This is a genomic window from Vibrio genomosp. F10 str. ZF-129 (assembly GCF_000287055.2).
Taxonomy (GTDB): Bacteria; Pseudomonadota; Gammaproteobacteria; order Enterobacterales; family Vibrionaceae; genus Vibrio.
In genome coordinates, this window is the sequence record NZ_AJYQ02000091.1 from 1 (window position 1) to 56,600 (window position 56,600).

The following is a 56,600-nucleotide window of genomic DNA, read 5'->3' on the forward strand; positions in this document are numbered from 1 at the left end:
CCCCGCCGATTGGCGGTTTTTTTATATTGAGTTCAGAAATTACTCTGCGTCGTCTTCAGCAGCAAAACGAGCTTCTCTTCTTTGTTCAGCTTCACGAGCCGCTGCTGCTTCACGTTCTTCACGCTCTTGACGCTGCTGCCCTTTACGCTCGTTACGTTCAGCTTGATTTTTAACAAAACCAGCTAGCTCTTTTTCAGCCCAAGCTTGTGCTTGCTCTTCGGTTTCAAAACCCATTTCACGTTTTGAAACAACTACTTTACGAGATGTTACTTGGCGCGTAATTTCCGCAGACCAGCCAGTACGCTTTTCAGTTAAGCGGATAGCAAATTTTTTATTTGTAGCCATTTTTGTATTCCTAAGGGATTAAATCAGGGATTGCCCAACGCTAAGAATTCTATCTATATTGAGCGCGTTTAAAACCATCCCTTGGTAAGCGCGGTATTAGAGCACAAATACAAAAGATTTGCTGCTGTTTTATTCGCTGAAATGCATTCAAAAAGCGTTAATAGATAAACCTGAAGTCTCACCGCTTTTTACAATACAAGAGCCATTCCGTCCACTGGCTTTTGCTTTGTATAGTTCTTTATCGGCTTTATGGATCAAGCTGTAATAACTCTCTTTTGAATCACATTCACAGCAAACCGCCCCAATACTTACCGTTAATATATCTTTAACTTTTGAATATTCATGAACAATCGATTCCGACGCTATGTTCTTGTGCATTTGTTTCGCCACCGTATTGGCATCAAGCGGAATCGAAGAAGCAATAACCATGCAGAACTCCTCTCCACCAAAACGTGACAAGATTTTATTTTCGGCATACACGTCCCTATCAATACTTGCGGCAACGCGCTGCAAAGCTCTATCACCTGCCAAATGCCCATAATTATCGTTATAAAGTTTGAATGAATCAATATCGATCATAAAGAGTGCCAAATAGCGAATCTTGGGGTTTTCACTCCATTCTGTCGTGATTTTTTCCAATAACCGTTTGTTTGCTAGCCCAGTCAAGAAATCATGCTCAGACTGCCACTTTAGCTCTTTTTGCTTGATGTCTATCTCTTTAAAAAGCTTATTAATAGCGGAAAAAAAATCCTTCATTTCACGAGAAAGAAAGGCTTGTTTGTCTGGCAAAGGCTTACCTTTTTGAGAAAAATCAATAAATGCTTTACGCGCTTGTTTAATCGGTAATGTCAATTTATGAACCAAGAAAAAATTCATTGCAAAAAGTGTCGCTGCAAAGATAACAAGAAGACTCAACTCATCAGAATCAAAAAATTCAGGCTTATCGATACTATGAGTGACTTGAATATTTATATTTAAATTGGATATTGGATCCCAATAGATGAGTTCACTGATAGAACGATTGCCTATATTTTTGCTGTCATCATCATTGATGAGATCGAGTATGTTGATCGACACATCTAAACCCGCTGTCTTTTTAATCAACTGAACATAGTCAGGCTCTAATTGGCTTATAAAAATAACGAAACCACTGTGGCAGTTTTTAGCATCAGAATCACAAATTCGAGAAAGTGAATAGATGTAAGCCTGGTTTTCAAACGCAACCAACCCTGTATTCACTTCTAGCTCATCTTTAGAAGTCATCGAACCAAGCTTGAGTAATTGATCAAAATAATGAGAAAGGTCACTACCGACAGGGATTTCCCTTTTTGCTAGACGGTCATATCGAACTCCATACATTAACACCTTATTAGGATTAAAAATAAAGACCGCCGTTAACCCCATAGAAGCGAGAGTATGGATATTTAAATCCTCATTAAGAAACTCTTGATTTCCGTTGCTCGCAAACTCACCCATGCTATCCCACGCAGCATTATCTTTAAGAATACCTTCTAGATCGTTTTTAGCAAAATCAAGCATGGCACTGACTTGGTTCACTTCTTTATTGTGAATCATTTCAACTTGAGTCAGCGCATTTTCATATGACCACAAATATTTAAAGGCAAAGTAGGCGCAAAGAAACATGAGCACAATCACTAACGACATAAGTGCTGACAGCGCTCTCATACTCCAAGTCGAGACAGGCATTATGTATGTACTCCTTTGACATTGCCTCCTATTACATTAGTAGATTTTTTATCTATTTAACATGTCAATTTAAGCCAATACTGACATTATTCAGCATCTTCATTTTAAAAAAAATCGCCACTCAATGAGTGGCGATTGCTAATTTTAAACTAAATCAATTTACCCTAATCGTTAGCCTACGTTCTTACGTGCGTTTTGGAACATACGCATCCAAGCACCATTCTCGCCCCAGCCTTCTGGAGACCAAGAGTTTGCAACCGTGCGGAATACACGCTCTGGGTGAGGCATCATGATTGTCACGCGGCCGTCAGTGGTTGTTAAACCAGTGATAGCGTTTGGCGAACCGTTCGGGTTGTTCGGGTATTGCTGCGTTTGGTTACCGTTGTTATCAACGTAACGTAGGGCAACTGTACCTGAATTTTCAATCGCGTTTAGGTGGTCGTTGTCACGCACTTCTACGCGGCCTTCACCGTGAGAAACAGCGATTGGCATACGAGAACCTTCCATGCCATTGAAGAATACAGAATCAGACTTCTGAACTTCAACTAGACTGAAACGTGCTTCAAAACGCTCAGATTCGTTGCGAACGAAACGTGGCCAGTACTCAGCGCCTGGGATTAGGTCACGTAGGTTAGACAACATCTGACAACCGTTACACACACCTAGAGAGAAAGTATCTTCGCGCTTGAAGAAGTTTTCAAATTGGTCACGTGTAGAGTCGTTAAATAGAACTGATTTAGCCCAACCTTCGCCAGCGCCTAGTACGTCACCGTAAGAGAAGCCACCACAAGCCACAAGGCCATTGTACTCTTCTAGAACCGCTTGACCCGTTAGGATATCGCTCATGTGAATATCAGTCGCTTTGAAGCCTGCACGGTCAAACGCTGCTGCCATTTCAACGTGAGAGTTAACACCTTGCTCACGTAGAATTGCCATCTTAGGTTTAGCTCCTAGGTTAATATAAGGCGCTGCAATATCTTCGTTTACATCAAAGCTTAGGCTAACGTTTAGACCAGGGTCTGAGTTGTCTTTTTTCGCTTCATGTTCTTGGTCAGCACAAACTGGGTTATCACGTAGACCTTGCATCTTGTGCGTTGTCTCAGCCCAGATAGTACGTAGCTCAGTACGGTTACGCTGGATTACAACGTCTGCGCCTGACTTAATCACTAACTCATCAGATGCTTCCCCTTCACCAACAACGCTGCCAATGACATGTGAACATGTTTCTAGGCCGTTTTCTGCAAGAGTAGAAAGAACCGCGTCTAGGTCATCGTTACGTACTTGGATTACCGCACCCAGTTCTTCATTGAATAGTGCCGCAAGCGTATCTTCGCCCAACGCCGCAATATCAGCGTTAACACCACAGTGACCTGCGAACGCCATTTCTGCTAGGGTTACGAATAGACCACCATCGCCTTTATCGTGGTAAGCCACAACTTGGTCGTTCGCAACTAGGGCTTGAACGCCTTCGTAGAAACCTTTTAGCTGTGCTGCGTTGTCTACGTCAGCTGGCTTATCACCAAGCTGCTTGTAAACTTGCGCCAGTGCCGTAGCACCTAGACGGTTTTTACCGTTACCTAGGTCGATAAGTACTAAGCTTGAAGCACCTTTGTCAGTGCGAAGTTGAGGCGTAATTGTTTTACGAACATCTTCAACACGAGCAAATGCAGTGATAACAAGAGATAGCGGAGACGTTACTTCTTTCTGCTCGCCGTTCTCTTCCCACTTAGTCTTCATCGACATTGAGTCTTTACCCACAGGGATAGTTAGACCCAGCGCCGGACATAGTTCTTCACCAACCGCTTTCACTGCTTCGTAAAGACCGGCATCTTCACCTGGGTGACCTGCTGGAGACATCCAGTTCGCCGACAATTTAATGTGTTTGATATCGCCGATGTTGGTCGCAGCGATGTTTGTGATTGCTTCACCAACCGCTAGACGAGCCGATGCGCCGAAGTCTAGTAGTGCCACTGGCGTACGCTCACCAAGAGACATCGCTTCACCGTGGTAAGAATCGTAACTTGCTGCAGTTACTGCGCAGTTAGCAACAGGAACCTGCCATGGGCCAACCATTTGGTCACGAGCAACAAGGCCAGTTACCGAGCGGTCACCGATGGTGATAAGGAATGTTTTCTCAGCCACTGTTGGCAAGCGAAGAACACGGTCAACCGCTTCGTTCATCTCGATGCCAGAGCGGTCAATTGCAGGGTTGTTTGCTTTTAGCGTTTTCGCGTCACGGTGCATCTTAGGCGTTTTACCTAATAGGATGTCCATTGGCATGTCGATTGGCGTGTTGTCGAAGTGTGAATCTTCTAATTTAAGATCACGCTCTTCAGTTGCTTTACCCACCACAGCGTAAGGCGCGCGCTCACGCTTACAAATCGCGTCGAAGGTTGCCATGTCTTTATCAGCAACTGCCATTACGTAACGCTCTTGAGATTCGTTACACCAGATCTCAAGTGGGCTCATACCCGGCTCATCATTTGGCACATCACGCAGATTGAAGATACCACCACGCTCACCATCGTCTACGAGCTCAGGAAGAGCATTCGAGATACCACCCGCGCCCACATCGTGGATGAATGCGATTGGGTTCGCATCACCAAGCTGCCAACAACGGTCGATCACTTCCTGACAACGACGCTCCATCTCTGGGTTTTCACGTTGTACAGAAGCGAAATCAAGATCTTCAGAAGAAGAACCCGAATCCATTGAAGATGCCGCACCGCCGCCAAGGCCGATGTTCATCGCAGGACCACCAAGAACGATTAGGCTTGCACCTACTGGGATCTCTTTCTTCTGAACGTGTTCATCACGGATGTTACCAAGACCACCAGCCAACATGATTGGCTTGTGGTAACCACGAACTTCTTCACCTGCGTGAGAGTTTACTTTCTCTTCGTAAGTACGGAAGTAGCCAAGTAGGTTTGGACGACCAAATTCGTTGTTGAATGCCGCGCCCCCAAGAGGACCTTCAAGCATGATGTCCAAAGCAGTAACGATCCGACTTGGCTTGCCAAAGTCAGTTTCCCAAGGTTGAACGAAGTTCGGGATCTTAAGGTTAGATACAGAGAAAGCAACAAGACCCGCTTTAGGCTTACCACCAATACCGGTTGCGCCTTCATCACGGATTTCACCGCCTGAACCTGTAGATGCGCCCGGCCACGGAGAGATTGCCGTTGGGTGGTTGTGCGTTTCAACCTTCATCAAGATGTGTGTTTTTTCTTGGTGGTAGTTGTATTGGCGAGTTTCTGGATCTGGGAAGAAACGACCGACTTCAGAACCTGTCATTACCGCTGCGTTATCTTTATAAGCAGACAGAACGTGCTCTGGTGTCGTTTCAAAGGTGTTTTTAATCATCTTGAACAATGATTTTTCTTGCTTAACGCCATCGATAGTCCAATCAGCGTTAAAGATCTTGTGACGACAGTGCTCTGAGTTCGCTTGTGCAAACATCATTAGCTCGATGTCAGTCGGGTTACGACCTAGCTTCTCAGTAAAGCTTTCAAGAAGGTAATCAATCTCATCTTCTGCAAGCGCAAGACCTAGGGTAACGTTTGCTTTTTCGAGCGCTTTACGCCCACCAGCTAATAGGTCAACTTCCGCATAAGGAGCAGGCTCAGCAACGGTAAATAGTGCCGCCGCTGATTCGAAGTCAGTGACAACCACTTCCATCATGCGATCATGCAGAATTGCTTTCAGCTCAACAAGTTGAAGCTCAGAAAGTTCAGCAGAGGTTTCAATGTAGAAAGCAGTACCGCGCTCTAGACGTGACACTTTAGCCAGTCCACAGTTGTGTGCGATATCTGTTGATTTTGAAGACCAAGGCGAGATAGTGCCCGGGCGTGGCGTTGCAAGCAGCAGTAAACCTTCAGGTTCATGCTCTTCACCATTCTCTTTACAAGAAAGCGTTGGACCGTAAGTCAGTAGCTTTTCTAGCTTCTCAACTTCAGACGCATCTAGGTCTGCCGTTAGATCAGCAAAGTGGGCAAACTCAGCGTAAATACCTGTTACAGGTAAGCTTAATTCACGACAAAGTTCTAAAAGCTTGTTAACACGAAACTCAGATAGAGCTGGGGAGCCACGCAAAATTCTCATGTGCTTAGGTCTCTTATGCAGTTGATTAAGGTAATATTGGAATTAATTCAATAGGTTAATGTCATTTCATAAAGAAAGACTTTGAACTCATGCCGATTTCACCTCTCTGTTGCGAGCGCATTATAAAGCAATTGCTTTTGTGATGTAACACCAAAAGCAACCGTTTGCGTCATTTTTTTTGTCAATATCAGAGTACACCTCAATTAACCAATTAAACCTCAGTTCGCTCATTCTTTTGTAACTCTGCTTTTCCATACCGTTAGGCTTTGATATAAAAGCCATACTGGATGTATGAGAATTTAAAAATGTTAAATAATACTCTTTCAAAATTAAAACTCACTGTCGCGTATGTTTTTGCTTCATTGATGCTCGTTGGCTGCCAAATTGAATCTGAGCCAAAAAGTGAGTTAGAACAAATTCTCGACCGAGGCGTGTTGCGTGTTGGAACACTGAACAATCAACTTTCTTACTATATCAGCCCGGATGGCCCAGCTGGGCTTGATTACGAGTTGGTGAGAGAATTTGCGAATGAGCTTGGTGTTAAGCTTGAGATGAAACCTGCTTATCGAATGTCTAGCCTCTACCCTGCGCTAAGAAATGGTGAGATAGATATTATTGCGGCGGGATTGAGTCAGTCTGAAAGACGCCTCGAAGAGTTTAGAGCCGGGCCTGCTTACTACTATGTCAGCCAACAGTTAGTGTATAAAAAAGGACAGTGGAGACCTAGAAATGTAGAACAACTCCTTGACCGCCAGGCATCACTGATTGAAAAAAATGACGGCAATGCCGTGATCAGCGTTGTCGATGATTCACACTTCATTAATACACTAGAGACGTTGAAAGCGCAGCATGAGGGCTTAGATTACTCCATTAATATTGACGCAGATATTAATGAAGTACTGAAACAGGTATCTAAAGGTGAGCTACCCTTTACTGTCGCTGACTCAATTGAAATTTCCCTTTCCCAGCGAATCTACCCAGATGTCGCCATTGCCTTTGAGCTGACGGAAGACCAACCTATTTCTTGGTTTCTTAATCGCTCTGAAGATGAAAGCTTATACGCGCTGTTGATCGAGTTCTTTGGCTCAATAAAACAGTCGGGACGCCTTGCTGAACTCGAAGAAAAATACATCGGTCATATCGGCAGCTTTGATTATGTTGACACACGAGCTTTCATTCGTGCTTTGGACAGTAAACTTCCCGCATGGGCTCCTCTTTTTCAAAAATACTCTGAAGAATTTGATTGGCGTCTCATTGCAGCGTTAGCTTATCAAGAATCCCATTGGGACCCTGAAGCCCGATCCCCAACAGGGGTTCGAGGCATGATGATGCTTACGCTGCCAACAGCAAAAAGTGTTGGTGTCACCAATCGGCTTGATCCCGAGCAATCCATAAATGGCGGCGTAAAGTACCTAAGAAAAATGGTCGGTCGGATTCCTGACAGTATTCCGCAACATGAAAAGATCTGGTTTGCACTAGCTTCATACAATGTTGGCTTTGGTCATGTGATGGACGCTAGACGCTTAACAAAAAGCCAAGGGGCAAACCCAGACTCGTGGGCGGATGTAAAAGATCGCTTACCGCTGCTTAGGCAAAAAAAATACTATAGCCAAACTTACTATGGGTTTGCTCGGGGTGATGAGGCGAGAAACTACGTAGAGAATATACGACGTTATTATCAGAGTATTATTGGCCATATCGACCAAGTAAACACTTCTAACATAGGGGCTAACATGGATGATTTAACGGTTATCCAACCATTACCGCCTGAAATTTCGGCAGGGGTAGAAGTGTCTGGTGAGAGTATTCCTTCAATCAGCGAAGCGTCGCCCACCAATTAATCAACGGTTGATCTCAAAACTACTATCTTTATCCTATCACCACGAGCAATGCGCAAGAGCAACCGAGATCTTGCGCACTTTGCGCTCACTTTGACCCTAGAGTCTTAGTACACGGAATACGAATATACGCTTTAATTTCTAGGCTCTCTATTTTCTGGGTACTCTATTTTCTAGATACTTTAGTTTCTGAGTACTTGAATTTTATTTAGATGAGCCGCATGTCTTACTTTGTTAAAGCACGTTCATATTGCGGTAACAATTCACTCTTATAACGGATGAGTAATAAAATGGAACGGTTCAAACCGACGTGTTTGAAAAGACGACAATAAGAACCTTTAGAAAGGAGTATTTTATGATGAAGCGTAAAATGCAATCCAAACGTTTGAATAAAACAGTGTCAGCAAATCGCAGAAAACGCATGCTCGCCAATAACAAAAAGAAAATCATTTGGCGTAACCGCACGTACACACAGCTACTTTTGGATTAACCAGTCTGCAAACATCCCTCACGGTAAGTGTATTCATATATGGGTGTTTGCTAAATCTACCTGCTACTTTTTCAGCTTGTTTTCCGGCTTGCTCTCTAAATCCTGTTTCATCTGCTGTTTCTTTGCTTTTATTTCTTTACGTCTGCGTTTAAAAAATGTTTGCAACACCGCTTTGCATTCTGCTTCAAGCAGCCCATGTTCCACTTCTGCATAATGGTACGCTGCCTGGCTTTGAAAAAGATCCAATACAGTACCAGCCGCCCCCGCTTTGAGATCCGATGCGCCATACACGACTCGTTTGACCCTGCTATGTAAAAGCGCACCCGCGCACATTGGGCAAGGCTCTAACGTCACATATAAGGTTGTATCCAGCAGTCGATAGTTTTCGAGTACTTTACCCGCTTTGCGTAACACTTCAACCTCAGCATGAGCGGTAGCATCGTGCTGACCAATCGAGCGGTTCCAACCTTCTGAAATGATTTTTCCGTCCCTCACAAGAACGGCGCCAATCGGCACCTCTCCTTCACTTTCTGCCACCGCTGCTAGCTCTAGAGCTCGACGCATAAAACATTCATCTTGAGAAGAAAATAGAGAAACAGACACAAAAAACTCCGAAGTAAAAATCGTCAATTGGGTGTAAATATACAACCAGTTCGGAAGTGTACATTGATTTTACAGATAAGAAAAAGCCCGCAACAAGGATCGCGGGCTTTAGATAAAGGTTTTATTGAAGCCCCATACTTAAGTTAGGTCTTCTAGCATCGCTTACATTGCGTAAGTGTAAGGTGCATTGATACCCAGAGGAATACCTAGAGCCCAGTAACCTAGTAGGAAGATAGTCCAACCGATCAACATAGCAATAGAGAATGGCATCATAAGAGCCGCTAACGTACCAATACCTGTCGACTTAACATAGCGTTGGCAGTAAACAACCACAAGTGGGAAGAACACCATGAGTGGAGAAATGATGTTAGAAACAGAATCACCCACACGGTAAGCGGCTTGAGATAACTCAGGAGAGATACCAACAACCATCAGCATTGGAACTAGGATAGGACCAATTAACGCCCACTTAGCCGATGCAGAGCCCACAAGCAGGTTAACAAACGCAGTAAGCAGAATCATACCAACGATTGTCGCCTCACCAGCAAGATCCATCGCTTTTAGGCCTTCAGCACCGTAAAGCGCAAGCATTGTACCGATGTTGGATTGACCGAATGCAGAAAGGAACTGAGCACAGAAGAACGACATCACAATGTAAGCGCCCATTGTAGACATCGTCTCTGACATTGACTTAATCACATCGTTATTGCTGTTGAACTTACCCGATACTCGGCCATAGACGATACCTGGGATAACAAACAGAACAAAGATCAGTGGCACGATAGACTTCATCAGAGGTGCAGAGAATGCAGTTAGCTCGCCTTCAGGAGAACGTAGCGCAGAATCTTCAGGCATAAGTGCGAAAACGAGCGCTGCAATACCCGCAACCATTGCCCAGCCAGCCCAACGGAATGCTTTCGATTCAATCTCAGTGAACGTGCCCAGATCAGGTGCTTCTTCTGCATCTTCATCAACAGGCGTATTTGCAAGGCGTGGTTCAATGATTTTCTCTGTTACCCACCAACCGATACTAACGATTAGGAATGAAGAAAGACCAGTAAAGAAGATATTCGCTAATGGGTTAATAATATATTCAGGATCAAGAACTTGAGCTGCAGTTTGTGTGAAACCTGCTAATAGAGGGTCGATGCCTGAAGGAATAAAGTTTGCAGAAAAACCACCTGACACACCAGCAAATGCTGCTGCAATACCCGCTAGAGGGTGACGACCCGCTGCATGGAAGATAATACCGCCTAGTGGAATAACCAGTACATAACCGGCATCAGCTGCTGTATGAGATACGATAGCAACCAAAATTAGCATCGGTGTTAGAAGCTTAGCTGGCGTAAAGTTAAGCATTTTTTTAAGGCCGGTTTGAATAAAGCCTGAAGAATCTGCAACACCCACACCCAGCATCGCAACCAATACGATACCGAGAGGAGCAAAGCCAGTAAACGTCGTAACCATGTTCGCTAGAAAGCTAGCAAGAGCCTCACCCGTCAATAAGTTATTAACTTCGAGTGCATCGCCGGTACGTGGGTTAATAAGATCGAAAGATACATTAGACAATAATGCCGATGATACCCAGACAATAACCAATGCCCAGAAAAACAAAATAGCAGGATCAGGTATTTTATTACCCGCGGTTTCGATAGCGTTTAAAAAGCGATCCATAGCTTTCGGCTTCGGCAATGGTGCTTGTTGTGTTGCTTGGTTACTCATGGTAACTCCGTCTGTTTGTGTGGTTGCTTTTAGACCTTTGTAGATAATATTGTTGGTCTATATATCACCACATATTCTATAAAATCCGCACCACAAAAGCACAAGATTCCATAATGTTTTTATTAAACAGAGGCATGTTTTGCAAAAACGCCATTAACGTGCAACATAATAAACACAAACTCACATACCAAAAAAAAACAAATTTGATACCCTTATGACATACATTGAACGAATCATTACCACCACAACCCACTATTGGTTTTGCCTATAGGTGGGATTGTTGGGGTTTAGATGAATCAGTCAAACTCACTGTATTTAGAAATCATGGTTATTAGTTCAAGCTGTTTTTTTTTATTAAATCTATCGAGCCAATACGCCTTTAAGATGATTGAACTCACGGTGTCCGTAAGCAGTAATTCTGATTCACAGGTCAGTTGAATCGCTGAGGTAGCACTCTTTTCAATCATCGCATTGCACTCATTATGCACATCTTGGAAAGAGTAAGAATGACTCGCAGAAGAGACGCCTCGCTGGCGAAAGCCCTCAAATTTTGTTTCCATTAAGTACAAAGCACCAAGACGATTTTTTGCTTCTTCAGCCTGACTCTCTACCATCGTTTGTAACTTCACTAAACCTAGTGACGAAATACCAATGAGGACAAAAGCAATCATCACCTCTATCAAGCTAAAACCTTGGTGTTTAGTGATCATTCCAGGATCCTTTTTTCCATTTCGGTTTGGTAGAGAAAACAAAGCTCGATGTGATATCACTGTTGTATTGGAGCCTCATTGAATCATAAAACAGAGCCATCTGCCCTTGGGTATCAAACATCATCCCCCCAGCGAACTTAAATGATCCTGATTGTAAGAACGTGGCATGCTTGGGGGTTAATAATGTCGACTCGCCATAGACCGTTTGAATCGGAACGGTAAAATTGGCATTAAGATCAGCAACGGTTTCCGTTGAAAATCGGTCCCAATACGTCGGATCGGGTTGAAAATTCTCGTTAAAGTGAAAAATCACACCTTTTATCGATCCTGATCCTCGAATCGCAAATACCCCATTGTGGACAAGTAAGAATAAATACGTTCCCGAATGCGCACTTTGAATGTCCGTGATCTCATTAATTGCCGCTTGATTGAGTTCACAGCTTCCGTCTATCCATACTTTATTTGCCTGCCCTCGAACCAAATCGTCTTTAAACTGTTGAACACAATCTACGTCAGACCCAAGCATGGTGTAAGACATAAAACCATAGTCAGAATGGTCCCGTACCTTTTCCCAATCTCCACGTTCAAAATCAAACTCAGCCTTAAATGGATTGAGTGTTTCATTACGCTGAAGATCATTGCCTGCGTTGAACGAGACATAATTGCTTGAAGCATCACGCCATATCCCTGCTTTTAAAGAAGTACTCGTTTTATGGTTTCCTGCACAATCAGAACTGTTATCAAATCCAACGCTTGATTTGGGAATTGCAGAACCCACACCATGATTCAGTATACCTGCACTTGCCAATAAGCTATGACTCACGACCACCGCTATGCATTCATATTCGTTATCGCTGTTCCTTACACCAGGATCCGGGGGAGAGACCAATGTTGATCCATAGATAATGAGATCGGATGTCGACTTAATCGCCCCTGAGCCTGAATCACCAGAGAACGTGATACTCTTACTCACTTCTCGATGACCAAATTTCGCCGACAACCTTTCAGGATCATCATCTGTCGCTTTAAGATGCGCCAACCCCATCGCGGAACAGACCGTGTTTAAATTCGTCGGAATGGTACTGCTGTTGTTTAGCACGATAGCGCTAAACCCACACTCTAGCCCTCCTTCTGCTCGCCAATGAGCGATACGAGCATCAATCTGGTTGTTAGCTACCTTTATTTGATAAAACACACCTCGATAAGAACTGAGTGCAAACGCTAACGCCCCAACCAAGAGCAGTGCAGTGACGACCAACGCTGCCGCCCCTTGTTGATTTTTCCTCATCGCCAATTCCTCTGCTTTATACCCATAGAAATCGACTGGTTATACCGCCCATCATGCAGCTCGGCTTCGAGGTAAATGTGGGTAAACAGGTTTTCAGCGCTACTGGTAACAAGTGGAGTGGTGGTTACCGCAAATGACACTACGTTTAGAATATTTTGATCGAGTAGATGAGTGCATCCTGTTAGCTCGGTTAGAGACGCTAGTGTCGCCTGTTTTCTTTCACATGCTTTCAATGAACCATTGTCCAACGTGTATTTCACATGCTGATACTGGCCTGTTTTAGAGTGATAATAAGCAAACCCCATGCTACTGCCACTCACAGCAATAGTATCCACAGCGCCTGTCAATCTCACGGATTGTCCATGGCCCCCATCAAAACCCGCACGCTGTATATCTGCTCGCATCATTGACGTTGTGGTCATCAAACTTTGTAGGACTAATAGATCCAAAGTTCGCTCTTTTGCAATGCGCTGCCCGCTGATAAATACTGACCCTATCACCATGATTGCAATCAGAGCAATCGACGAGGAAATCATCAACTCAAGCAATAAGCTTCCTCGCTGATTTTTAGCAAGCTTTATAACCATATCGGTCCCCTTCAACGCCACAAACTCTTATTCTTCCTGGTGGGTTAGACGTTCTAATGGCAATTTTATTGGTACTGTCTAACTTGGGATGAAAAACAAAACTGCCGGATTTAGGTCGACCTCTGATTTCCTCAAAAGAGACCTGTTGAGAACTGAACGTGTGAGTCAGCTTTATTCCTTTATACGGGCTACCATCAAAGTGAGCAATCCGATATGCGGTGCTCAAATCATCGGAGTCAGCTAATACGATACTCCAGCTGCCAGTAGTGTTCACCGTCCCCTCAAGAAAAGAGATATGTGCATAGAGTGCCTCATTTCGCATCACAGCCTCCGATCTCGCTTGAATCAAAAATCCGTTCAGCTCTGTGGCGAGGCGTTGCATCTTGCTACTTTCGATCATCTTGCTAAAGTTTGGGGCAGCAAAAGCGAGGACAACACCACAAACACTCATCGTTATTACCAGTTCCAACAAAGTAAAGCCGCGAGTCATTTCCCAAATCCCCTTAAAACTTTTTGCTTAAAAATCAAATTACTTGCATCGATGCTAGCAGCTAACAAAAATAGGAGGAGAATATATAAGGACAACACGGAATGATTCGAATAATTAGCTGTAACCTATACAAAAAAAGACAGGTTGGGATGACACTGATCGAGTTATTATTCACGGTTGCCATCATCGCTATCTTATCGGCGATCGCTTACCCAAGTTACACTTCTCATGTAATCGAAGCGCACAGAACGGCAGCAAAAATGGATATGATGCGAATACAGCTATTACTTGAAGAAGGGTACGTGGGAACCTATAGCTGGAGCAGTATTGTTTCGTCTGGGAGTTGCACGGTTTGCGATAGTAGCAGTGAACGGTATCAGTTTTCGGTTGTTAGCTCCTCAACCTCGGCCTATACCATAACGGCAACCGCCCAAACGGATAAAGGGCAAACAAACGATGCTTGTCTATCAAGCGACCACAAGATGACACTTAACGCGAAAGGTGAAACCGCCCCGAGTGATTGCTGGTGATAGCATAGAAAACAAGCAAGGCGGGAACAAGGCTATTGACTGAAGCAAAAAAAGACCTGCCAAGTTAGCAGGTCTATTTAATCAATGGTATTTTTCTTAGCTGGTTAAATCATCGAAGAACTTTTTAACACCGTTAAAGAACCCTTCAGATTTTGGTTTATGCTTATTAGCAGCATCACCACCACAAGACTCTTCAAACTCTTTGAGTAATTCTTTTTGACGTGAACTTAATTTCACTGGTGTTTCAACGACCAGTTTAACCAATAGATCACCAACCCCACCACCGCGAACGCCTTTCACGCCTTTACCACGCATACGGAACATGCGACCGGTTTGCGTCTCTTCTGGCACTTTTAGGTTAACTCGACCGTCCAGTGTTGGAACTTCAACTTCACCACCAAGCGCGGCCATTGCAAAGCTAACCGGCACTTCACAGTAAAGGTTGTTACCGTCACGCTCAAAAATATTGTGTTCTTTTACGTGTACTTGTACATATAGGTCACCTGCCGGTGCGCCCATATCTCCCGCTTCACCTTCGCCTGAAAGACGAATACGATCGCCAGTATCAACCCCTGATGGGATCTTAACATTCAGTGTCTTCGTCTTTTGCTTGCGCCCTTGCCCATGACAAGAATTACAAGGGTCTTTGATGATCTTGCCTTTGCCGTTACATGTTGGACAGGTTTGCTGTACAGCAAAGAAACCCTGACGCATTTGAACTTGACCATGACCATGACACGTGCCACACGTTTCTGGAGATGAGCCTTTTTTAGCGCCACTTCCATCACATGAGTCACAATGAACCAGCGTTGGAATCTCGATTTCTTTAGAAACACCACGAACCGCTTCTTCTAACGACAGTTCCATGTTGTAACGAAGGTCTGATCCGCGTTGAGCACGTTGACCACCGCCACCACGACGACCGCCACCGAAGATATCGCCAAACACATCACCGAAAATATCTCCGAAGTCGCCTTGACCGCCACCGAAGCCACCGCCTCCGCCGCCCATTCCACCTTGCTCAAACGCCGCATGGCCATACTGATCATAAGCCGCCTTCTTTTGAGGGTCGGTTAGGATTTCGTACGCTACTTTGACTTCTTTAAATTTTTCTGGTGCGCTGTCATCACCCTGATTTCGATCGGGATGAAATTTCATTGCTAAGCGTTTGTACGCTTTTTTAATATCGCGCTCTGATGCATCGCGGCCTACGCCTAATACTTCGTAAAAATCACGTTTTGACATGTTCTAGGTCACCAAAATAATTGCTACTACCAAATAGTCACTTGAGTAGTCTATGTATCAATCTAGATAAAAGTTCTGTTATTAAAATATCAAATAAAGCTATTAGCTAGATCGACAAGTCTAAATACAAATTTACGGGCGTGAGAGTTACCTCTGACGCCCGTACTAATCAGTCTTTGAGACAATTTCTAAGCCAGTAGCTTGAGTTCTAGGAGAAAGCGCTGATCCTACGATGGTAGGTGAGCACTTCCGATAAGGAAATCAGGCTACTGTGCAACGAAATTACTTTTTGTCTTCTTTAACTTCTTCAAACTCAGCGTCTACAACATCGTCATCTTGATTTGCTTGCTGTTCACCCGCGTCTGCGCCAGCTGCTTGCTGTGCTTGAGCTTGTTGTTGAGCAATTTCCATCAGTTTTTGAGCTGCTTGCATAAGTTCTTGAACTTTAGCATCGATCGCTTCTTTATCATCACCAGACTTGACTGCTTCTAGTGCCGTAATAGCTGCTTCGATTTTCTCTTTCTCTTCAGCAGGTAAAGCTTCACCCGCTTCTTCAACTTGCTTACGAGTACCGTGAATCATTTGGTCAGCTTGGTTACGAGTCGTCACTAACTCTTCGAACTTTTTGTCCGCTTCTTTGTTAGCTTCAGCTTCTTGTACCATTTTCTCGATCTCTTCCTCAGACAAACCGCCTGATGCCTGGATAGTGATCTTCTGCTCTTTACCCGTTGCTTTATCTTTAGCAGATACGTTCAGGATACCATCAGCATCTAGGTCGAAGGTTACTTCGATTTGTGGCATGCCACGTGGTGCCGGTTGGATACCTTCTAGGTTGAACTGACCAAGAGACTTGTTGTAAGTCGCTTGCTTACGCTCACCTTGAAGAACGTGAATAGTTACTGCATTTTGGTTGTCTTCAGCTGTTGAGAACACTTGATCCGCTTTCGTTGGAATCGTTGTGTTTTTCTCGATTAGCTTAGTCATTACGCCACCCATCGTTTCGATACCGAAAGATAGAGGAGTTACATCTAGAAGAAGAACGTCTTTAACATCACCAGCAAGAACACCACCTTGTACAGCAGCACCCATTGCAACCGCTTCATCAGGGTTCACATCTTTACGAGGTTCTTTACCAAAGAATTCTGTTACTTTAGCTTGAACCATAGGCATACGTGTTTGACCACCAACTAGGATAACATCGTCGATGTCACCTACTGACAGGTCTGCGTCTGCTAGAGCAACTTTAAGAGGCTCAAGAGAACGCTGTACTAGATCTTCAACAAGAGACTCTAGCTTAGAACGTGTTACTTTAACGTTCATGTGCTTAGGACCGGTTGCATCAGCCGTTACGTAAGGAAGGTTTACGTCAGTTTGCTGTGCTGAAGACAGTTCAATTTTCGCTTTTTCTGCTGCTTCTTTGACACGTTGCATAGCAAGAGGATCGGTCTTAAGATCAATGCCTTGCTCTTTTTTGAATTCGTCAACTAGGTAGTTGATTAGGCGGTTATCAAAGTCTTCGCCACCTAGGTGAGTGTCACCGTTAGTTGCTAGTACTTCAAATGTCTTCTCGCCTTCAACTTCGTCAATCTCAATGATAGAGATATCGAAAGTACCACCACCAAGGTCATAAACAGCGATAGTGCGGTCGCCGCCTTTCTTGTCTAGACCGTAAGCTAGCGCCGCTGCCGTTGGTTCGTTGATGATACGTTTAACATCAAGACCAGCAATACGGCCAGCATCTTTCGTTGCTTGACGCTGTGCATCGTTAAAGTAAGCAGGAACAGTAACCACTGCGCCAGTAACTTCTTCACCAAGGAAATCCTCAGCGGTTTTTTTCATTTTCTTTAGTACTTCAGCTGAAACTTGAGGAGCTGCCATTTTTTGGCCTTGCGCTTCAACCCAAGCATCACCGTTATCAGCCTTAACAATGTTGAATGGCATGATTTTGATGTCGCGTTGTACTTCTTCGTCTTCAAAACGACGACCAATCAAACGCTTGATAGCAAATAAAGTGTTTGTTGGGTTAGTTACCGCTTGACGTTTTGCAGGCTGACCCACTAGCGTTTCGCCGTCAGTGTATGCGATAACTGAAGCAGTTGTACGCTCACCTTCTGCATTTTCGATTACACGTGGCTTGTCACCGTCTAAAACAGCAACACAAGAGTTAGTAGTACCTAAGTCAATACCAATGATTTTACCCATCAGGCGATCTCCGAATTAATTCTATTTAGATTTTCTATATCCCCTATGTGGGGGATGAATAGTGGGCTTTCAACCCTTACGAATAAACAAAAATATAATCTTTGTTTTTGTATGAACCATAGATAAGGGCGGCAAAATTCTTTTCAAGGGGAAATGAAAAAAAAGTTCCTTTAATTTCTCGCATAAAAAAGAGAAGCAACGGCTTCTCTTTTTCTTTTATCCAAAAACTGTGGATATTATTTAGCTACCATCACCATTGCCGGGCGAATCACTCGACCATTGAGTTCGTAACCTTTTTGCATAACAAACATCACACTATTAGATTCGTGATCTGGGCTTTCTTGAATAGACATCGCCTGATGCATTTCAGGGTTAAACGCTTCACCTTCAGGGTTAATTTCCTTAAGGCCATTCTTAGTCAGTGCATCTTGGAAAGACTTATGCGTTAGCTCGATACCTTCAAGGATTGGCTTAATCACTTCGTTTTCTGCATCAGCAGCTTGAATTGCGCGCTCAAGGTTATCGATCACAGGCAACAATTCTTCAGCAAATTTATTAACGGCAAATTTACGCGCTTTATCGATTTCGATTTCAGTTCGACGACGCATGTTCTCTACTTCCGCTTTAGCACGAAGTACTGAATCTTTTTGCTCTTCAATTCTAGCTTCGCTAGTCAGCAATGCCGCTTCAAGTTGCACTATTTTTGCTTCCTGCTCATCGACTTGTACTTCTTCGTTCCATTCGATATCAGCATCGCTTCCAACAACATCAGCATCTCGCTCTGTGTTTTCAGTTTGCTTTAATTGTTCTTCGTTCATTTTGTTTTCTTCGTTGCTCATGATATCTCCAGAATTTAATATAACGTGCGCCTAAACTCTTTATTACTCTCTTAAGGCACAAAAATTCGCATAAAAAGGTGACTTGCCCTTATTATGGGGATGAAGATTCTTGAATCAAGTCCAAATAGTCTGGAAAACCTATGAAAAAATGCTTTGAAGTGATTGCGATCATCGGAAAACCTCGAGATCAACAAGCAATACAAACACATAAAGAGCTCTATCTATGGCTAACCGCTGAAGGTTACCACGTCTTTATTGACGATCGTTTATGCGACATTCTCGATGACATCCCTAAAGAAAACTTCTCTAGCCTAATCGAACTGGGCAAAAAAGCAGACCTTGCCATTGTCGTAGGCGGTGACGGTAATATGCTTGGCGCTGCACGAGTGTTGTCTCGTTTTGATATATACGTTATCGGCGTCAATCGAGGTAATTTGGGCTTTCTGACCGATTTAGACCCTGACAACTTTCAAGGTGGGTTACTTGGCGTTCTTAACGGTGAATACCTCATCGAAGACCGATTTTTACTGGAAGCAGAAATACATCGTCATGGGCAGGTAAAAAGCCATAATTCAGCGCTCAATGAAGCCGTTCTCCACCCTGGGCAAGTTGCTCACATGATTGAATTTGAAGTCTATATTGATGACAAATTTGCGTTTTCTCTACGTTCTGACGGTTTAATTATTTCCACACCAACGGGCTCGACAGCCTATTCATTATCTGGGGGCGGACCAATTTTGTCACCAAGCTTGAACGCGATCAGCTTAGTACCCATGTTTCCCCACACCTTATCCAGTCGCCCTTTGGTGGTTGATGGCAATCGACGAATTAAGCTCATTGTCTCTCCTGACAATCGTGGTACGCAAGAAGTCAGTTGTGACGGCCAAATATCGTTACCGGTTTCTCCTGGTGATGAAATTCATATTTATCAAAGCCCTACAGCATTAAAACTGATTCACCCTAAAGATTACAGCTACTATCATGTGTTAAGAAACAAGCTCGGTTGGTCAAGTAAGCTATTTTGATTTTGCTCACAATCTAGCCATTACCGACAAATAATTTATCTGTACAACTTTACTGTATAAAGAAACAGTATATACTGTTTTCTTATACAGTATTGTTCAATTGTACAGGTAAATAAAATGCTGGCTCATTTAAGTGTAAACAACTTTGCTATCGTTAAATCTTTACAGCTCGAACTCTCGAAAGGGATGACAAGCATTACTGGCGAAACTGGCGCGGGTAAATCCATTGCTATCGATGCTCTAGGCTTATGTCTTGGGGGGCGAGCTGAAGCCGGAATGGTTCGACAGGGTGAAGAAAAAACAGAAGTTAGCGCCGCCTTTTTATTGGACAACAACTTACTCGCTTCACGTTGGCTTGAAGATAACGACCTACTCGACGGAAACGACTGTATTTTACGTCGTACTATTACCAGAGAAGGTCGCTCAAGAGCCTTCATCAACGGCAGCCCTGTGCCTCTATCTCAATTAAAATCTCTAAGCCAACTTCTGATCAACATCCATGGCCAACATGCTCATCATCAACTGATGAAAAGCGAGCATCAAATGGCGATGCTCGATCAATATGCAGGGCACCACAACCTACTAAAAAATACACGTAATGCTTATCAAAAATGGCGACAATCCGATAACTTACTCAAACAACTCAAAGAAAATAGCCTGCAAAATCAAGCACAAAAACAACTGCTCGAATATCAAATAAAAGAACTGAATGAGCTCGCCATTGCTGAAGACGAATTCAGTTCCTTAGAGCAGGAACATAAACGCTTGTCGAACAGTGGTGAACTGGCCTCAACTTGCCAACAAGCCATCGAACTGATTTATGAAGGTGAGGAAGTTAACGCTCTCAGCGTTTTACAACTGGCAAACAGCGCATTAATTCAACTCGCCGAATTAGATAACAAGTTGGTTGAATTACCTAACATGGTGGCAGAAGCAACGATTCAGATCGAAGAAGTCAACAATGAGCTACGTCACTACCTCGATAGCATTGACATGGATCCTTCTAGAATGGCGTTTGTTGAATCTCGCTTTTCGAAAATAATTTCCATCGCTCGTAAGCACAATGTCATGCCAGAAGACCTTTACCAGCACCATCAAGATTTATTGTCACAGATCGAAGCACTTGATTGTTCTGATGAAAAATTTGAAGAATTAAAAAAAGGTGTCGACGCGCATTTCCAGGCGTTCATTGCAACGTCAGAGAAACTGAGCAAGTCACGTTGTCGATACGCCAAAGAGCTCAATAAGCTGATAACTCAAAGTATGCATGAACTGAGTATGGAAAAAGCCCAATTCAAGATTTCTGTCGATTATGAAGTAACGCACCCTTCCCCACTGGGTATGGATGCCATCTGCTTCTTGGTATCAACCAATCCCGGCCAACCGTTACAGCCAATAGCCAAAGTTGCATCAGGTGGCGAACTATCACGAATCTCTCTTGCGATTCAGGTCATCACAGCACAAAAAGTAGAGACGCCAAGCTTGATTTTCGATGAAGTGGATGTCGGGATCAGTGGCCCAACGGCGGCGGTTGTCGGAAGAATGCTAAGAACATTAGGTCAATCTACCCAGGTTCTGTGTGTAACCCATCTTCCGCAGGTTGCAGGGTGCGGTCATCAACAATTGTTTGTGGCGAAAGCAACCAAATCAGGGAAAACAGAAACGAAAATGCACCAACTTAATGGCGATGAACGAATTGCTGAGTTGGCAAGACTACTAGGTGGTAGCGCGATTACCCAATCGACTTTAGCGAATGCCAAAGAATTGCTAATAGCGGCATAGTGATTGAAAACGCTTAATTCGCAGGCTCAAAAAGTTCCTTTTTCAACCTCATTTGAGCATTCTTTGCAACCTATCTCTAAATTCGCGGTCTGAAACAGTTCGTAGGAAAAGGAGTTTTTTACTTCTGTGCCGAGGTTGTTTATTATCACCGCAGTTTAATGTTCATTTGCAAAGAAAGAAAATATGCAGTTTAAAAAATGGTTAGTCATCGTCCCCCTAGCTATGACAATGCTAACGGGTTGTTCAGTACTAGAAAGACTTGTTTATCGAATTGACATTAACCAAGGCAATTACGTAGAACAAGAGTCCGTAGACCAACTCAAGTTTGGTATGACAAAAGAGCAGGTACGCTATGTGATGGGCTCACCGATGTTGATTGAAAATGGTTACCCAGACACTTGGTACTACATCTACCATTTGACTGAAGGCCACAAAGATCCTGTTCAACAAAACCTCGTGGTCAATTTTGATCCATCAGGAACACTTGTTGATATTGTTGGCGACTACCCAGCTAGTGAGCAGTTTTTCGAAAGTATCAACTAGATTGTAATGTCTACTAATGATTTATATCTAAACAATATAAAAATGGCTCGTACAAATACGAGCCATTTTTTTGCATCAAACTAAGACCCCACTAGATAACGCCTCAATACCTTACTGAAAAAATATGACTATCGTTACTCATACTCTATCGGTAACTTTCGTCGTTATTTGCTCTTTTCTAGTTTGGCTTGTTCCGCTCTTTTACGGCGAATTTCTTTTGGATCAGCAAGTAAGGGCCGATAGATTTCGATACGGTCTTTGTCCTGCACGGTCGCATCAAGCTTCACATTACGGCTAAAAACGCCCACCTTATTTTTTTTCAAATCAATCTCAGGGTAAAGTGACAATACACCAGATTGAACAATGATCTCTTCCACACTTAATGACTTATTGACCACAAGTGTAAAAACTCTCTGCTCCTGAGGCAGAGCATAAACCACTTCAACGTGGATCATCTCAGATTCAATACTCATAACACCCATACACCTGTTTTGCTCGCTTGGTAAACGAACTCACCATATTGTTGGTTAAATCGCTAAAAATTTTACCAAAAGCCAATTCAACCATTTTGCTCGAGAATTCAAATTCTAATTTAAGTTCGACCTTACAGGCGCAATCATCCAGAGGGGTAAAATGCCACCCACCCGTTAGCGAACGAAAAGGGCCATCAACCAGGCTCATTATGATAGATTGACCATCAGTTAGCTGATTTGATGTGGTGAACGTTTTACTGATTCCGGCTTTAGACACATCAACAGACGCCACCATGCTCACTTGAGAAGATTCAATCACCTTCGCGCCTGAACACCCCGGCAAAAACTCTGGATAGCTGGCAACATCATTAACCAATGCGTACATCTGATCAGCACTGAAAGAGACCAATGCTGAACGACTCACTTGTTTCATGTTAACTCCGGTACTACTTTACATAATCATTCATTACTGTAATTCTACGTTTATTCTCTCTTAGAGCAAATAAAGGATTTCCTAACCGAAATCCAAGCCGTATAATGCAGGCACTATGGCAAAGAAATCAAAGAATAAAGCGGGTAGCAATACCATCGCTCTTAACAAAAAAGCTCGCCACGAATATTTCATTGATGATGAAATTGAAGCCGGCTTGGAGCTACAAGGCTGGGAAGTAAAATCTCTGCGTGAAGGTAAAACCAACATTGCAGAAAGCTATGTCTATATTCGTGACGGTGAAGCGTTTGTAAGTGGTATGACAATCACACCATTAACTCAGGCTTCTACTCACGTTGTTGCTAATCCAACTCGTATACGTAAGCTACTTCTCTCTCGTAAAGAACTTGATAACCTTATTGGTCGCATCAACCGTGAAGGCATGACACTGGTCGCTACCGCACTCTATTGGTCTCGCTCTTGGGTGAAGCTAAAGATCGGTGTTGCGAAAGGTAAGAAACTGCACGATAAACGTACTGATATGAAAGAAAAAGACTGGGCTCGCGATAAAGCACGGATTATGAAGAGTAATTTGCGTTAATCTTGAGCACTTAAACGCACAGCGCTAGACAGCCAATGCTTTTCTGGTACTATGCGAAGAACACTTGGGGCTGATTTAGGATTCGACAAGAATTTTGAAGTCTGAGGTGCATGCCGTGGGGCGGTTGGCCACGTTAAAAGCCGCAAAAAAATAGTCGCAAACGACGAAAACTACGCACTAGCAGCTTAATAACCTGTTGAGAGCCTTTCTGCCCTAGCTTCCGCTTGTAAGACGGGGAATAACAGAGAGTCAAACCCAAACTAGCTAGATCGGATTCTCCCGCCTGAGAGATGAAGTTCGAAATTTAATTCAGGATAGTCATTTACTAGCGTGTCGGTTCGCAGGTACTTGGTGAATTTAAAGATCGACTAAGCATGTAGTACCAATGATGAATGATTTTTGGACGCGGGTTCAACTCCCGCCAGCTCCACCAAACGTTTGGAAAGGGCGGTAACTCATTGAGTTATCGCCCTTTTTGTATTTAACACCCCAATAATTTAGCTGTTGGTACTAAAATACGGTACTAAACATGCGCTATCTAACACTCTCTAAAACAGGAATTTGGCAGTTCCGTTATCAGATCCCAGAATCGAAAAGGTCATTATTTGAAGGTCGTAGAGAACTAAAGCGCTCTTTACGTACAAATGATCTGGCTCTAGCTCGAATCTTAGCACTAGAGATAGAGCTAAAAATACTTAGACAGATTAACTGTAGTGGTATAGTTGAAGTCGAGAATGGTTCTGCTCTAGGACGTATCCGGTCAACAACATCACCAAACAGTAGACAGACACCTACCTCCCCAGCCCTATCTCGACTTCTTGAAATGTACTGTGAATATAAAGCGAACTATGTTTCAGAAAAAACGCTTGAAGGGCAACGAGCCAAATGCCAAGTCGTTCTTGACCTTCTTGAAATAGAATCGATAAAAAACATTAGGCGCCGAGATGCGGAAGTCGTTCAACAACAACTCCAGAGCTTCCCCTCCAACTCTAAGAAGAGCAAAGAATTCAAAGCGCTTAGCAATCCTGAAATTTTGATGTTGAACCAACGAATCAAAAAACCATGTTTATCTGAGGGTAGTATTAGAGACTATATGCAAAAACTATCTTCTTTCTTCGAGTGGTGTTTAAAGAATGAATATACTGATATTAATCCTTTTAAATCATTGAGGTTCAGGAAGACCACTAGAGATCGAGATTCAAAGAATCACTATTCAAGAGAACAACTTTCACTAATTTTCAGCAATGAAGGTTTCAACGAAAACAGGTTCCAGCATAGATATCAATATTGGCTGCCGTTCCTTGGCTACTACACAGGTGCTCGGTTGAACGAACTTTGCCAACTATATACTGATGACATAATTGAAGTTGATGACATTTGGTGTATTCAAATTAGAGCTACTCGCAGCGATCAACGACTTAAAAACCTTAATAGTGCGAGGATTATCCCTATTCACCAGAAACTACTAAAGCTCGGTTTCCTTGAGTTCGTGAGAAACCAGAAAGATGGGAGAGTATTTGATGAGCTCAAACTTCAGCGTGACGGCTATGGTACATCTGCTAGTAAGTGGTTTGGGAGGCTAAAAACCCGCTTAGGCTTCACTCGCGGATATGATTTCCATTCATTCCGTCACACTACTGCTACCAATCTCAAAAACCAACAAGTCAACGTCGATATAGCAGCATCATTACTCGGACATTCGACTAACTCAATAACCTATGATCGCTATGGAAAATGTCATGCAGTTGGGCTCCTTAATCATGCCATCAACATGATTCCTGAACTTCCAGCTTCAATCTAAAAGGACAATTTTTAAAGCGCCCGCAAGTCAAATTGATATTTATTCCATTATATTTAAGCAAAATTAAATCAAATTTTTTTGATTTAATTTTGTCCCCCATAAAAAAAACATCGACTTAAAATACATCGGTTTTTTTTTTTGATTTATTTTTACTAAAAATTGAAGTCTTGAAATTTATTAGTGTCTTGAATAAACACGAACAAATCTTGCTGGCGCTTCATTGATGCACATTTTAGACTTTAAAGTCAATACATTACACCCATTCACAAATTATTCATTACTCGTAACAATTACCTCAGTCCTTAACGCTATTTAATAATAGGAAAAATAATGCGCTACGGTAATGTGAATCAACAAGAACATTCTAAATCATCTGTAAATGCTTTGAAGCGAACACTTGGTCGAGCAAAATCTAGAAAGTATCGGGAACAAAAAAAACTGACACTCGTTGAATTACAGCAAAAGTTTTTAGAAACAATGCCCCGAAAAAACATCACTAGTAAAACTGTGAATGACTATATCGTCTCATTACGCATGCAAGATGAACTCGTTAATGCTCAATACGTCGATGAAATCGACTTCGAGTGTGCTCAGTATATAGTCGCGGCAATTCAACACTATCCCAAAAACAAAACCAAAGATCACGACCTTCAGGGATTCGATGGTTACGATGCAATCTATCGAGCTGCAGAGCTAGGCAAGGATTCGATCTCGACATCAAGGGCTCTAAGTATAGTACAACGCCTCTCTACGTTCATGAACTACTGCGTCAGGATGGATCATGCAACCACGAATGTATATCGCGGTCAGATGAGTAAAAGAGACGTAGTTTTGAACCCTAGGTTACCGTTTGCAAATGAACATCTTTCTGCGATCTTCACTATGAAAGATTACCGACTACATACGTACCGTCACCCATACCACTATTGGATTCCCCTACTACTCAGGTATACAGGAGCGAGGCTAAACGAGCTTTGCGCATTATACAGCTCAAATATCAAAATCATTGACGGTGCTCTATGCATAATGATTGATGCACAGAATGAAGACCAACGTGTAAAAAATCAAAACTCTACACGATGTATCCCTGTTCACTCTGAGCTAATTAGGCTCGGGTTCGTGGAGTTCATCAATTCACTAAACTCTGAAAGAGTCTTCCCTGAACTAGGGTTAGTTAGTGGCTATTACTCACACTACGCATCAAAGTGGTTTTCTAATCGCCGAGCTAAACTACATCTTGGGAAAGGTCTAGATACCTATTCATTTCGCCACAGGTTTATCACTGAAATGAGAGAAAATGACATATCCTTCCCGACGATCATGAGCCTAGCTGGTCATCTAAATAGCGATGAACATCCTGAACTAAAAAAATGGTACAGCTCACCGACAAACCAAGTGTATTCCCATTTCCTCACACCTCTGGTTACCAGCCCATCAATCGAGGCTATCTGTAGCAAGCATACTCAGCACATTCGTCCTTACAACGAGCGTTAGTTACATCCACTAAAATATCTATCGGTGAGGAGGCGAGCCCTCCTTACTCATCATCACGAGCAATAAATATGTCATTGAAAAAACTTGTCATTGCGACTGTAAATAATCTAGTCGCCCCTAATCAGACAGCAGCAGAGCCCCCTTACAACGTGTACAGTAGTTTAAGTCAGGCCTCTTTCAATTATGGTCATAGTGAAGGTATTCCTTCCAAAATGCTGACAAAACCTGAATCACATGCAACTCTATCACCGCGAGAAGAAAGAATCTTTAAGCCTAAAACACTAAAGTTCCTAAGAGGCTCCGAAGGATACGAACGTACTCTCTATTGGTGTGTTAAGAACTACATACCTACCAATTCAATGGGGGTCATATACGCACCATCTGCCTCACTCAAAAGTTTTCTAGCGATAGATATCGCTTGTTCAGTTGCAGAAGGTTTTGACTGGTGTGGAAATAAAGTTAAAAAAGGTGCTGTACTGTACGTAGCTGCGGAAGGTGCTTTAGGAGCTAGCAGACGTATAAGGGGATGGGAAATCCATAACAATGCGACTGTTAATAATTTATTTGTCTTAGACCATGCAATCTTCCTAACTTATCCAGCAGACATGACTTCACTAAAAAATGCAATCAAGGCACTAGAGGAGTCAAACAGAATAAAGTTCGATTTAATCATTCTCGACACATTAGCACGTAATTTTATTGGCGATGAGAATACGCAACAAGACATGAGTAAATTCATAACTGCTTGTGACTCTTTGAAAGCTGAAATTGAATGCTCAATTCTCTTAATTCATCACACGGGAAAAGACGCTTCAAAAGGAGCCAGAGGTAGCTCCGCTCTCAGGGCTGCTTGTGACTGTGAATTCCAAGTCCAAAGGATTGATGGAGGGAAATCGCTTAACTTTATCAGTACTAAACAAAAAGACATAGAGGAGTGCGAACCAATCCAGATCGACTTTGAAACTGTTCAACTCGATGTGTTTGATGATGAACATAACGAAATAGAAACCTTAGTTAAAGTAGCTCACTCTATGCAAAAGAAGACAGCTGGAAACAACCTTGAAACAAAGATTTTAGAGTATATAGATGCGCAACCGAATAAAAAGATAACTCGCAAAATGCTACGTGAGTTCATCTATCCCAACCAGAAAAAGCTAGAGGACAAAGAAAGAAAACAACTACAGAGAGCACTTAAGTCGTTGCAAGAGAGCAAGCTAATTTTTGTCTTCCAATTGGATAACAGATCTCAGGGTAGCGACGAAATTCAACTTACTACTTAATCTTCTCCATGTGACATGTGACAGACCTATAAGGTCTGTCACATGTCACAAATCAAAAATCCCTCTTCGCGTTGAATTGAAAATTCAACTCGGAGAGTGATTCCCGCGAAGCGGAGCCCTTTTATTTTGATGTTTTACTTCGTCGTGCAGTATTGTCGAAGGACATTATAGTTTGAGCATTTTTTAACGATTAAGTTGTGGCCTAATTCATTTATTGCTCCAAAGTGTCTTTATTCCTAATAATTTACCGTTTAGAGATCATCGCAATAGATCAAACTAATTTAACCCTTATTTTGAACACCTATACGAAACTTTCCATAGTTCTGTCCCGAAGTTATCTTTCGATTCACACAACAAGTTGATAAAAGTTGAGTTTCATAATGATTGGTCGCAACATAGGCAGAGCATAAAAGCGGAAAAATTCAGTCTATAACGTTAAATGTATAACTAAGTACGGAGTAATTAAATGAGTCAGTTAGAAGCAACTCAAGAATCTCTATCGAGGATGCAAGCTTTTGATACAAAAAGCTTAGCGAGGGAAGAAGAGCTGGGGCGAAATTTCGATTTTTCAGCAATTGTTGCACCCGCTTCAAAATTAGTCCGTTTGTATAATCAGCTTGGTCTATCTACTCTAGACGACTTCCCTGATGGAATACTTACTCAAATAAAGCAAATCGCTGATGCGGATTTCAGTCGCTTTCAGCAAGCTTTAGATTTTGACCCAACAACAGTTGAAAATCAAAATCCCACTCAACCTAGAGATTATATCATTCAACAAGTAGCCGCTGCTTACGATCCAACGTTCCAGAAGTTATTCCCTTTTATATCTTATGGTACTAGTAAGTCTGTTGATTTCCAGAGAATGGAAAATGAAGCCAGAGCAATGCTTCAAAATGTGAAAGATGAAGCAACTGAAATTACAGGGCATCTAACGGTTCATCAAGAACAGGCAGAAAATGTACTTGCTGACGTACGTAAAGTAGCGGCGGAGCAAGGAGTATCGCAGCAAGCAATATATTTTAAAGATGAATCAGAGGCACATGAAAAAGAATCTGAATATTGGAAAACAAAAACTATACATGCTTCTATTGCCTTAGGTATTTACGCATTTTGTACGTTATTCATTCACAAATTGGCATGGTTTAAGCCTGAAGATAACTTGCAGGCATTTCAATTGATGACAAGCAAAGTACTGATTTTTGGTGTTATTGCATACTTACTCTTTTTGGCTGCAAAAAACTTTTTATCTCATAAACATAATGCAATAGTTAATAAGCATAGACAAAATGCTCTCATGACCTACAAGGCTTTAACGGATGCTGCCACTACTGAAGAAAGCAAGGATATCGTTTTAACACATGCTGCATCTTGTATTTTCTCACCACAAGATACAGGTTACATTAAAAACGAGAGTTCCTCTTCACAAGGTGGAGTTGGACGCTCTGTGATTGAATTAATGCCCAAAACAGCAATGAAATTGGATGGATAATAAGCAAAAATACATTTAACAATAAACGCTTTAAGTGTGATATGTAACCGTAAGCCATTTTCGCTTCGATTCAAATTTGGCACACTTTTATTTGCGCTTGTGTGGGTGTTGGTTTTCAGTGGTTGAGTTTGAATATGGGACGTATTGAAAGCGAGCTTTGTCCATGGTGCACGATCTCAGAGTGCCATAAAAAAATCGCGACTCAACAAAACCCTTTCAGAATGATAAGCGCTATGGGTGGTCTGGATGACTATATAGAGGCTATGGGTAAAATCAGGCGGTAGGGTTTAAATACATATCAGCGTTTAAATTTGCATGGGAGTTTGTCAGTTGTTAGAACAAATACTGCAGTGGCCACCAATCGGTCAGAGTATCATCGGGTCTACTATTTTTGCTGTAGTGCTTTGGGTTTTGAAGACATTATATTCATTCGGCTTTAGTAAAGTGGCTAAGTTCAATAGGGAGTTCTACCGAAGCCGAATAAACGCAGAGTTAGTACATTGCACAGCAATGAATAGCGAGAATGTAAATATTCAGTCATTTTCGTTGATTGGGCTAATTTACGTCGCATTCATAGATGTACTCAAAGCTTTAATATGTGTGTGTTTGGGAATGATTTTAGCCAGTATCCTGCCAATTCTGAAAGAAGTTAGTATTGTCTTTGCAATGTACTTTTTGATGAATGCTTTAAACGTAGTAAATCGAAGCTCTAAGAAAAGTAAACTTACGTATAACGAGCGAATAGAAGCCCTTAAACAAGAGTTAGCCGAACTTGAAGACGAAAAATAAACAAATAAGCGAATAAGCGAATAAGCGAATAAGCGAATAAGGATTCAGATACTTTTTCTAACCTGATAGAAAACGTTTGCCACTCTGGTCATAAATCATTACTGTCCATAAAGGTTACAGCTGGCAATGTCTGAATGGTTTCTGTCCAACTCCGAGCTGGCGCGTGTGGTAGCTTATCTTTGCCAAAAACTATAGGGTAGACGTTTAAAACGTGCCTATTAGCTCCATAGTTCCTTTAGAATTCATCCGAATAAGTTGATAAACCATCACTTAAATTATTAGGTTACACCTTGCCGACTATAACACGCCATTTAACTTAAACTATTGATTATAAATTGAAATAGTAAACAAAAAGTGACATCATGTGACTAATAAGACGACTATTAGCCGCTAAGTAGTATTATGTATAGTGCAAGAATTCAATTTGTGGAATGTATTCCACAGCTATTATTTTTTGAAAGGGACTGAAGTTGGAAATTAAGATTCCTGATGAGATCATCCAGACAGTAATTACATTTCTAGTAGGAAGTCCTAAAGTTTTAGCGACTCTTGTACTGTCGTGGATTTCTGGTCATATGTGGTCATATATCGTATTTACGTATTTTCGAGAAAAAAACAAAAGTGAGGGTTTTTTTGATGGCTGGTTGGGCAAGACAGCACTAGGGTTATTCTGGTTCTCTCTAATCATGTTACCCATATATTATTTAGTCCATGCCTCATTTACGATTGAATACGAAAATATTTTATCAGTTCTAATTACAACAATTCTGTATTCGTATGTTGTTCAAGCTATCATTTTTATAGCTATTACACTGTTCAAGAGAGGTTAGCATGCCAGAGCCTAAAATTATTAACATTGTAAGTGGTAAAGGTGGCACTGGTAAAACTTTGTTAACCGCAGTATTAGCAGACTTACTTGGAAATGAAAATCACTCCACACTAATTATCGATCTAGATGTTTTCGTACGAGGCTTAACATCTTTGTTGTATTACCATAAAAAAGAAAGATTAGAGCTTATCGAGGATGGTGAGATATCAATCGCAGATTTTTTTATAGGCAAAGGTGATTTGGAAGTCTCTGGTGCTTCAAAGGTTGCAACTGCTAGATATAGGGCATTTGATGTCGTCCCTTCTGTATCTCGCGTTGACGAAATTCTGAAGTTTACAGATTTGATGCCCGACACCAAAGGTGAAGCAATAGAGTTACTTAATGCTTTACTAAGTAAAGTATCCAAAAGCTACGATTTTATTCTTTTAGATAGTCGTGCTGGTTATGATGAGTTAGTTGCGGCAAGTCACTTCATCAGTGACGTCACTCTCTGTGTAGAAGAAGAAGATAGTATATCTAAAATTACATCAGACAATCTTATTAACCAATTAAGGGAAGACTCAACGAGCTCTATATTCAGACTTCGCAATAAAACACGGTCGGACAACTTAGATTTGGCGCAGCAAGGCGGTGTTGAGTATTTAGGTGCAGTCCCCTTTGATATGGATGTTATGAGAAGTTTTGGTACTAAGTATTTTTGGGATGATATTAGCCGTACAATTTACAAGAGTTCGATTGCCAAGTGCTGGAACAAACTCTCGAACAAGCTGGGCTGGAACGTTACGGTTGATGAATTTAGGTCTAAACCTTTTGGCAATGAAAAAGTGGAACGAAAGCTTCAGTTCTTTGCGGTAAAGGATAGGATTTTACTGGTCTACGGTCTAATCATCGGCTTTGTTGGTATGGTCTATCCTTTGATCGATATAGCTTGGCTAATGTCCATGCTTGATGATCAAGAGGGCTTTATTCGTATTGTTTCCATGTTGACAGGTGCTGCTGGCTTTTCACTAGCTGCATGGATCATCTTAAAAAATAAGAAATAGGCATTAATAAGGATAGATGTCGAATAGCCGACATCTATCAGATATGTTGAGCTAAACTGACGCGATTTTATTAAGCTGCACTATCAATACTCAACGCCAATGTAATTAGCTATCCAATGAAAACTATCAAAGCAGTTGTTAATGCTACGAAATGAATTTTAAGCGGTATCGTTCATTATATTTAACTGCTATTGCTTATATGCTAGGTATCTCAGATATCTAGAATATAAGTATAGAATCACTCAACCTTCCTATCTAACATTCGCTGAGCGATTCTAGTTACAACGTCTTCACACATTTGATCAACGGCACTGTGCAATTCTCTCAAATCAGATGAGTTAAGAACTTCTGGAAAACCTGTTCTCAATAAACATAGTGCAGGAAAATCGTTTTCAAGGACCTTACATGCCAAGCGGTAGTCCTTGGATTTACTTTGTTTATCTTCTTCACATATCAACCCTTTTTTTACGCAAAGATTCATTACATCACTTTCAACTCGAGCTTTAATGTCTCTAGCTTGATCAAGTTCGATAGCAGATATAAGAGCGTCTTCAAATGTAGTTATTTCATCTTTCATGGTTTTCTTAAAATGTAGGAAACTATTTTTACTAATCAAAATTTTTTAGGGAGTTGAGAGGGGCTCCTCTCACCAGTGGATCAAATGCGGAGCTATTTGTCCTATCTGGAAGCCACTATCACTGCGGGATTTATTTGGTATTTAGAACACAGATTAGTAATCTGAAATAAAACATGCTCAAAAATTGGACTGTAACTACCGAGCCTGTTAAAGCAGGGTTAAAAGGGGTAATGACTAGAGAGCTGTACCTGCTCTCTAGCTCCCACCGGAACCATCAAAATACAGAAAAAATAATCTCGCTAATTGGCAACGCAAAAACATCTCAGCTAATCGCATTACGGGGAGAAGAATACAAAACAACCCAGCAAATATTGAAGACTAGAGGACGTCCAATCTCGAGCTATGCTATGGAGTTCTGTTTAACTCTACCCAGAGGTTTCCGGCCATCAGTAAATCAATGGCGTTTAATGACAGGAGACTGCTGTAGAGCTTTGGCGCATAACTTAAAACTCACACACGAAGAGACTCAAACATTCAAAAAACTGATTAGAGCGGTGTTACATCAACAACCACAACAAGGTAACCTTGGTAGTGGAGACCATGTTCACCTTATTGTAGGAAAAGTCTTGGGGACGAGAGTGCTCAAAATGCTCCAAAAAAAATCGGCAACGAGATTAATAAAGAGCGCATTTAATACGGCTGTACTAAAACACTGCCAAATAGATCACCGTCTCTACGTCCCACATAGTCCCTCAAAAGGAGTTCGCCTAAATGAATGGAGATACCAACAAAAACAAGCTCGAGAATCACTCGAAACTCAAAAGGTAATCCTCAAATTACAAAAGCAAATAGACAGATGGCTTAACGCAAAAAGAGCTCGTATCGTTTATCAAGAACAACGCCAATACAACCGCATATCTAATACACTCCAAGAACTTTCTTTATGCCATTTAACCGCAGAGCAAAGCTCAACAATTGATCGCCTAAAAGCATCTGCTCAACTGACTAAGTAGCCCAGTTCAACTCCCTATTAGGGAGTTGAACTGGGGACAATTAAAGCCAATGTAATTGAGGGGGTCATATCAATATAATTCCAGTATTGCACTAACTATCACATGGTACTAAAATACCTAAAACAAACAAAAATCAACATCTAAACTATTGAATTTAAAACACTCGTGGAGCATCCCGCCAGCTCCACCAATTCAACATTTAAAGACGTCCTCGGGCGTCTTTTTTTGTGCCTATAACAAATCAAAATCAATGACTTATCGTCTTTCAAAGTCTTTTTACATTCTACAGCTTCTTTGCTTTTTAGATACAGCCAAAGGTACACTGCTGAGTTACCTCCCCGCTTCCTCTAATGTGAAAAATCTCTTCAGCTTAAGTAACTTGCTCATCTAACTCTCTTTATAGGTCTACAGGGAAATTCTGAAGTCATCACTCAACTTGCCCCAGTGTTTCTTTAGTGCGTCTTTTTGCTCAACTTCCATAGGAAGCTCTTGCAGCAAATTGGGCCAGTTTTTTCGGGCTAGGCTCATCACATCAATCAGGTGTGGCTTAACCGCAACCCACGGTACTCCGGCTTTCTCAGCCCACTCTTCAAAGTGCTTCATGGTGATTTCAAACCACTGTTTGGTTCCTACCATGTTCAGCGCAAGGCTGTCATTTTCTATATACGGAGAGGTGAATACCACGTCATAAAGAGGCGATAAGCGCGGGGAGTAAGCATCGCTATAAATCAACGTCCAGTTTTTAAGGTGTGCATCGCCATTTCCTAGCAAGATGTTAATCAATAACCTTCTTGCCATCTGCTGAATGTCTTTCAATCGTTCAGAGCTAGATTGATAGAGCACGTTGCCTAGTTGTTCATAGTTAACCCGTTGATATTTGTCCGAAGGATAAAGGCCAAATACTTGAGCAAAATCTTCAGTATGGATACGCCCTTGGTCACTACGATCGAATCGCTTGATGCCATAAGCATATTGCTCATTCGGTAATTTAATACAGGGCAACCCCTCAAGCTCTTCCAGTTCAATTAGTCGTATTTCAGGTATCTCTGCCCCCGCCGCCTCAGCCAGCTTCATACAGGTATATTCATTGACGGGTACACCTTTGTGAACAGTAGATGGGGTTTTAATAATCCACATATCCTCAGAAATCTCTTGATCGATATGGTATCGGCCATCTAGATGTGACGAGGAAAACTTCATTTGTACGCCTGCCAATGAAAACTTGGTATCAGCATGTCTAACATTGATTTGCTGAGGCTCTGTCGATAATCGCTGCTCTAACGCCCAATCGGGCACATCACCCGCTTTTATCGGCTTAGCGATTAGTGCTCCTGGCAAGTTAGAGCCCAAATAGGCAAGAATTGAAAATTCGTTGTTTACGTGGCATTGGAGCGCTTTGGCTGTCAGCTCTCTCAATGCTCCCTCTGGTAACAGATTGGATAATACAGTCGGGATTTTATCGGTCCGAATCTGAGGTTTACTTAAATAGCCAGGGTCACGCAGTTGCCTCAATGTAAAAACAGGCCGCTTCTCAACTGGCATCACAACAAATTCGGGATTAAAGGTCAGTATATTTTTTCCACCAGCATAATGTGTAATAACCGCTACATCGATGCCATGCAACTGGATATTAAGACCCTCGACCTTTTCTACCTGCCTAGTCATGATTTGCCCTCTATGTCGAACCAAAAGCCGAGATCATCAGTATCATCTTGCAATCCATCTGAACTTTGGGTGCTATCGCTTTGACGTTCTGACATTTTATCTGGCGAGGAAAGAAAGGTTTTCTGGCCTTTAGGTAAAATAGAGAGCTCTAAGTCCAATCCTTCTAAAATTCTGAGTAAGGTTGATAGCTTTACGTCACTACCTGCTTCAATACGTTGATACTGTTGCTGCTTCATGCCGATTCGCATGTACATGTCTTTTTGCTCGATACCCAGCTTTTTACGTTGCTCGGTAAGCAGCACTGCAATTTCATCAATATTCTTCACTACACACCTCAAACAACTCTATTGTTGTACTAGTTACTATAAACAACATATTAGTTGTAAAAACCCCCTCTAACAACTTTAAAATTGTATTTTGCATCATTAACAACTCAGAAGTTGTTCCGTTGAGATGGATGAGAGAATTAGATTCTGAGGAAGTGCACACTATTTGGGTGAAAAATGGGGGTAACCGTAAGGAATAGGTACACCAGTAAAAACCAAATCAATACAACTTAATGAGAAACAGACAGTTAAAAATCAAGTTCAACTTACGCCAGCCGCTTGAGGATGGACGCAACCCGTTGATTTGTAGGGCTTTTTTGAATTTTCACGCTTGGTTTTATCGGTTTTTCACTGAACGTAGGTACTAAAACATGCGCTATTTGACTCTAAGCAAAACTAGAATCTGGTCCTTTAGATTTCAAATCCCTTCCGCTGTTATCTCAAGCGTGCAGTAGTGATAACGCAAGAGTGGAATTAAGTTGAATCCCCGTATTTTCGAAGATGAAAGATAAGGTTATAACATTATCTATCTGGCGCGGATCGCGCTCTAAAATATCCACCTACGAGCACTAGCGTTTCATTCATTGGGATTTTAGCTCGCTCATTATTCAAAAAATCCATGCAATCAAGTAACACACTCGTTATGTATTCTCCTTTTCATCGCATTAATCGAACCCAACTTTGTATTTACATCGCTCCAGAGGCACAGTAATGAATCGTTGATTATGGCGTTAATTGGGGAGTGGATTATGGAAATCATACATCACGGCGGCAAAAATACCATTACAGGTTCTTGCCATGAACTGAGAGCCAATGAACAATCCATTCTTATCGACTGCGGGTTGTTTCAAGGGGCTGACACACGCCCACTTGATATTGAGTTTGCTACTCAGCACCTCGACGCATTGCTACTTACCCACTCTCACATCGATCATATTGGCCGCTTGCCTTGGTTACTTGCTACGCAATTTAGCAAGCCTATTTATTGCAGTGACGCGACCGCAGAGCTAGTGCCATTAATGCTTGAAGACAGCTTAAAACTGCAACTGGGGTTAACACAGAAAAAAAACGAACAGGTACTTAATCATCTGCGTCGTATGCTAAGCCCTCGAAAATACAATCAATGGTTCCCGATCACGAAAGAAAACCCCAACGGGCTAATGGCTCGATTCCAGCAAGCTGGGCATATTCTTGGGTCTGCCTATATAGAGGTTCGTCTACCCAACCAAGAGGTCATTGTGTTTTCTGGTGACTTAGGGCCGAACAATACCCCTCTTTTACCTGACCCTGTCTCCCCGCAACGTGCCGATCACCTATTGATTGAAACCACATATGGTAACGCAACGCATGAGGACATCAGTACCCGCTCCGAGCGGCTTAAAGCCATTATCGACCGTTCCCTGAGCGATGGTGGAGCCATTCTGATCCCTGCTTTTAGCGTAGGTCGAACCCAGGAATTGCTGTTTGATATTGAACGGCTCATTTATACGCACCAGATAGATATTAAGGTTCCTATCATTCTTGATTCACCAATGGCTCAAAAGGTCACCGATTCGTATCGTCGCTTTAAACAACTTTGGGGTCAAGAAGCCAAAGAACGATTACAAACACACCGTCACCCACTCGCTTTTGAGCAATGTATTACCGTTGAAGACTATCGCAGCCACCAGCGTTTGGTTAACAGGCTACAATCGACTGGGGAACCCGCTATCGTGGTAGCCGCCTCAGGTATGTGCCAAGGTGGGCGAATCATTGATTACTTGAAAGCATTACTGTCCGATAAAAGAACCGATCTCATTTTGGCTGGCTATCAAGCCAAAGGCACGCTCGGACACGACATCCAAAATAATAAACGAACTGTGGTGATTGATGACGAGGTAATCGCAGTGAATGCAAAGGTGCATAGCATGTCTGGATATTCTGCTCATGCCGACAAAGCCGACTTGTTAAAATTCATTGAAGGGATATCGCCTCCCCCAAAAACAGTCCATTTGATACATGGGGAACCAAAAGCAAAAGAACAGTTTTCAAGTGAGCTAATCAAGAAAGGGCTCACGGTAATAAAATGATTTAATTCAATTAATTAGGTTAATTTCATCAGTAAGGCAATGATCTTATCAACGGTTTGGGTTGCCATGATCTAATCCGTTAATCCCTCTTCTTTTGTGCGTTTTTCTCTCAACTCTCTATCGACTTAGTTAGAAAGAAATGTGCCTAAAATACGGGATCAAGAAAACAGTGAGAAAGAAAAAAGCCTAACGTCATGTTGTCATTGATACGTTAGGCTTTTTGCTGCATTTATGGCGACATGGGCTTTTTATAAATTCAACATTTTCTTTTTGAGTCTAGCCAAATCAATTGGGTTCGAGCGTACAGTTAGCTTTATATGGTCGTATTCGTACTCTTCATTCGTAACACTCATACTTGAACGAATTTCACCAACAATGCCTTTCGCGGTGTACGGCACAATGATTTCATCTTCAACCATCTCATTTTCAGCCACACTGACGATGTACTTATGTAGCTTCGCAATATCAAGTGGGTTACGTGTTGACGTCATCATCGCATCTGGAAACTCTTCCATCAGTGCTTGCTGCTGTTCGTCGCTAAGTCGATCGGATTTATTCAATACCAATAACTTTTCAATGCCATCAACACCGACTTCACCAAGAACCTCGTGCACAACATCAAGCTGAGCACGGAATGATGCGTCTGAAGCGTCAACCACATAAAGCAGTAAAGATGCATCATGAGCTTCAGCTAAAGTGGAATGGAATGAAGCAACGAGGTCGTGCGGTAATTTTTTAATAAACCCGACGGTATCGGATACCAGAATCCGGGGTTGTGTGATCGGGTGTAACGCACGCACAGTCGTATCAAGCGTCGCAAAAAGTTTATCTTCTCCTGATACTTCACTGCCTGTAATGGCGCGCATCATTGATGACTTGCCCGCATTGGTATAACCCACTAATGCCACACTAAAGAGTTCCGCACGCTGTTTTCGGCGGCCTTTCAGTTCAGATTGCACACTGACCAATTCACGTCTCAGGTCAGCCAATTGATCACGTACTTTACGGCGATCCAACTCTAACGAGGTTTCACCCGCTCCTTTCCCCATTTGACGTTCGTTATCACCTGTCAATGATTCACGAAGTCGTGGCACTAAATAATTAAGACGGGCTATCTCCACCTGTAAGCGTGCCGTACGAGTGCGAGCATGACGGCTAAAAATTTCAATGATGATGCCCGTACGGTCAAACACTTCTACGCCCAGTTGATTCTCTACATTACGCAGTTGAGATGGTGTCAAATCGCAATCAAAAACAACCACATCAGCGCTAGAGAGTGGCTGGTTTTCTGAGGGAAGATCGTCAAAATCCGTCTCATCAAACAGCTCTTCAATTTCTTGGTCTTCTTCTCCTATTGAACCTTTATTGCCCGTAAGGTGCGCAATTTCCGCCAATTTACCTAAACCAAGTACATTAAGCCCTTGAGTCGAACTTTGCTTTTGAGACTGTGTGCCGACCACTTTAAACCCTAGGGTTGTCACTAAACGAGCAAGTTCTGCTAGTGATTCTGCTGCCTCATCTCCTTTAAATTTGGGCGTGCAAATAGAGATGAGTAAAGCGTGATTAAGCGATGGTTTTGCTGTTAGTTTCATATTTTTTGATGATCGTGCACCGAAATGCAAACCTAGTTTTTGTCTAAAGTAGTGTGATCCTACGCTGTTATCGATGTGCTTTATAGGGCAATGGAATAGTAAATGGATATATTATTTAAATTAATTACAAATCAAACACTTAAATTAAACACTTAGCTTTTCCAGTAACCATTCTTCTAGTAATGACAAAACCTCTTTTATGGCTGCTTCCTTGTTATATCGAAGTATTATCGACACTTTAATTTCATTTGGCACATGGGTAACCCAAAGCTACTTCACCAATTTTACTGAACAAAAAACACCACAAAAATAAAATTCAAACCATTGAAATAAAACAGTTAATATCAAATAAAGCATAAAACACCTCAACAAACATTCGATTGGGTTGCCATGTGCTAATCCCTTTAAACCTCTTCGCACCTATCGTTTCTATGCTAATCTAACTACTCAATGAGGGGGCTTACATACACTGGCACCCGCGCTGTCGCACTAAGTTCACAATAATATCGGTACTCTTCCTTATGTCTTCCCCCACACTCAGCTCTTCGTATCTCTATTCGGCTTCTTTTTATCATTTTTCTCTTGCGGATAAAGAATTGCTTGCTTTAGATATTGCTCCCTCTTTACCCACGGATATGTCTGAAAGAATCAGGATCGTCCAATCGCAATTGAAAGAGCTACTTCATCTTGCTGGGCAAGTCGTGTTTGAATATCAAGTGGCTGACATGCCCCACAAAGCAAACATGATTATGTTGTATCGCGGCTTGGTCTTTGTTGTTGTGTTTCGAATCGGGGAAAGGGAATACAAAGCAGAAGATATCGCCCTAGCTCAGGAGTTCGCAATGGCTTTAAAAAAAGACCACTCACTGTGCGCGGACCGATTTATTGTTCCTGTGGTCATTGCGACTGAGGCCGGCCCAAAAGGGTGTGATATTGAAGTTAGCCCTCAACGGGTCATGAATACGATCGTTGATAACGGCAACAACTTAGCGGCTTTACTCGAGCACTTTGCAAACCAATTTAAGGCCGATGAAATAGAAGTAATACGCTGGCTAGAAGAGTAACAAACGAGACAAAGGTTTTAGCCCCGAACACGAGTAAAAAATCCGAGGTCGGTGAATAAAAAAGCCAGAACACATGGTTCCGGCTTTCTCTCAACTACTCAATATTTCTTATTTTATACTATGCGCTTATTCGCACAGTTTCCTTATTAACGTCCATTCATTTAGGCATTTAAGGCCTGCTCAAGATCCGCAAGAATATCATCGATATGTTCAATACCGACGGATAACCGGATCATTTCCGGTGAAACGCCCGCTTGTTTTTGTTCTTGTTCACTCAATTGGCGATGAGTCGTTGATGCTGGATGACAAGCCAATGATTTAGCATCACCAATATTCACTAGGCGCTTAAATATCTCAAGCGCGTCATAAAAACGAACACCCGCGTCGTAGCCATCTTTTAAGCCAAACGAAAGAATCGCAGAAGGCTTCCCATTCATGTACTTCTCTGCGAGCGGAAAGTAAGGGGAGGTAGGAAGACCAGCATAACTTACCCAGCTGACTTTCTCGTGCTGACTTAAATATTCTGCCACTTTCAATGCGTTCTCAGTATGACGTTCCATACGTAGTGATAAGGTTTCTAGGCCTTGCATTAACATAAATGCATTCATTGGTGACAGGGCTGCCCCAGTATTGCGTAGCGGCACCGTGCGAGCTCGGCCAATGAATGCAGCTTCTCCAAACGCTTCGGCATAAACAACACCATGATAAGACGCTTCGGGTGTATTAAATACTGGAAAACGGTCTTTGTGCTCAGCCCAAGGGAATTTGCCTGAATCGACAATCATGCCACCTAAGGTCGTTCCGTGCCCACCTACGTATTTGGTGAGAGAATGCACCACAATATCGGCACCAAACTCCATGGGTTTGCACAATACTGGCGTTGCAACCGTGTTATCGACCACCACAGGAACACCTTGCGCGTGGGCAAGTTCTGCTATGCGCTCTAAGTCAATAATGTTCCCCGCAGGGTTCCCGATACTTTCGCAATAGACCGCTTTGGTATTTTCATCAATAAGTTCAGCAAGACTTTCTGGTTTATCGTCTTTGGCGAATCGAACCTCAATGCCTTGCTTTGGCAGCATATGAGCAAACAGCGTGTATGTCCCACCGTATAACTGTGGAGTAGAAACGATATTGTCGCCTCCCTCAGCCAAGGTTTGGATGGCATAATTGATAGCAGCACTTCCTGCACTCACCGCAAGACCCGCAATGCCGCCTTCTAACGCTGCCATACGTTTTTCCAGCACATCATTGGTTGGGTTCATGATTCGCGTGTAGATATTCCCTGGAACTTCAAGGTTGAATAAATCAGCGCCATGTTGAGCGCTGTCAAATTCATACGCGACGGTTTGATAAATAGGCGTTGCCACCGATTTTGTTGTTGGGTCTGTGTCATAGCCAAAATGGATGGAAAGGGTTTCGTCTTTCATTTCTCTTCCTTGAATGTTGTCGTTTTTTTGTCCGACTATCATGACACACAAGATTATCCTGATGAAAGAATGCGCCATCACACATTGATAAAGATCTCTTCATCAATCTATGTCTGTGTATCTCGTCACCAGCGTCTATTCTTGATTAGGGATCACGATGTGTTAATCCTAAGTAGGTTTCGGCTTCTGCTCTGCCCATGTATTTGGCTAAGGTTTTCAAAGGAACTGCTTTTAGATTCACGACAATCAGACCATCAAGCGCGTCATTGAATGCAGGGTCGACATTAAAACAAACCAGCTTTCCATTCATGCCTAAATACTGCCGAAGCAATACGGGAAGGCCTTTTCCTTTTTCCATACGAGCCAGCACTTTAGACAATAACGATACACTCGCTAACGATGACAACAAATTCGCCTGCCAAAAGACAGCGCCACTGGATCGAAGTGGTGTAGACGCTTTTACCAGTGTGGCTTTCTCTTGATCGTAATGATGAATAGATAACGTCGCTGCCATTAATTGCCGCGCGACATGGCTATAGTCACTGCTGATACTGACTGGGCCAAATAAATGGGTGTACTGGGGATGACGCTGAACAAAGGCAGCGATACCTTTCCAAAGCATCAATAACGAGCTCAGATTACGTTGGTATTTTTTCGCCACGACAGAGCGGCCCAATTCAAGACTCTTACCCAGTGAATCAATAAAGCTCTGATCATATTGAAAAAGGCTTCGCGAGTAGAGGGCGTCTAAGCCATGCTTCTCAACAAGCTCATCAACCAACCCCATTCGATAGGATCCAACGATTTCTCGTTCCTTTTCATTCCAAACAAACAATTGATAGTAATGCAGATCGTATTCATCGACATCGCAGGCTAGGCCACTGCCTTCGCCAACCGCGCGAAAGCTCTCTTCTCGTATTCGACCAATCTCTTGCATCACGGTTGGAATCGCCTGAGTTGGCGCGCAATAGACTTTATAATCGCCTTGCTCAAACAGTAATGTCGAGGGTGGCAATGAAGAGGTTTCTAAATGCAGTTGATCCTGAGGTAATGGGGCAATGATCGGCGTCTGAAACACGGATGAGGCTCCCTGAACCCAATGCTCATTTGGAGTTGCCGCTGAATGTTGGCTCATCAGATAGGTATTCAGCCTTAAATAATGAACAATGTCCTTGTCTTGTTCAAAACCCTTAAGTTCAGAAAATGGAATAGCACTGCCTATGGAAATGGCGATGCTTGACGCTTTTTTATTGAGCAGCTCTCGACCTAGTAGTGCGGTTCTAAGCAATGGATGAATTCGCCCAGCTTGATAAAACAAGGCACTGTTTTTACCATTGATGAAAATCGGCACCGTTGTAGCCTGACTGCGCTTAATAAATTTCGCGACCGATTGACTCCACTCTATATCCAACAAAGAATCGATCCCCTCTTGATAGGTAGAGACTTCGCCAGCAGGGAAAACAATTAAAACGCCTCCTTCCGATAAATGACGATGCGCTTCGCGAATCGCATTGGTATTGGTTCGCTGCGATGATTTTCCATTAAACACATCGATACCAATAAACAGCTCGTCGATCTCAGGAAGACGTTTCAGAAGTTGATTCGCTAACACTTTGACGTCTTTACGTACGGCGCCCATTAAATCCGCCAAAATAACGCCCTCAAGCGCCCCTAATGGATGATTAGCCACAATGACCGTCGCCCCTGATTGAGGGATACTCTCCACAATGCCTTGTTCTACTTGATATTGAATATTGAGCGCGTTGAGCGTGTAATTCATAAACTCGAAACTTGTCCGCGTTTTGGGCCTTTGCTGATACAAGCGATCAAGTTTAGATAAACCCGTCGCCCATTCAACCACGGACTCTCCAATCCCAAAAGGGGTATATCTCGGCAAACGAAAAGGACTATCTATCATGGTGGTCACCTTGTGTATTTGACGTAGTTCAATCGAATTATTGAATTAACGAGGGCCAATTTTGGTTTGCTTGAGTAATATGATGAGTACGGTCAGACTCCCATTTATTCTTAATACCTTCGTTGTAATTGAGATATAGCTTCCCATCCACCAAAGACCATTGCTCTGGATCGCCTGGGGCAAAATCATTCTTTTCAGAAATCGCCCAGGCACAATAACCTCCGTATTGCGGCGCATACTTTTCAGGATTGGCGATAAAGGCCTGCAGATTTTCTTGAGACGAAAAGTACCAGTTTGCTTGTTTGTATTCCGTTTTAAATTCAGCGAGACCTTTTACTGGTGCGTTCTCTGTAAAGTACGCAACACTGTCGTAGCCACTGAGTGCTTTGTTGTTAAAAAAACCGGTATACACTTCATCGCTTGCGTAGCTAAAAGAACTCACACATAGCAGTAATAATGCTGAGATGATGTTGACGTTAATTAATGTTTTCATATGGACACTTAATTCCTTTTCAATTTTATTGGCGTTCTAGTGAGCGTGGTTGTCACTCAAGAAGCCAAGCAGCGGTTAAGACAAAGATCATATTGATGTTGCTTTAGCGTTTGTTCCGACAATTGGTCACATGGAGAACCAGCAACATAGGACATGTATTGGCGATTTTTAGACACATTTAAATAGGTAAAACTCACCGTTTGGGCATCTTCTCGATGCATACAGGTTGAGCGGTGCAAATGCTCCGGATGATGATGGGTATGAAATTCCAATAGGGTTTGAACGCTTTTATCTTTCGCGGTCAATTTAGAAAACTGCTCTAACCGATAAGCGGTCACGGCTTCTAAATCAACGCTTGATGAAAATAGCGGGCAGTCGGTTAAATGAATAAGCCGCTTCTGACCATCCCATTCCAAGGCAGTAACGTAAGGGTTATCCGTTTTGAGCGACGGAGAAAAAGCCAGTAACGTAAAAGGCGCAAAACGATGAAGATCCCATTGCCTAAAAGCTTGCTCTACTTTCTCGACTTCGGAGTAACTAGACAGGTGCTTAAGCAGTAGCCCTCGGCTCATTAACGTCTCTTTCTTCTCGGTTATCGCCGAAGGCATCACTCCTTGCTCGTTGCTGAGTAAACCTTGATCGTTGTTTACTGAACCTTGATAGTTATTGAGCAAGCAAAGTGACAACCCAAACTCATTCAAGCTGATCCAGCTACCACTTCCAACAGGGTCAATCGGCATGATCACATCGGTTCCGTCGACGGTGATTTGTCTAGGCGGCAATGCAAGAGCACGGCTTTTTTGCTCATCACGGTTAAAAAATATCTGGTAGCCATCGTCATCCACCAACCAAGAAACAGAACACATACTATTGCCCCCGAATAAATGTGGCGGTAGCCGGTGCCAAACCAAAATCATCACTCGTTTCGATGGCTAAAAGAGTGGTCACCACTTTTGCCATTGCGAAATGATGGTTGGCGTGCAAGGCCGCAAAGGTTAACTCACGTTCAAACGTTGACGACATTAAGCAAACCTTACTTTTTTTCAGCGACACTTCGGTAGCGATGACCACGGGGGCAATAAGATCGCTTGTCTTTGTCGTTTTGAGTCTTTCAATAAAATACAGGATCTCTTCTATGGCAATCTGGCGTTGTGTTTCGACCTCATGCCCTCTTCTTCTTTGGTTATAATCCACATGACTACCCTCTTGAAAAAGTGCGTGAAAGATATCAAGCCAATGACGAAAATGTTGGCCAATTGAGCTAGAAAGATAAGGCTGAGCATCGTAGCCATATTGAGCGTCAGTGATCCTAGTTAGAAACTGAAGGCCTTGATCTAGGGTTTCAATCGCACCCGATATAACAGGAGAGATGATGGGGGCTTCTGCATCACCGTCCCTTTCCGGTATCAAGCTCTGAGTTGAAAGTACAAGCATATTTATCCCTATAATTCGTTGTTATTTAGTCGGTCGCGGGGTAGTGCTGAGTCAATAATTTTTCTTCTCGCCAGGCATTCAGTAACACAGAGAGAGGGGGGGATTTGTGTCCCAGTCGTTTTTGTTGGGCACCAATATCAAATAAAATTCGGTATTGCTTGAGCAACGTAGAAAAAATCTCTTTCAGTGGCGTGTTGCAATCCCAGATGTGGGCGGCTTCGCTGCTCGCTCCATTGATTTCCAAAATGGTAAATTTTTCACCCGCCATAAACTGATCAATATCTTCAAATTTGATGTCCAACCTGCCGTAGTGAAACCCAGCTAAATCGTCAAATATCTCGTCCAACTTCTTCGTTAACATCGGACTGATATAGTGATTCCCATTCCTAAAAATAGAACCTCGACTGTGGCTTCCGGCAAACGCCAACGGGAACTCTTCCGACTTTTCAGGAACCCAATCGAGTTTGTCTTGGTGTCTTGGGAAATAGAGATGAGATAACTGCCCTGCTCTTGGGCACTGTTCGATAAGCTGCTTTAAGGTACTCACGCCATCACCTATCACTGAAGGGGCATACTTGAGAGTCATAGAGATGATCTCACCTTGTTTTTGACCGGGGTAGCGCACATAAAAAACACCCGCCTCGGCTTGATATGGCGCTTTTTCCTGTAGAAGGAAACGGGCATTGCTGGGGAACGCTTTTATGTAACCGTGCAAATGTTCTGGTGAACGTAATAACTGAACCCCTGCACCACGACAGCCTAAGTCCGGCTTAGCCACAATAGGAAATTCCAGATTGTTTTTTTTCATGGCGGCCAGTGCTAATGTGCACTGCTGAGAAACAGATTCATGCCCTTTTGTCACTAGGATATAGCGTGAAATCGATTCCCTTGCTTTTGAACCTGCGAGTGAAAGAATATCGTGTTTTGATTCTCCGACCATTCCACTTAATTTAATGCTTGGATTCGCGATAAGTGGCAAGGCGATATCTCGGTGTTTCGCTCCTAACAACAGGCTTTGAATGAGCACTGGCGTGTAAAAAAACCAACTGGGTAAAAATTCGTACGGTGAAACCGCTCGCGTTGTCTCTACCTCGAGTTTTGGCATCCCTGCATTGATTTTATTTTTGGCAATGCATACCACACCATTGTTCAAGCTCATGAAAAACCTCTAGAGAGTGATTTATTAAGAATTCGGTTGACGGAAAAAAGCACCAATAATGCAACAGGAATCGTTAACCATTGGAAAACCCCGGTTTGCAACCAATCTGCACTGCCCAGCGAATAGATAACGCCGAACACAGCCAACGTCCAGACGCTACTCGCGGTTAACACCGCCAACAAAAACTGAGGTAATGGAATGGCAAAAAAGCCACTTAAAGTGAACCCAACTGTCCTCATTCCTGGAATAAATCGGATGAAAAATAAATTGATAAAAGTGCGTTGATGTAGCTTTCGTCTTAATGTACGAAAGTGTCGGCTCGTTAACGCTTTGTAACGTACCCCACGAAAATAACGACCGCTTTTTCCGAGGTAATAAAGCCCAATGTCACCGGTTGTTATCCCAATAAAAATGGCAAGCAAGGCTAACGAAGGCGACATGAGTTGCTGCATCGCCAAGCTAGCCGCAGAAACGATCGCGAGATCCTCCAAAAGATAGGAAAGCAATATCACCCCAGCAAACATCCACAAAGCAGAATGCGTACTGCTAAACAGCTCTGTCTGTAGGTCGGTAATCATTGGCATTCACATCTCCATTCCACAGCGAAGTTATTCCGATAGCCCAATTCACTAATGCGTTGCGTAATAAACGATCGTTGTCATCAACGAGTAATAAACGATCGTGCAATAAACGGTTGAGTGATAAACGTAAGAGTTCGACGGTCATACTCAGACACACAAGACTCACGATTAAGCAGACCGCTTGATCCACAAAAAACTTACACAGGATGTAAATTCACCTGTTTTATATACGTTTTATTTCAGTCTAAATCGGTTATGTGTGGGAAAGATGAAGGTTTGTTAACAGCAGCAAGTGGGAATATCATTTAGGCGCGAAACCAGAGAAGCCCCCTGAGTCGTTGGCTTCTCTGATGTTTGCAATCCTTTTATCGCGTCATTTTTTTTACGAAAACAACCACAAACAGTGCCATGGTAAAACTGCCCATAAACGCTTCAAATGCAGCAATGAATCGAGCCACGCCAACAGGGGATATGTCCCCGTACCCTAACGTTGTAAAAGTGACCACGCTAAAATACAAGGCGTTAAAGAACTCGAACAGATAGAAACGCCACCCTTCGATATCTTCATATATCGGGTTACTGGCGGTGGTGTCCAACACAAAATACGCCATCGCACAGGTAAGAATAAGCCCCAATGAAAATGCAACGACTCTTATTGGCGACTCGCCATAACCACAAAAAACATCAACGGTCTTTGAAATAATACGGTTCAAGCTCATCAATGGCATTTGATAGCGCCGATAACGCATTTCTTTTTTGAAGAATACCCCCGCGGTTTCAAATAAACCTTGTTTTTCACACTGCTTGCGAATGTTACGACACACCTCTTCAGCTTCTTGGCACAATGAGATGCTTCGCCTTCGATCACCCTCTTTCATCGCCAATCGCGTATCTATCTCTTGTTTTAACGAACCTCCCCATTCGATGTTTTCAAGTTTGGCTCGGCTCAGGTCTGCACCCAATAAATTGCAGTTATCCAATCGTGCACAATGCAAATTTGCACCATTTAACTTGGCTTTCATCATTGATGACCCTCTTAGATCTAAGCCAAAAAAGTGAGCATCCGATAAATCTGCACGATAAAAATCCACATCTCGACACTTGTAGCCTTCTTTGTTTCCTCTATTTACCAGGTTGATATCCACCAAATTTGTTCTCGCCAACTGAAATCCATCCAAAGGTTTACCCTCGGCGGCCCAGTTTTCAATCTTTTCACGTACATTATCATTGCTTTTGTCTACGTTTGGATCGTGCCAGTAACATAACTCCGACTCTCCACAAGATTGGTCACAACGCCAGTTATCGGGGCTTTGATAACGGCATTGGCTTTGTTCTGATTTCATAGTCGTACCCCTCAATAATTAATTGTAGGAGTTCGCGATTAAGTTGCCATTGAAAATCCTTTTCTTTCTTTAACCTCTCCTAAAACACGCCAAATACTTTCAAACAGCATAAATACACCACCCACTAGATTAATAAGCCAAAATAGTGAATAAATAAAGAATTAAAAACCAATTAGAAAATGCACTTCAACCAAGATATAACCCCATTCAAAATCGAACAAAGGAACAAATTAACACCTCATTAACGCCTAAATAGTTATTTCCTCGGTAAATCAAATGCAAACCAGTTTTGTGCACTTGTTCACATCAAGAAACCGAAACAGACAAAACTATTAACAATTACGCTACAAAACCGTTAATCTATCGACTGAAAAATAATCACAACATAAACAGGGAAAATGCTCATGCAGTCGTTCGTTGACTTTTTGAATGGAATTATCTGGAGCCCAGTGCTTATCTACTTGTGTCTTGGGGCGGGATTGTTCTATTCCATCTTGACTCGATTTGTTCAGGTTCGTCACTTTTTTGAAATGTGGCGCTTGCTACTGTCAGGAAAAAGCTCAAGTAAAGGTATCTCATCATTTCAAGCCCTAGCGGTGTCTTTATCTGGTCGAGTCGGTACGGGTAATATTGCGGGGGTTGCCGCTGCTATCGGATTTGGTGGCCCTGGGGCCGTATTCTGGATGTGGGTTGTTGCCTTCTTTGGTGCTGCAACGGCTTACACAGAGTCAACCTTAGCCCAAATCTACAAAGAAGAAGATGAAGGGCAGTTCCGCGGTGGTCCGGCTTACTACATCGAAAAAGCGATGGGTCAGAAATGGTATGCGTGGATCTTCGCAATCATGACGATTTTTGCGTGTGGTGTTCTTCTTCCTGGTGTCCAATCAAACAGTATTGGTAATGCAGTAGAAGCGGCATTCGGCTCGGGCGACATGATTGAAACCGCTATCGGCACATTCAGTTTTGCTAAAATTTTTACTGGTACGGTTGTTTGCATCATTCTTGCCTTCATTATCTTTGGTGGCGTTAAACGTATTGCTAACTTTACTCAAATCGTTGTTCCTTTCATGGCTCTTGCGTACATCATTACAGCGTTCGTGATTATCCTTCTGAACATTGGTGAAGTTCCACGTATCTTTGCCATGATCATTGGTGATGCATTTACGCCTATGGCAGGCTTTGGTGCTGCTATCGGTTGGGGTGTTAAGCGTGGTGTTTACTCTAACGAAGCGGGACAAGGTACTGGTCCTCACGCGGCGGCGGCGGCGAGCGTTGATCACCCAGCTCAACAAGGTCTGGTTCAGTCTTTTTCTATCTACATCGATACACTACTCGTCTGTTCTGCAACGGCGTTTATGATTCTGATCACTGGTGCGTACAACGTTCACGGCGGTCCAGATGCTTTCATCGTTCAAAACATTGCTGAAAACATCAGTGCAAACGGCCCTGTATTTACTCAAATGGCAATCGAAAGTGCGCTTCCTGGTGTAGGTAAACCATTCATCGCGATTGCTTTGTTCTTCTTTGCTTTCACGACGATTCTGGCTTACTACTACATCGCGGAAACCAACATTGCTTACATCCGTAGAACGGTAAAAGTCAATGGTCTGATGTTTGTCCTTAAGCTGGTTATCATTTCCGCTGTTTTCTATGGCACGGTGAAAACAGCTAATTTAGCTTGGGCTATGGGTGACGTGGGCGTAGGCATGATGGCTTGGTTGAATATAGTGAGTATTATCATTATTTTCTTCATGTCAAAACCTGCACTAAAAGCACTGGAAGATTATGAAGAACAACAAAAGCGTGGTGTGACTGAGTTCACCTTTAACCCTATTAAACTAGGCATTAAAGGCGCGACGTACTGGGAAGAGAAGTACAAACGCAAGACAGGTAACGAACCTCAGGCTGAAGAAAAAGAAGCCAAACCTGTTGAACAACCATCAACCTAACATTGGAGACAATAAGCCGTCACTAATGAAAATGAAGTAAATTCAGTCCAATAAACACAAAGGGTTAGCAATATTGCTAACCCTTTTTATTTTTATCACCTTGTATTGCGACGTATAAGGTGAGTATTCTCAGACTTAAGCCGCAATTTCTTGAGTCATTGGAATGACCTGAGCTTGCTGTTTTTCACCAATCGGCAATACAGTACGCCCGTATTCGTTATTGATAACTTGTGCCATCGCAAAGTAAATCGCGCTTGCTCCGCAGAAGATACCTTCAAAACCAGCGATAGTGCCGATTAGTTCGCTGCCAGTGAAATCACGAGCTGCAAGTAGGAAGAACAAGATAGTTAGTGAACCGAATACAACTTGCTTCGCCACTGGGTAGCATAGAGAGCCGATGAACATGAAGCCTGTGAAGATGCCCCATAGTAGTAGGTACCAACCCATGAATGCTGCAGGGCTTGCAGGTAGGCCCATGTAAGGCATCACGATTAAACCAACCAAAGACAACCAGAATAGGCCGTAAGAAGTAAACGCAGTTGTACCGAACGTGTCACCACGTTTGAAACACATTGTGCCCACGATAACTTGGCTCAATCCGCCATAAAAGATTCCCATCGCTAGAATCATTGAATCCATAGGAAAAAATCCCGCATTATGGATGTTTAGCAGGATGGTTGTCATACCAAACCCCATTAATCCAAGGGGCGCAGGGTTTGCTAGTTTCGTTGACATCTCACTTACCTTTTAAAAAATAGTTATAAAATTTACACGCGGAGTTTAATCCTGAGTGCTATAAAAAGGAAATGTCGTTAACGAAAACTAAGATTGCAGTTCGATCATAAGAAAGATAGAGCCAAAAAAAGCCTCGCAATAACATCACGAGGCTTTCCTATTCTGATAGACCTAATCTATTGAAAGATTATTCCCATTCGATAGTTGCAGGTGGCTTACCTGAAATATCGTAAACAACACGAGAGATGCCATCGACTTCATTGATGATACGGTTAGAAACCTTACCTAAGAAGTCATATGGTAGGTGTGCCCAATGCGCCGTCATAAAGTCGATGGTTTCTACTGCACGTAGCGATACAACCCAATCGTACTTACGACCATCGCCCATTACGCCAACTGAACGTACTGGTAGGAATACCGTGAATGCTTGAGATACTTTGTGGTAAAGGTCAGCAGCGTGAAGCTCTTCAATGAAGATAGCATCTGCGCGACGTAGTAGATCACAGTACTCTTTCTTCACTTCGCCAAGTACACGAACACCTAGACCTGGACCTGGGAACGGGTGGCGGTAAAGCATGTTGTATGGAAGACCAAGCTCTAGACCGATCTTACGTACTTCATCTTTAAACAGCTCACGTAAAGGCTCAACAAGGCCCATTTCCATATCATCAGGAAGACCACCAACGTTGTGGTGAGATTTGATTACGTGTGCTTTACCTGTCTTAGATGCTGCAGACTCGATGACATCTGGGTAGATAGTACCCTGAGCTAGCCATTTAGCATTCTTCAGTTTCTTAGACTCTTCATCGAAGATATCTACGAATACGTGACCGATGATCTTACGCTTCGCTTCTGGTTCAGCTTCACCTTCCAGAGCGTTAAGGAAACGTTCTTCAGCATCTACTTTGATGATGTTTAGGCCAAACTTGTTGCCGAACATCTCCATAACCTGCTCACCTTCGTTTAAACGAAGAAGGCCGTTATCTACAAATACACAGGTTAGTTTATCGCCGATAGCGCGGTGAGCAAGCATCGCAACTACAGATGAATCAACACCACCAGAAAGACCAAGGATAACTTCGTCATCACCTACTTGTTCTTTAATACGTGCAACAGCGTCTTCGATAATCGATTCAGATGTCCATAAACGCTCACAACCACATACATTCAGTACGAAGTTTTCTAGCATTTTTAGGCCATTTTTCGTGTGCGTCACTTCCGGGTGAAACTGTACGCCGTAGTATTTCTTCTCTTCATTTGCCATCGCAGCGTATGGACAAGTGTCTGTTTGTGCGATTTTAACGAAGTCAGATGGAATCTCGACCACTTTGTCACCGTGACTCATCCAAACATCTTGAGTCGTCTCAAGGTCAGCGAAAAGTGCTGATTCGCCCGTTACTTGGACCGCTGCGTAACCAAATTCACGCTCATTCGAACCTGCAACCTTACCACCCAGTTGCTCAGCCATGGTCTGCATGCCATAACAGACACCAAATACAGGAACGCCTGAATCAAATACGTACTGAGGTGCACGTGGAGAGTTCTGTTCCGTTACACTTTCAGGGCCGCCAGATAGGATGATACCGTCTGGATTGAATTCACGAATATCCGCTTCTTCTACGTCCCAGCTCCAAAGTTCACAGTAAACACCGATTTCACGAATACGACGAGCAACAAGCTGCGTATATTGAGAGCCGAAATCCAGAATCAGAATACGTTGGTCATGAATATTTTTAGTCATTTGAGGTAATCTTATTAGCTAAATAATGAAACGGAGACGAGTTTACTCGCCTCTTATTAAGTCTTCAAGCGGTAAGGCAATCGTTTTCGCAGGGCGACTTCATCACTGAAATAGCCTCAACGAACCTACCATTAACCTAGACGGTAATTAGGTGCTTCTTTTGTAATTTGAACATCATGCACGTGAGATTCGGCCATACCTGCTCCAGAAATACGAACAAATTCAGCTTTAGTACGCATATCTTCAACAGTCGCAGAACCTGTTAGACCCATGCTTGAGCGAAGACCGCCCATTTGCTGATGTACGATTTCTTTCAAACGGCCTTTATATGCGATGCGACCTTCAATACCTTCTGGAACAAGCTTGTCTGCAGCGTTATCAGATTGGAAGTAACGGTCAGAAGAACCTTGAGACATAGCGCCAAGAGACCCCATACCACGGTATGACTTGTAAGAACGACCGTTGTAAAGGATAACTTCACCCGGTGCTTCTTCAGTACCCGCGAACATTGATCCAACCATCACACAAGATGCGCCAGCAACGATAGCTTTACAGATATCGCCAGAGAAGCGGATACCGCCATCTGCAATGACTGGAATACCGTATTCGTTCGCTACTTCAGCTGCGTCTGCGATGGCTGTTACTTGCGGAACACCAACACCCGTAACGATACGAGTCGTACAAATTGAACCCGGGCCGATACCCACTTTAACCGCACTGACACCGGCTTCGATAAGAGCACGAGCGCCAGCGCCTGTTGCTACGTTACCACCAATGATTTGTAGATCAGGGTATGCAGCACGAGTTTCACGAATACGGTTAAGTACGCCTTCAGAGTGACCGTGTGATGAGTCGATGAGTAGAACGTCTACACCCGCTTCAACAAGAGCAGCAACGCGCTCTTCGTTACCAGCACCAGCACCAACAGCTGCACCGACACGTAGGCTGCCGCGCTCATCTTTACAAGCGTTTGGTTTACGTTCTGCTTTATGGAAATCTTTTGCAGTGATCATTCCAGTGAGTTGGAAGTCATCATTGACAACAAGCACTTTTTCAACGCGCGCTTCATGCATTTTCTCTTGAACTTCTTCACGAGTTGCACCTTCCTTAACAGAAGCAAGGCGAGCTTTAGGCGTCATTACCGCATCCACTTTCTTAGAAAGATCAGTAACAAAACGAACGTCACGGCCAGTAATAATACCAACAAGTTCGTTTGTTTCAGTAACAACAGGGAAACCGGCAAAACCGTGTTTTTGAGTAAGGGCTACAACATCAGCGATTGTCGCGTCAGGGTTTACAGTTACTGGGTGAGAAACCACACCCGCTTCGTAAATTTTAACCTGATGAACCATTTCAGCTTGCTGCTCGATTGACATATTCTTATGAATAAAACCAATGCCACCTTCTTGCGCGAGGGCAATTGCTAGGCGCGCTTCCGTAACAGTATCCATCGATGCAGAGATCATTGGGATGTTTAAAGAAATGTTTTTCGTCAACTGAGTGCGAAGATCAGCGGTGTTCGGAAGAACAGTAGAGTGTGCAGGGACGAGTAAAACGTCATCAAACGTTAAAGCTTCTTTTGCGATTCGTAGCATTTGCAATATCTCACAACAAAGGTGTTAAAGGGAATAAATCCGACTCTATCGTTTCGCATAACAGAGTCATTTGGATTTGATATTGCAGACGGATTATACGCAGGGCGCAATCGCTTGGCTACACATTTATCTAACTTTAATTTGCATTTACCCCCTTGCTATGTATTATATTGCCGCTAACTTCCATACTCACGCCCAAGAGTTTAGCTGTGCCCTCTCTGACTAACCCAAATATCTTTACTGTCTCTCGCCTTAATTCTGAAGTCCGATTACTGCTTGAAAATCAGATGGGTATTGTTTGGCTAGTCGGCGAAATCTCAAACTTCTCATCCCCCGTCTCTGGTCATTGGTACCTCACGCTTAAAGATTCCCGCGCTCAAGTAAAATGTGCAATGTTTAAAGGGAACAATCGCCGAGTCACTTTTAAACCCAAAAATGGCCAACAGGTATTAGTGAAAGCACGACTTTCTCTTTATGAACCTCGTGGCGATTACCAGTTGATTATTGACAGCATGCAGCCAGAAGGTGATGGCCAGCTGCAGCAGCAATTTGATGAGTTAAAAATGAAGCTCGCCGCAGAAGGGCTATTTGCACAAACCAATAAATCTCAGCTGCCAGAAAACCCTAAGTGTGTGGGCGTCATTACATCGAAAACGGGAGCGGCTCTTTTTGATATTCTTGATGTACTAAAACGTCGAGATCCAAGCTTACCGGTGATCGTATATCCAACCCTTGTACAAGGTAATGATGCCGCAATCCAGATTGCACAAGCCATTGGACGAGCAAACAGTCGGCAAGAATGTGATGTTCTCATAGTTGGCCGTGGTGGTGGCTCTCTGGAAGATCTTTGGTGTTTTAACAATGAGACCGTTGCTCGGACCATCGCAGCCAGCCAGATTCCAATTATCAGTGCAGTAGGTCACGAGATTGATGTCACTATCGCTGATTTTGTCGCTGACATGCGAGCGCCCACGCCTTCAGCCGCAGCAGAACTGGTCAGTCGTGATACCAGCAATAAATCTCAGTCTTTTGCTGCAAAGCAGCGAAACCTGATTAATGCCATGCGTCATTACATGTCGCTACAGAGCGCCAATGTGTCACAGCTCACTCATCGATTAGACAAGCAACACCCGAGCGTTCAACTCCAGCAACAAAGCCAACAAATCGACCAACTCGAAGCTCGTCTAGTTCATGTATCAAAGCAATACTTAAATCATCACCAGACCAGGCTCAATAACCTCGCGCACAAGTTACAACTGCACTCTCCTGCAATGCAATTGAGTAAACAAACGTCTCACTTATCTCGCTCAGAGCAAAAACTCATTGATGCCATGAAAAGTCTGTTAGTCAATCGCCGTTACCAGTTCAATTTGATGACCGAAAAGCTGGATACGGTTAGCCCTCTTGCTACATTACTGCGTGGCTATTCGATTACTAAAGACAATCGTGAAAATGTGATTACTCATCATGATCAAGTCAAAACAGGTGATCAGATCACAACTCGCTTAGCTGATGGCGAAATACAGTCAATCGTTAGGTAGCGTGTGCATTAGCTGGTTAGCCTAAGTACAGATTCAGTCACTCAATACTGATGCTCTAATCTCTAATCTCTGATCTCTAATCTCTAATCTCTAATCTCTAAT

Annotated in this window: 48 protein-coding genes and 1 other RNA gene; 19 read left to right on the forward strand and 30 right to left on the reverse strand. The window is 42.8% G+C overall.

Going from position 1 to position 56,600, the window contains the following annotated elements:
• Positions 1-39 precede the first annotated feature (39 nt).
• The 3 genes from A1QO_RS09875 to purL form a co-directional block, all read right to left on the reverse strand.
• Positions 40-345: a DUF3622 domain-containing protein gene (locus A1QO_RS09875; protein ID WP_017034202.1), complete on the reverse strand. Its 306-nt coding sequence runs from the start codon at positions 343-345 to the stop codon at positions 40-42.
• A 147-nt stretch (positions 346-492) separates the two neighbouring features.
• The gene (locus A1QO_RS09880) at positions 493-2,052 is read right to left on the reverse strand and encodes a sensor domain-containing diguanylate cyclase (protein ID WP_017040742.1); all 1,560 of its coding nucleotides are present in this window, start codon (positions 2,050-2,052) and stop codon (positions 493-495) included.
• Positions 2,053-2,223: 171 nt separating this feature from the next.
• Entirely contained in the window at positions 2,224-6,150 is a 3,927-nt protein-coding gene (purL, locus tag A1QO_RS09885; protein ID WP_017041477.1) for a phosphoribosylformylglycinamidine synthase, read from the reverse strand.
• A gap of 305 nt (positions 6,151-6,455) precedes the next feature.
• Here purL and mltF point away from each other — a divergent pair, with 305 nt between their 5' ends.
• Both mltF and A1QO_RS20705 read left to right on the forward strand, forming a co-directional pair.
• Complete coding sequence (mltF, locus tag A1QO_RS09890) at positions 6,456-7,991, forward strand: membrane-bound lytic murein transglycosylase MltF (RefSeq protein WP_017041478.1); 1,536 nt, start codon at positions 6,456-6,458, stop codon at positions 7,989-7,991.
• Between the two features lie 352 nt (positions 7,992-8,343).
• Entirely contained in the window at positions 8,344-8,478 is a 135-nt protein-coding gene (locus A1QO_RS20705; protein ID WP_017034198.1) for a hypothetical protein, read from the forward strand.
• 63 nt (positions 8,479-8,541) lie between these two features.
• Here A1QO_RS20705 and tadA read toward each other — a convergent pair whose 3' ends face one another.
• From tadA to A1QO_RS09920, 6 genes are all read right to left on the reverse strand, one after another.
• Positions 8,542-9,081 carry a tRNA adenosine(34) deaminase TadA gene (tadA, locus tag A1QO_RS09895; protein WP_017034197.1) on the reverse strand — a complete coding sequence of 180 codons (540 nt, stop codon included), beginning with the start codon at positions 9,079-9,081 and terminating at the stop codon, positions 8,542-8,544.
• A gap of 162 nt (positions 9,082-9,243) precedes the next feature.
• Positions 9,244-10,803 (reverse strand): AbgT family transporter, encoded by a 1,560-nt coding sequence (locus A1QO_RS09900; protein WP_017040738.1) that lies wholly within the window; start codon positions 10,801-10,803, stop codon positions 9,244-9,246.
• A 296-nt stretch (positions 10,804-11,099) separates the two neighbouring features.
• Positions 11,100-11,513: a type IV pilus modification PilV family protein gene (locus tag A1QO_RS09905; protein WP_017041479.1), complete on the reverse strand. Its 414-nt coding sequence runs from the start codon at positions 11,511-11,513 to the stop codon at positions 11,100-11,102.
• The gene (locus A1QO_RS09910; RefSeq protein ID WP_017041480.1) at positions 11,503-12,801 is read right to left on the reverse strand and encodes a pilus assembly PilX family protein; all 1,299 of its coding nucleotides are present in this window, start codon (positions 12,799-12,801) and stop codon (positions 11,503-11,505) included. The genes A1QO_RS09905 and A1QO_RS09910 overlap by 11 nt, the downstream gene beginning before the upstream one ends.
• On the reverse strand, positions 12,798-13,388 hold the full coding sequence (locus A1QO_RS09915; protein WP_017038871.1) for a PilW family protein: 591 nt from the start codon (positions 13,386-13,388) through the stop codon (positions 12,798-12,800). Before A1QO_RS09915 ends, A1QO_RS09910 begins: the two co-directional genes overlap by 4 nt.
• Positions 13,369-13,878, reverse strand: a complete 510-nt coding sequence (locus A1QO_RS09920) for a GspH/FimT family pseudopilin (RefSeq protein WP_017034192.1) — start codon at positions 13,876-13,878, stop codon at positions 13,369-13,371. Before A1QO_RS09920 ends, A1QO_RS09915 begins: the two co-directional genes overlap by 20 nt.
• Positions 13,879-13,979: 101 nt before the next feature.
• Between A1QO_RS09920 and A1QO_RS09925 the strand changes: the two genes are divergently transcribed.
• The gene (locus A1QO_RS09925) at positions 13,980-14,408 is read left to right on the forward strand and encodes a type IV pilin protein (RefSeq protein WP_017038869.1); all 429 of its coding nucleotides are present in this window, start codon (positions 13,980-13,982) and stop codon (positions 14,406-14,408) included.
• Between the two features lie 96 nt (positions 14,409-14,504).
• Here the strand turns inward: A1QO_RS09925 and dnaJ are convergent, their stop codons facing one another.
• The 3 genes from dnaJ to grpE form a co-directional block, all read right to left on the reverse strand.
• Positions 14,505-15,653, reverse strand: coding sequence for a molecular chaperone DnaJ (dnaJ, locus tag A1QO_RS09930; RefSeq protein WP_017034190.1), 1,149 nt, complete (start codon positions 15,651-15,653; stop codon positions 14,505-14,507).
• A gap of 282 nt (positions 15,654-15,935) precedes the next feature.
• Complete coding sequence (gene dnaK / locus A1QO_RS09935; RefSeq protein WP_017040734.1) at positions 15,936-17,855, reverse strand: molecular chaperone DnaK; 1,920 nt, start codon at positions 17,853-17,855, stop codon at positions 15,936-15,938.
• A gap of 236 nt (positions 17,856-18,091) precedes the next feature.
• Positions 18,092-18,694: a nucleotide exchange factor GrpE gene (grpE, locus tag A1QO_RS09940; protein ID WP_017041481.1), complete on the reverse strand. Its 603-nt coding sequence runs from the start codon at positions 18,692-18,694 to the stop codon at positions 18,092-18,094.
• A 140-nt stretch (positions 18,695-18,834) separates the two neighbouring features.
• Here grpE and nadK point away from each other — a divergent pair, with 140 nt between their 5' ends.
• From nadK to bamE, 3 genes are all read left to right on the forward strand, one after another.
• Positions 18,835-19,719, forward strand: a complete 885-nt coding sequence (gene nadK / locus A1QO_RS09945) for an NAD(+) kinase (protein WP_017034187.1) — start codon at positions 18,835-18,837, stop codon at positions 19,717-19,719.
• Between the two features lie 117 nt (positions 19,720-19,836).
• Positions 19,837-21,501, forward strand: coding sequence for a DNA repair protein RecN (recN, locus tag A1QO_RS09950; protein WP_017034186.1), 1,665 nt, complete (start codon positions 19,837-19,839; stop codon positions 21,499-21,501).
• A gap of 183 nt (positions 21,502-21,684) precedes the next feature.
• Positions 21,685-22,044, forward strand: coding sequence for an outer membrane protein assembly factor BamE (bamE, locus tag A1QO_RS09955; protein ID WP_017034185.1), 360 nt, complete (start codon positions 21,685-21,687; stop codon positions 22,042-22,044).
• Between the two features lie 164 nt (positions 22,045-22,208).
• Here the strand turns inward: bamE and A1QO_RS09960 are convergent, their stop codons facing one another.
• Together A1QO_RS09960 and A1QO_RS09965 are read right to left on the reverse strand one after the other, a co-directional pair.
• On the reverse strand, positions 22,209-22,517 hold the full coding sequence (locus tag A1QO_RS09960) for an RnfH family protein (protein ID WP_026026567.1): 309 nt from the start codon (positions 22,515-22,517) through the stop codon (positions 22,209-22,211).
• Positions 22,507-22,950, reverse strand: a complete 444-nt coding sequence (locus A1QO_RS09965; protein WP_017034183.1) for an SRPBCC family protein — start codon at positions 22,948-22,950, stop codon at positions 22,507-22,509. Before A1QO_RS09965 ends, A1QO_RS09960 begins: the two co-directional genes overlap by 11 nt.
• 115 nt (positions 22,951-23,065) lie before the next feature.
• Between A1QO_RS09965 and smpB the strand changes: the two genes are divergently transcribed.
• The 8 genes from smpB to A1QO_RS10010 all read left to right on the forward strand — a co-directional run bounded on the left by smpB (position 23,066) and on the right by A1QO_RS10010 (position 32,273).
• Entirely contained in the window at positions 23,066-23,548 is a 483-nt protein-coding gene (gene smpB, locus A1QO_RS09970) for an SsrA-binding protein SmpB (RefSeq protein WP_017034182.1), read from the forward strand.
• A gap of 66 nt (positions 23,549-23,614) precedes the next feature.
• Positions 23,615-23,981, forward strand: a transfer-messenger RNA (tmRNA) gene (gene ssrA / locus A1QO_RS09975).
• Positions 23,982-24,077: 96 nt separating this feature from the next.
• The gene (locus A1QO_RS09980; protein ID WP_017041482.1) at positions 24,078-25,349 is read left to right on the forward strand and encodes a site-specific integrase; all 1,272 of its coding nucleotides are present in this window, start codon (positions 24,078-24,080) and stop codon (positions 25,347-25,349) included.
• Between the two features lie 330 nt (positions 25,350-25,679).
• Positions 25,680-26,843, forward strand: coding sequence for a site-specific integrase (locus tag A1QO_RS09985; protein ID WP_017041483.1), 1,164 nt, complete (start codon positions 25,680-25,682; stop codon positions 26,841-26,843).
• A gap of 68 nt (positions 26,844-26,911) precedes the next feature.
• Positions 26,912-28,123, forward strand: coding sequence for a helicase RepA family protein (locus A1QO_RS09990; protein ID WP_017041484.1), 1,212 nt, complete (start codon positions 26,912-26,914; stop codon positions 28,121-28,123).
• Between the two features lie 466 nt (positions 28,124-28,589).
• On the forward strand, positions 28,590-29,612 hold the full coding sequence (locus tag A1QO_RS09995) for a hypothetical protein (RefSeq protein WP_017041485.1): 1,023 nt from the start codon (positions 28,590-28,592) through the stop codon (positions 29,610-29,612).
• 330 nt (positions 29,613-29,942) lie between these two features.
• The gene (locus tag A1QO_RS10000) at positions 29,943-30,401 is read left to right on the forward strand and encodes a hypothetical protein (RefSeq protein WP_141707128.1); all 459 of its coding nucleotides are present in this window, start codon (positions 29,943-29,945) and stop codon (positions 30,399-30,401) included.
• Positions 30,402-31,232: 831 nt separating this feature from the next.
• A complete protein-coding gene (locus A1QO_RS10010) occupies positions 31,233-32,273 on the forward strand; it encodes a ParA family protein (protein WP_017041488.1) in 1,041 nt (346 codons plus the stop codon).
• Between the two features lie 238 nt (positions 32,274-32,511).
• Here the strand turns inward: A1QO_RS10010 and A1QO_RS10015 are convergent, their stop codons facing one another.
• The gene (locus A1QO_RS10015; protein WP_017041489.1) at positions 32,512-32,850 is read right to left on the reverse strand and encodes a hypothetical protein; all 339 of its coding nucleotides are present in this window, start codon (positions 32,848-32,850) and stop codon (positions 32,512-32,514) included.
• A gap of 173 nt (positions 32,851-33,023) precedes the next feature.
• Between A1QO_RS10015 and A1QO_RS10020 the strand changes: the two genes are divergently transcribed.
• Positions 33,024-33,863 (forward strand): hypothetical protein, encoded by an 840-nt coding sequence (locus A1QO_RS10020; RefSeq protein WP_017041490.1) that lies wholly within the window; start codon positions 33,024-33,026, stop codon positions 33,861-33,863.
• Between the two features lie 405 nt (positions 33,864-34,268).
• Here the strand turns inward: A1QO_RS10020 and A1QO_RS10025 are convergent, their stop codons facing one another.
• Together A1QO_RS10025 and A1QO_RS10030 are read right to left on the reverse strand one after the other, a co-directional pair.
• Positions 34,269-35,528 (reverse strand): type II toxin-antitoxin system HipA family toxin, encoded by a 1,260-nt coding sequence (locus tag A1QO_RS10025; protein ID WP_017041491.1) that lies wholly within the window; start codon positions 35,526-35,528, stop codon positions 34,269-34,271.
• A complete protein-coding gene (locus A1QO_RS10030; protein ID WP_017034174.1) occupies positions 35,525-35,854 on the reverse strand; it encodes a helix-turn-helix domain-containing protein in 330 nt (109 codons plus the stop codon). The genes A1QO_RS10025 and A1QO_RS10030 overlap by 4 nt, the downstream gene beginning before the upstream one ends.
• 725 nt (positions 35,855-36,579) lie before the next feature.
• Here A1QO_RS10030 and A1QO_RS10035 point away from each other — a divergent pair.
• Positions 36,580-37,923, forward strand: coding sequence for an MBL fold metallo-hydrolase RNA specificity domain-containing protein (locus A1QO_RS10035; protein ID WP_017041492.1), 1,344 nt, complete (start codon positions 36,580-36,582; stop codon positions 37,921-37,923).
• Positions 37,924-38,171: 248 nt separating this feature from the next.
• Here A1QO_RS10035 and hflX read toward each other — a convergent pair whose 3' ends face one another.
• Positions 38,172-39,515 carry a GTPase HflX gene (hflX, locus tag A1QO_RS10040; RefSeq protein WP_017041493.1) on the reverse strand — a complete coding sequence of 448 codons (1,344 nt, stop codon included), beginning with the start codon at positions 39,513-39,515 and terminating at the stop codon, positions 38,172-38,174.
• 521 nt (positions 39,516-40,036) lie between these two features.
• Between hflX and A1QO_RS10045 the strand changes: the two genes are divergently transcribed.
• Complete coding sequence (locus tag A1QO_RS10045; RefSeq protein ID WP_017034171.1) at positions 40,037-40,579, forward strand: hypothetical protein; 543 nt, start codon at positions 40,037-40,039, stop codon at positions 40,577-40,579.
• Between the two features lie 161 nt (positions 40,580-40,740).
• Here the strand turns inward: A1QO_RS10045 and A1QO_RS10050 are convergent, their stop codons facing one another.
• The 9 genes from A1QO_RS10050 to A1QO_RS10085 form a co-directional block, all read right to left on the reverse strand.
• A complete protein-coding gene (locus tag A1QO_RS10050; RefSeq protein WP_017041494.1) occupies positions 40,741-42,009 on the reverse strand; it encodes an O-acetylhomoserine aminocarboxypropyltransferase/cysteine synthase family protein in 1,269 nt (422 codons plus the stop codon).
• Positions 42,010-42,154: 145 nt separating this feature from the next.
• Complete coding sequence (locus A1QO_RS10055) at positions 42,155-43,927, reverse strand: lysophospholipid acyltransferase family protein (protein WP_017041495.1); 1,773 nt, start codon at positions 43,925-43,927, stop codon at positions 42,155-42,157.
• A gap of 37 nt (positions 43,928-43,964) precedes the next feature.
• Positions 43,965-44,420 (reverse strand): YHS domain-containing (seleno)protein, encoded by a 456-nt coding sequence (locus tag A1QO_RS10060; protein WP_017041496.1) that lies wholly within the window; start codon positions 44,418-44,420, stop codon positions 43,965-43,967.
• Positions 44,421-44,476: 56 nt separating this feature from the next.
• Entirely contained in the window at positions 44,477-45,286 is an 810-nt protein-coding gene (locus tag A1QO_RS10065; RefSeq protein ID WP_017041497.1) for a hypothetical protein, read from the reverse strand.
• 1 nt (position 45,287) lies between these two features.
• Positions 45,288-45,854: a hypothetical protein gene (locus A1QO_RS10070; RefSeq protein ID WP_017041498.1), complete on the reverse strand. Its 567-nt coding sequence runs from the start codon at positions 45,852-45,854 to the stop codon at positions 45,288-45,290.
• Between the two features lie 25 nt (positions 45,855-45,879).
• A complete protein-coding gene (locus tag A1QO_RS10075) occupies positions 45,880-47,013 on the reverse strand; it encodes a hypothetical protein (RefSeq protein ID WP_017041499.1) in 1,134 nt (377 codons plus the stop codon).
• Positions 47,010-47,597: a DedA family protein gene (locus A1QO_RS10080; RefSeq protein WP_017040726.1), complete on the reverse strand. Its 588-nt coding sequence runs from the start codon at positions 47,595-47,597 to the stop codon at positions 47,010-47,012. The genes A1QO_RS10075 and A1QO_RS10080 overlap by 4 nt, the downstream gene beginning before the upstream one ends.
• Positions 47,560-47,739, reverse strand: a complete 180-nt coding sequence (locus A1QO_RS20285) for a hypothetical protein (RefSeq protein WP_141707129.1) — start codon at positions 47,737-47,739, stop codon at positions 47,560-47,562. The genes A1QO_RS10080 and A1QO_RS20285 overlap by 38 nt, the downstream gene beginning before the upstream one ends.
• A 220-nt stretch (positions 47,740-47,959) precedes the next feature.
• Positions 47,960-48,937 (reverse strand): ion channel, encoded by a 978-nt coding sequence (locus A1QO_RS10085; RefSeq protein WP_017034163.1) that lies wholly within the window; start codon positions 48,935-48,937, stop codon positions 47,960-47,962.
• Positions 48,938-49,341: 404 nt separating this feature from the next.
• Between A1QO_RS10085 and A1QO_RS10090 the strand changes: the two genes are divergently transcribed.
• On the forward strand, positions 49,342-50,886 hold the full coding sequence (locus A1QO_RS10090; protein ID WP_017041500.1) for an alanine/glycine:cation symporter family protein: 1,545 nt from the start codon (positions 49,342-49,344) through the stop codon (positions 50,884-50,886).
• A 135-nt stretch (positions 50,887-51,021) separates the two neighbouring features.
• Here the strand turns inward: A1QO_RS10090 and A1QO_RS10095 are convergent, their stop codons facing one another.
• The 3 genes from A1QO_RS10095 to guaB form a co-directional block, all read right to left on the reverse strand.
• Positions 51,022-51,621 carry an acetate uptake transporter gene (locus A1QO_RS10095; protein ID WP_017034161.1) on the reverse strand — a complete coding sequence of 200 codons (600 nt, stop codon included), beginning with the start codon at positions 51,619-51,621 and terminating at the stop codon, positions 51,022-51,024.
• Positions 51,622-51,808: 187 nt separating this feature from the next.
• Positions 51,809-53,362: a glutamine-hydrolyzing GMP synthase gene (guaA, locus tag A1QO_RS10100; protein ID WP_017041501.1), complete on the reverse strand. Its 1,554-nt coding sequence runs from the start codon at positions 53,360-53,362 to the stop codon at positions 51,809-51,811.
• A gap of 131 nt (positions 53,363-53,493) precedes the next feature.
• Positions 53,494-54,957, reverse strand: coding sequence for an IMP dehydrogenase (guaB, locus tag A1QO_RS10105; protein WP_017034159.1), 1,464 nt, complete (start codon positions 54,955-54,957; stop codon positions 53,494-53,496).
• A gap of 209 nt (positions 54,958-55,166) precedes the next feature.
• Here guaB and xseA point away from each other — a divergent pair, with 209 nt between their 5' ends.
• The gene (xseA, locus tag A1QO_RS10110; RefSeq protein WP_017041502.1) at positions 55,167-56,498 is read left to right on the forward strand and encodes an exodeoxyribonuclease VII large subunit; all 1,332 of its coding nucleotides are present in this window, start codon (positions 55,167-55,169) and stop codon (positions 56,496-56,498) included.
• Positions 56,499-56,600: the final 102 nt, after the last annotated feature.

Excerpts from the sequence above, each read along its gene's own strand:
- A1QO_RS09875 (WP_017034202.1), bottom strand. The coding sequence starts at position 345 with ATGGCTACAAATAAAAAATTTGCTATCCGCTTAACTGAAAAGCGTACT.
- A1QO_RS09880 (WP_017040742.1), bottom strand. The coding sequence starts at position 2,052 with ATGCCTGTCTCGACTTGGAGTATGAGAGCGCTGTCAGCACTTATGTCG.
- purL (WP_017041477.1), bottom strand. The coding sequence starts at position 6,150 with ATGAGAATTTTGCGTGGCTCCCCAGCTCTATCTGAGTTTCGTGTTAAC.
- mltF (WP_017041478.1), top strand. The coding sequence starts at position 6,456 with ATGTTAAATAATACTCTTTCAAAATTAAAACTCACTGTCGCGTATGTT.
- A1QO_RS20705 (WP_017034198.1), top strand. The coding sequence starts at position 8,344 with ATGATGAAGCGTAAAATGCAATCCAAACGTTTGAATAAAACAGTGTCA.
- A1QO_RS09900 (WP_017040738.1), bottom strand. The coding sequence starts at position 10,803 with ATGAGTAACCAAGCAACACAACAAGCACCATTGCCGAAGCCGAAAGCT.
- A1QO_RS09905 (WP_017041479.1), bottom strand. The coding sequence starts at position 11,513 with ATGATCACTAAACACCAAGGTTTTAGCTTGATAGAGGTGATGATTGCT.
- A1QO_RS09910 (WP_017041480.1), bottom strand. The coding sequence starts at position 12,801 with ATGAGGAAAAATCAACAAGGGGCGGCAGCGTTGGTCGTCACTGCACTG.
- A1QO_RS09915 (WP_017038871.1), bottom strand. The coding sequence starts at position 13,388 with ATGGTTATAAAGCTTGCTAAAAATCAGCGAGGAAGCTTATTGCTTGAG.
- A1QO_RS09920 (WP_017034192.1), bottom strand. The coding sequence starts at position 13,878 with ATGACTCGCGGCTTTACTTTGTTGGAACTGGTAATAACGATGAGTGTT.
- A1QO_RS09925 (WP_017038869.1), top strand. The coding sequence starts at position 13,980 with ATGATTCGAATAATTAGCTGTAACCTATACAAAAAAAGACAGGTTGGG.
- dnaJ (WP_017034190.1), bottom strand. The coding sequence starts at position 15,653 with ATGTCAAAACGTGATTTTTACGAAGTATTAGGCGTAGGCCGCGATGCA.
- dnaK (WP_017040734.1), bottom strand. The coding sequence starts at position 17,855 with ATGGGTAAAATCATTGGTATTGACTTAGGTACTACTAACTCTTGTGTT.
- grpE (WP_017041481.1), bottom strand. The coding sequence starts at position 18,694 with ATGAGCAACGAAGAAAACAAAATGAACGAAGAACAATTAAAGCAAACT.
- nadK (WP_017034187.1), top strand. The coding sequence starts at position 18,835 with ATGAAAAAATGCTTTGAAGTGATTGCGATCATCGGAAAACCTCGAGAT.
- recN (WP_017034186.1), top strand. The coding sequence starts at position 19,837 with ATGCTGGCTCATTTAAGTGTAAACAACTTTGCTATCGTTAAATCTTTA.
- bamE (WP_017034185.1), top strand. The coding sequence starts at position 21,685 with ATGCAGTTTAAAAAATGGTTAGTCATCGTCCCCCTAGCTATGACAATG.
- A1QO_RS09960 (WP_026026567.1), bottom strand. The coding sequence starts at position 22,517 with ATGAGTATTGAATCTGAGATGATCCACGTTGAAGTGGTTTATGCTCTG.
- A1QO_RS09965 (WP_017034183.1), bottom strand. The coding sequence starts at position 22,950 with ATGAAACAAGTGAGTCGTTCAGCATTGGTCTCTTTCAGTGCTGATCAG.
- smpB (WP_017034182.1), top strand. The coding sequence starts at position 23,066 with ATGGCAAAGAAATCAAAGAATAAAGCGGGTAGCAATACCATCGCTCTT.
- A1QO_RS09980 (WP_017041482.1), top strand. The coding sequence starts at position 24,078 with ATGCGCTATCTAACACTCTCTAAAACAGGAATTTGGCAGTTCCGTTAT.
- A1QO_RS09985 (WP_017041483.1), top strand. The coding sequence starts at position 25,680 with ATGCGCTACGGTAATGTGAATCAACAAGAACATTCTAAATCATCTGTA.
- A1QO_RS09990 (WP_017041484.1), top strand. The coding sequence starts at position 26,912 with ATGTCATTGAAAAAACTTGTCATTGCGACTGTAAATAATCTAGTCGCC.
- A1QO_RS09995 (WP_017041485.1), top strand. The coding sequence starts at position 28,590 with ATGAGTCAGTTAGAAGCAACTCAAGAATCTCTATCGAGGATGCAAGCT.
- A1QO_RS10010 (WP_017041488.1), top strand. The coding sequence starts at position 31,233 with ATGCCAGAGCCTAAAATTATTAACATTGTAAGTGGTAAAGGTGGCACT.
- A1QO_RS10015 (WP_017041489.1), bottom strand. The coding sequence starts at position 32,850 with ATGAAAGATGAAATAACTACATTTGAAGACGCTCTTATATCTGCTATC.
- A1QO_RS10020 (WP_017041490.1), top strand. The coding sequence starts at position 33,024 with ATGCTCAAAAATTGGACTGTAACTACCGAGCCTGTTAAAGCAGGGTTA.
- A1QO_RS10025 (WP_017041491.1), bottom strand. The coding sequence starts at position 35,528 with ATGACTAGGCAGGTAGAAAAGGTCGAGGGTCTTAATATCCAGTTGCAT.
- A1QO_RS10035 (WP_017041492.1), top strand. The coding sequence starts at position 36,580 with ATGGCGTTAATTGGGGAGTGGATTATGGAAATCATACATCACGGCGGC.
- hflX (WP_017041493.1), bottom strand. The coding sequence starts at position 39,515 with ATGAAACTAACAGCAAAACCATCGCTTAATCACGCTTTACTCATCTCT.
- A1QO_RS10045 (WP_017034171.1), top strand. The coding sequence starts at position 40,037 with ATGTCTTCCCCCACACTCAGCTCTTCGTATCTCTATTCGGCTTCTTTT.
- A1QO_RS10050 (WP_017041494.1), bottom strand. The coding sequence starts at position 42,009 with ATGAAAGACGAAACCCTTTCCATCCATTTTGGCTATGACACAGACCCA.
- A1QO_RS10055 (WP_017041495.1), bottom strand. The coding sequence starts at position 43,927 with ATGATAGATAGTCCTTTTCGTTTGCCGAGATATACCCCTTTTGGGATT.
- A1QO_RS10060 (WP_017041496.1), bottom strand. The coding sequence starts at position 44,420 with ATGAAAACATTAATTAACGTCAACATCATCTCAGCATTATTACTGCTA.
- A1QO_RS10065 (WP_017041497.1), bottom strand. The coding sequence starts at position 45,286 with ATGTGTTCTGTTTCTTGGTTGGTGGATGACGATGGCTACCAGATATTT.
- A1QO_RS10070 (WP_017041498.1), bottom strand. The coding sequence starts at position 45,854 with ATGCTTGTACTTTCAACTCAGAGCTTGATACCGGAAAGGGACGGTGAT.
- A1QO_RS10075 (WP_017041499.1), bottom strand. The coding sequence starts at position 47,013 with ATGAGCTTGAACAATGGTGTGGTATGCATTGCCAAAAATAAAATCAAT.
- A1QO_RS10080 (WP_017040726.1), bottom strand. The coding sequence starts at position 47,597 with ATGCCAATGATTACCGACCTACAGACAGAGCTGTTTAGCAGTACGCAT.
- A1QO_RS20285 (WP_141707129.1), bottom strand. The coding sequence starts at position 47,739 with ATGACCGTCGAACTCTTACGTTTATCACTCAACCGTTTATTGCACGAT.
- A1QO_RS10085 (WP_017034163.1), bottom strand. The coding sequence starts at position 48,937 with ATGAAATCAGAACAAAGCCAATGCCGTTATCAAAGCCCCGATAACTGG.
- A1QO_RS10090 (WP_017041500.1), top strand. The coding sequence starts at position 49,342 with ATGCAGTCGTTCGTTGACTTTTTGAATGGAATTATCTGGAGCCCAGTG.
- A1QO_RS10095 (WP_017034161.1), bottom strand. The coding sequence starts at position 51,621 with ATGTCAACGAAACTAGCAAACCCTGCGCCCCTTGGATTAATGGGGTTT.
- guaA (WP_017041501.1), bottom strand. The coding sequence starts at position 53,362 with ATGACTAAAAATATTCATGACCAACGTATTCTGATTCTGGATTTCGGC.
- guaB (WP_017034159.1), bottom strand. The coding sequence starts at position 54,957 with ATGCTACGAATCGCAAAAGAAGCTTTAACGTTTGATGACGTTTTACTC.